The 57,671-nt window shown below is 64.5% G+C and carries 50 protein-coding genes, 2 tRNA genes, 4 pseudogenes, 1 riboswitch and 1 other annotated feature (2 of these 58 only partly in view); of the genes and pseudogenes, 24 read left to right on the plus strand and 32 right to left on the minus strand.

Translation table 11 applies throughout. The features are described 5' to 3' along the window. From HNP60_RS10340 to HNP60_RS10380, 9 genes are all read right to left on the minus strand, one after another. Positions 1-418, minus strand: partial view of a GumC family protein gene (locus HNP60_RS10340; protein WP_338056707.1) — the 5' end (the start) only. 1,766 nt of this gene lie to the left of the window's left edge; the window shows 418 of its 2,184 coding nt (coding positions 1-418); its start codon is at positions 416-418; its stop codon lies off the left edge, out of view. 63 nt (positions 419-481) lie between these two features. Next, entirely contained in the window at positions 482-1,240 is a 759-nt protein-coding gene (locus HNP60_RS10345) for a polysaccharide biosynthesis/export family protein (protein ID WP_260394838.1), read from the minus strand. A gap of 21 nt (positions 1,241-1,261) precedes the next feature. Then, on the minus strand, positions 1,262-2,680 hold the full coding sequence (locus HNP60_RS20185; RefSeq protein WP_184153349.1) for an O-antigen ligase family protein: 1,419 nt from the start codon (positions 2,678-2,680) through the stop codon (positions 1,262-1,264). A gap of 103 nt (positions 2,681-2,783) precedes the next feature. Then, entirely contained in the window at positions 2,784-4,052 is a 1,269-nt protein-coding gene (locus tag HNP60_RS10355; protein ID WP_184153351.1) for a sugar transferase, read from the minus strand. A gap of 124 nt (positions 4,053-4,176) precedes the next feature. After that, a complete protein-coding gene (nusG, locus tag HNP60_RS10360) occupies positions 4,177-4,707 on the minus strand; it encodes a transcription termination/antitermination protein NusG (RefSeq protein WP_184153353.1) in 531 nt (176 codons plus the stop codon). 153 nt (positions 4,708-4,860) lie between these two features. Further along, entirely contained in the window at positions 4,861-5,082 is a 222-nt protein-coding gene (locus HNP60_RS10365; protein WP_184153355.1) for a hypothetical protein, read from the minus strand. Then, positions 5,079-5,882 (minus strand): EAL domain-containing protein, encoded by an 804-nt coding sequence (locus HNP60_RS10370; RefSeq protein ID WP_184153357.1) that lies wholly within the window; start codon positions 5,880-5,882, stop codon positions 5,079-5,081. Before HNP60_RS10370 ends, HNP60_RS10365 begins: the two co-directional genes overlap by 4 nt. After that, entirely contained in the window at positions 5,821-6,390 is a 570-nt protein-coding gene (locus HNP60_RS10375) for a hypothetical protein (protein WP_184153359.1), read from the minus strand. The genes HNP60_RS10370 and HNP60_RS10375 overlap by 62 nt, the downstream gene beginning before the upstream one ends. Positions 6,391-6,456: 66 nt before the next feature. Beyond that, the gene (locus tag HNP60_RS10380; RefSeq protein WP_184214963.1) at positions 6,457-7,260 is read right to left on the minus strand and encodes a tyrosine-type recombinase/integrase; all 804 of its coding nucleotides are present in this window, start codon (positions 7,258-7,260) and stop codon (positions 6,457-6,459) included. 608 nt (positions 7,261-7,868) lie between these two features. Between HNP60_RS10380 and HNP60_RS10385 the strand changes: the two genes are divergently transcribed. From HNP60_RS10385 to HNP60_RS10395, 4 genes and pseudogenes are all read left to right on the plus strand, one after another. Then, entirely contained in the window at positions 7,869-8,669 is an 801-nt protein-coding gene (locus HNP60_RS10385; protein ID WP_184153364.1) for a tyrosine-type recombinase/integrase, read from the plus strand. A gap of 254 nt (positions 8,670-8,923) precedes the next feature. Then, a pseudogene (locus tag HNP60_RS10390) lies at positions 8,924-9,964 on the plus strand (class I adenylate-forming enzyme family protein); the annotation flags it as partial. A gap of 94 nt (positions 9,965-10,058) precedes the next feature. Then, on the plus strand, positions 10,059-10,460 hold the full coding sequence (locus HNP60_RS19960; protein WP_260394839.1) for an AMP-binding enzyme: 402 nt from the start codon (positions 10,059-10,061) through the stop codon (positions 10,458-10,460). A gap of 82 nt (positions 10,461-10,542) precedes the next feature. Next, positions 10,543-10,938, plus strand: a complete 396-nt coding sequence (locus HNP60_RS10395; protein WP_184048279.1) for a VOC family protein — start codon at positions 10,543-10,545, stop codon at positions 10,936-10,938. Here HNP60_RS10395 and HNP60_RS10400 read toward each other — a convergent pair. Next, the gene (locus HNP60_RS10400) at positions 10,890-11,552 is read right to left on the minus strand and encodes a helix-turn-helix domain-containing protein (RefSeq protein WP_184153366.1); all 663 of its coding nucleotides are present in this window, start codon (positions 11,550-11,552) and stop codon (positions 10,890-10,892) included. The genes HNP60_RS10395 and HNP60_RS10400 overlap by 49 nt on opposite strands. A gap of 105 nt (positions 11,553-11,657) precedes the next feature. Here HNP60_RS10400 and HNP60_RS10405 point away from each other — a divergent pair, with 105 nt between their 5' ends. The 6 genes from HNP60_RS10405 (at position 11,658) to HNP60_RS10430 (ending at position 17,860) form a co-directional block, all read left to right on the plus strand. Next, positions 11,658-13,034 carry a serine hydrolase domain-containing protein gene (locus HNP60_RS10405; RefSeq protein WP_184153368.1) on the plus strand — a complete coding sequence of 459 codons (1,377 nt, stop codon included), beginning with the start codon at positions 11,658-11,660 and terminating at the stop codon, positions 13,032-13,034. Between the two features lie 21 nt (positions 13,035-13,055). Then, the gene (locus HNP60_RS10410; protein ID WP_184153370.1) at positions 13,056-13,925 is read left to right on the plus strand and encodes a hypothetical protein; all 870 of its coding nucleotides are present in this window, start codon (positions 13,056-13,058) and stop codon (positions 13,923-13,925) included. A 185-nt stretch (positions 13,926-14,110) separates the two neighbouring features. Further along, positions 14,111-14,185 (plus strand) — tRNA-Thr (locus HNP60_RS10415). 267 nt (positions 14,186-14,452) lie between these two features. Then, on the plus strand, positions 14,453-16,072 hold the full coding sequence (locus tag HNP60_RS10420; RefSeq protein ID WP_184153372.1) for a glycosyltransferase family 2 protein: 1,620 nt from the start codon (positions 14,453-14,455) through the stop codon (positions 16,070-16,072). Continuing rightward, positions 16,047-16,922 (plus strand): DUF5672 family protein, encoded by an 876-nt coding sequence (locus HNP60_RS10425; protein WP_338056709.1) that lies wholly within the window; start codon positions 16,047-16,049, stop codon positions 16,920-16,922. Before HNP60_RS10420 ends, HNP60_RS10425 begins: the two co-directional genes overlap by 26 nt. Further along, positions 16,922-17,860, plus strand: coding sequence for a phytanoyl-CoA dioxygenase family protein (locus HNP60_RS10430; RefSeq protein WP_184153375.1), 939 nt, complete (start codon positions 16,922-16,924; stop codon positions 17,858-17,860). Before HNP60_RS10425 ends, HNP60_RS10430 begins: the two co-directional genes overlap by 1 nt. 236 nt (positions 17,861-18,096) lie before the next feature. Here HNP60_RS10430 and HNP60_RS10435 read toward each other — a convergent pair. From HNP60_RS10435 to plsY, 7 genes are all read right to left on the minus strand, one after another. Further along, a protein-coding gene (locus HNP60_RS10435; RefSeq protein ID WP_184153378.1) for an IS3 family transposase occupies positions 18,097-19,325 on the minus strand; the annotation gives its coding sequence in 2 pieces (ribosomal slippage) (positions 18,097-19,037 and positions 19,037-19,325; 1,230 coding nt in all). Beyond that, positions 18,928-19,044, minus strand: a sequence feature (AL1L pseudoknot). (Overlaps the previous gene by 117 nt.) A gap of 170 nt (positions 19,326-19,495) precedes the next feature. Beyond that, positions 19,496-20,236: a 3'(2'),5'-bisphosphate nucleotidase CysQ gene (locus tag HNP60_RS10440; RefSeq protein ID WP_184153381.1), complete on the minus strand. Its 741-nt coding sequence runs from the start codon at positions 20,234-20,236 to the stop codon at positions 19,496-19,498. Then, complete coding sequence (cysN, locus tag HNP60_RS10445; protein WP_184153384.1) at positions 20,227-22,134, minus strand: sulfate adenylyltransferase subunit CysN; 1,908 nt, start codon at positions 22,132-22,134, stop codon at positions 20,227-20,229. Before cysN ends, HNP60_RS10440 begins: the two co-directional genes overlap by 10 nt. Next, on the minus strand, positions 22,134-23,039 hold the full coding sequence (cysD, locus tag HNP60_RS10450) for a sulfate adenylyltransferase subunit CysD (protein ID WP_014076564.1): 906 nt from the start codon (positions 23,037-23,039) through the stop codon (positions 22,134-22,136). The genes cysN and cysD overlap by 1 nt, the downstream gene beginning before the upstream one ends. A 160-nt stretch (positions 23,040-23,199) precedes the next feature. Next, complete coding sequence (gene topA, locus HNP60_RS10455; protein WP_184153387.1) at positions 23,200-25,806, minus strand: type I DNA topoisomerase; 2,607 nt, start codon at positions 25,804-25,806, stop codon at positions 23,200-23,202. A 109-nt stretch (positions 25,807-25,915) separates the two neighbouring features. Then, positions 25,916-27,004, minus strand: a complete 1,089-nt coding sequence (dprA, locus tag HNP60_RS10460; RefSeq protein WP_184153390.1) for a DNA-processing protein DprA — start codon at positions 27,002-27,004, stop codon at positions 25,916-25,918. Further along, the gene (plsY, locus tag HNP60_RS10465; RefSeq protein ID WP_184153393.1) at positions 27,001-27,588 is read right to left on the minus strand and encodes a glycerol-3-phosphate 1-O-acyltransferase PlsY; all 588 of its coding nucleotides are present in this window, start codon (positions 27,586-27,588) and stop codon (positions 27,001-27,003) included. Before plsY ends, dprA begins: the two co-directional genes overlap by 4 nt. Positions 27,589-27,754: 166 nt before the next feature. Between plsY and HNP60_RS10470 the strand changes: the two are divergent. Continuing rightward, positions 27,755-31,034: pseudogene (locus tag HNP60_RS10470) on the plus strand (amidohydrolase family protein). A gap of 174 nt (positions 31,035-31,208) precedes the next feature. Next, on the plus strand, positions 31,209-31,940 hold the full coding sequence (locus HNP60_RS10475) for a ParA family protein (RefSeq protein ID WP_184153396.1): 732 nt from the start codon (positions 31,209-31,211) through the stop codon (positions 31,938-31,940). Positions 31,941-31,959: 19 nt separating this feature from the next. Here HNP60_RS10475 and HNP60_RS10480 read toward each other — a convergent pair whose 3' ends face one another. Beyond that, entirely contained in the window at positions 31,960-34,251 is a 2,292-nt protein-coding gene (locus HNP60_RS10480; RefSeq protein WP_260394840.1) for a putative bifunctional diguanylate cyclase/phosphodiesterase, read from the minus strand. Positions 34,252-34,457: 206 nt separating this feature from the next. Then, entirely contained in the window at positions 34,458-36,176 is a 1,719-nt protein-coding gene (locus HNP60_RS10485) for a fatty acyl-AMP ligase (protein ID WP_184153401.1), read from the minus strand. Between the two features lie 155 nt (positions 36,177-36,331). Here HNP60_RS10485 and HNP60_RS10490 point away from each other — a divergent pair, with 155 nt between their 5' ends. From HNP60_RS10490 to HNP60_RS19965, 4 genes and pseudogenes are all read left to right on the plus strand, one after another. Then, positions 36,332-36,889, plus strand: coding sequence for a regulatory protein RecX (locus tag HNP60_RS10490; protein ID WP_184153404.1), 558 nt, complete (start codon positions 36,332-36,334; stop codon positions 36,887-36,889). Positions 36,890-36,895: 6 nt separating this feature from the next. Then, the gene (locus tag HNP60_RS10495; protein ID WP_184153407.1) at positions 36,896-37,453 is read left to right on the plus strand and encodes a DUF192 domain-containing protein; all 558 of its coding nucleotides are present in this window, start codon (positions 36,896-36,898) and stop codon (positions 37,451-37,453) included. Between the two features lie 60 nt (positions 37,454-37,513). After that, entirely contained in the window at positions 37,514-37,909 is a 396-nt protein-coding gene (locus HNP60_RS10500) for an NADH:ubiquinone oxidoreductase subunit NDUFA12 (protein WP_184153410.1), read from the plus strand. Between the two features lie 239 nt (positions 37,910-38,148). Next, a pseudogene (locus tag HNP60_RS19965) lies at positions 38,149-38,319 on the plus strand (DUF2155 domain-containing protein); the annotation flags it as partial. A 35-nt stretch (positions 38,320-38,354) separates the two neighbouring features. Here the strand turns inward: HNP60_RS19965 and aat are convergent. After that, positions 38,355-39,113 carry a leucyl/phenylalanyl-tRNA--protein transferase gene (aat, locus tag HNP60_RS10510; protein WP_184153413.1) on the minus strand — a complete coding sequence of 253 codons (759 nt, stop codon included), beginning with the start codon at positions 39,111-39,113 and terminating at the stop codon, positions 38,355-38,357. Positions 39,114-39,212: 99 nt separating this feature from the next. Here aat and HNP60_RS10515 point away from each other — a divergent pair, with 99 nt between their 5' ends. From HNP60_RS10515 to HNP60_RS19970, 5 genes are all read left to right on the plus strand, one after another. After that, complete coding sequence (locus tag HNP60_RS10515; RefSeq protein ID WP_184153416.1) at positions 39,213-39,905, plus strand: alpha/beta hydrolase; 693 nt, start codon at positions 39,213-39,215, stop codon at positions 39,903-39,905. A 61-nt stretch (positions 39,906-39,966) separates the two neighbouring features. Beyond that, positions 39,967-40,042, plus strand: a tRNA-Trp gene (locus tag HNP60_RS10520). 141 nt (positions 40,043-40,183) lie between these two features. Further along, on the plus strand, positions 40,184-40,390 hold the full coding sequence (gene secE, locus HNP60_RS10525; protein ID WP_014076578.1) for a preprotein translocase subunit SecE: 207 nt from the start codon (positions 40,184-40,186) through the stop codon (positions 40,388-40,390). A 35-nt stretch (positions 40,391-40,425) separates the two neighbouring features. Then, positions 40,426-40,962, plus strand: a complete 537-nt coding sequence (gene nusG / locus HNP60_RS10530) for a transcription termination/antitermination protein NusG (protein WP_014076579.1) — start codon at positions 40,426-40,428, stop codon at positions 40,960-40,962. Between the two features lie 19 nt (positions 40,963-40,981). Further along, positions 40,982-41,104 carry a hypothetical protein gene (locus HNP60_RS19970; RefSeq protein WP_260394841.1) on the plus strand — a complete coding sequence of 41 codons (123 nt, stop codon included), beginning with the start codon at positions 40,982-40,984 and terminating at the stop codon, positions 41,102-41,104. Between the two features lie 415 nt (positions 41,105-41,519). On the opposite strand, the gene HNP60_RS10535 is transcribed toward HNP60_RS19970, so the two are convergent. The 7 genes from HNP60_RS10535 to HNP60_RS10565 all read right to left on the minus strand — a co-directional run bounded on the left by HNP60_RS10535 (position 41,520) and on the right by HNP60_RS10565 (position 49,039). Further along, on the minus strand, positions 41,520-42,659 hold the full coding sequence (locus tag HNP60_RS10535) for a site-specific DNA-methyltransferase (RefSeq protein WP_274703322.1): 1,140 nt from the start codon (positions 42,657-42,659) through the stop codon (positions 41,520-41,522). A 236-nt stretch (positions 42,660-42,895) separates the two neighbouring features. After that, on the minus strand, positions 42,896-43,465 hold the full coding sequence (locus HNP60_RS10540) for a TMEM165/GDT1 family protein (protein WP_184048229.1): 570 nt from the start codon (positions 43,463-43,465) through the stop codon (positions 42,896-42,898). Between the two features lie 10 nt (positions 43,466-43,475). Continuing rightward, positions 43,476-43,651: riboswitch (yybP-ykoY riboswitch) on the minus strand. Between the two features lie 98 nt (positions 43,652-43,749). Further along, the gene (locus HNP60_RS10545) at positions 43,750-44,331 is read right to left on the minus strand and encodes a ribonuclease HII (RefSeq protein ID WP_014076582.1); all 582 of its coding nucleotides are present in this window, start codon (positions 44,329-44,331) and stop codon (positions 43,750-43,752) included. Next, a complete protein-coding gene (thiD, locus tag HNP60_RS10550) occupies positions 44,328-45,446 on the minus strand; it encodes a bifunctional hydroxymethylpyrimidine kinase/phosphomethylpyrimidine kinase (RefSeq protein ID WP_184153419.1) in 1,119 nt (372 codons plus the stop codon). Before thiD ends, HNP60_RS10545 begins: the two co-directional genes overlap by 4 nt. 194 nt (positions 45,447-45,640) lie before the next feature. Next, on the minus strand, positions 45,641-45,865 hold the full coding sequence (locus tag HNP60_RS10555) for a DUF1272 domain-containing protein (protein ID WP_184048224.1): 225 nt from the start codon (positions 45,863-45,865) through the stop codon (positions 45,641-45,643). A 14-nt stretch (positions 45,866-45,879) separates the two neighbouring features. Further along, positions 45,880-47,232 carry a phosphoglucosamine mutase gene (gene glmM, locus HNP60_RS10560; RefSeq protein ID WP_184153422.1) on the minus strand — a complete coding sequence of 451 codons (1,353 nt, stop codon included), beginning with the start codon at positions 47,230-47,232 and terminating at the stop codon, positions 45,880-45,882. A gap of 226 nt (positions 47,233-47,458) precedes the next feature. Then, positions 47,459-49,039, minus strand: a complete 1,581-nt coding sequence (locus HNP60_RS10565) for a peptide MFS transporter (RefSeq protein WP_184153425.1) — start codon at positions 49,037-49,039, stop codon at positions 47,459-47,461. A gap of 184 nt (positions 49,040-49,223) precedes the next feature. Between HNP60_RS10565 and HNP60_RS10570 the strand changes: the two genes are divergently transcribed. Together HNP60_RS10570 and HNP60_RS10575 are read left to right on the plus strand one after the other, a co-directional pair. Next, complete coding sequence (locus HNP60_RS10570; protein ID WP_184153428.1) at positions 49,224-49,802, plus strand: nitroreductase family protein; 579 nt, start codon at positions 49,224-49,226, stop codon at positions 49,800-49,802. Positions 49,803-49,885: 83 nt separating this feature from the next. After that, positions 49,886-50,233: a GntR family transcriptional regulator gene (locus HNP60_RS10575; protein WP_014076588.1), complete on the plus strand. Its 348-nt coding sequence runs from the start codon at positions 49,886-49,888 to the stop codon at positions 50,231-50,233. A gap of 13 nt (positions 50,234-50,246) precedes the next feature. On the opposite strand, the pseudogene prsR reads toward HNP60_RS10575, so the two are convergent. The 3 genes and pseudogenes from prsR to HNP60_RS10590 form a co-directional block, all read right to left on the minus strand. Beyond that, positions 50,247-51,609: pseudogene (prsR, locus tag HNP60_RS10580) on the minus strand (PEP-CTERM-box response regulator transcription factor). Further along, on the minus strand, positions 51,609-53,717 hold the full coding sequence (gene prsK / locus HNP60_RS10585; RefSeq protein WP_184153431.1) for an XrtA/PEP-CTERM system histidine kinase PrsK: 2,109 nt from the start codon (positions 53,715-53,717) through the stop codon (positions 51,609-51,611). Before prsK ends, prsR begins: the two are co-directional and overlap by 1 nt. 13 nt (positions 53,718-53,730) lie before the next feature. Further along, positions 53,731-55,119, minus strand: a complete 1,389-nt coding sequence (locus HNP60_RS10590; protein ID WP_184153434.1) for a TIGR03013 family XrtA/PEP-CTERM system glycosyltransferase — start codon at positions 55,117-55,119, stop codon at positions 53,731-53,733. Between the two features lie 224 nt (positions 55,120-55,343). Here HNP60_RS10590 and HNP60_RS10595 point away from each other — a divergent pair, with 224 nt between their 5' ends. Next, positions 55,344-55,760 (plus strand): hypothetical protein, encoded by a 417-nt coding sequence (locus tag HNP60_RS10595; protein ID WP_184153437.1) that lies wholly within the window; start codon positions 55,344-55,346, stop codon positions 55,758-55,760. Positions 55,761-55,772: 12 nt separating this feature from the next. On the opposite strand, the gene HNP60_RS10600 is transcribed toward HNP60_RS10595, so the two are convergent. Together HNP60_RS10600 and HNP60_RS10605 are read right to left on the minus strand one after the other, a co-directional pair. Next, a complete protein-coding gene (locus HNP60_RS10600; RefSeq protein ID WP_184153439.1) occupies positions 55,773-57,113 on the minus strand; it encodes an amidohydrolase in 1,341 nt (446 codons plus the stop codon). A gap of 173 nt (positions 57,114-57,286) precedes the next feature. Next, positions 57,287-57,671, minus strand: partial view of a hypothetical protein gene (locus HNP60_RS10605; RefSeq protein ID WP_184153442.1) — the 3' portion only. It continues 272 nt past the right edge of the window; the window shows 385 of its 657 coding nt (coding positions 273-657); the start codon falls outside the window, past its right edge; the stop codon is at positions 57,287-57,289.

Raw genomic sequence — 57,671 nt, forward strand, 5'->3', positions numbered from 1 at the left:
GCCGGCCCGTGCGATCGACTTTCTGCAGCTGCTCGGCGCTGACGCCATGCGCGCGGAAGAAATCGTCCGACTTGGCAAGGTTCAGCCGGCGGGCCACTCTCTTCGCGAGGGATTCCGCCTTCAGAAGCGAATATTGCGTCGCGTAGAATTCAAGATCGCGCCCGGCCTGCTCGGATTCCACGCCCTCGACATTGGTGACATTCTTCTGCTCGCGGCTGATCTCGATGCCGGTCCGCGCGGTGTAGAGTGGCGCCATGAGCAGCGTGACGGCAAGGCCGGCCAGCAGGCAGGCGCCGAAGATCGCGGCGATCACCAGGCGCCACCGCACGGCGGTATGCCAGTAATTGAGAAGGACGGGAACGAAGGAGGAGCGATCCTCGTCCGCTTCTGGTCCGGGGCCGGCTGCCAGCGAAAGCACCGGTTGAGAAGGACCTCGGATTGGCTTCTGGAAGGAAGTCATGGCGGTTCTGCTATCCTGCGCTTATCGGGTCAAACGATCGATGGCGATGACCGTCGGGGTGATCAAAGCCGGCGAGATCGCCAACAGGTCCTTGAAAAGTCTGCGAGCCCTGGATTCCCCCACCATGACGATGTCGCTCGCATAGACCTGGGGGTCCGGATAGGCGCCGTGCCGGATCGCATCGAGATTGTAGAGCGCCGCATAGCGCTGGCCGCGGACCGTCCGGAAAACGACCACGTCGTCCAGCCGGGAGAACTCCCCGGTCCCTTCCGCCTTCGCGATCGCACCCATGAGAGTGAGACGGCCGACCACCGGATAGAGCCCCGGCTTGTTGACTTCCCCTTCCACGGTGATGACCTGGCTCAGGGTTTCCTTGAGATTGACGGTCACCTGGGGTTCGCGGACATGAGCGCGCCTCAGCCGGGTGGCCAGTTCGCCTTCCACCTCCGCGGGAGTCAGTCCGCTGACGTCCACGATTCCCGCCAGCGGGAAGGATATCCGTCCGCTGGCATCCACCTGCACCGCTCTGTTGGAGAGTTCCTGGATGCCGAAGACATCGATGGTGAGGCTGTCGAACGGTCCCACATAATAAGGCACCTGGTTCGAGCTGACGTCCTGCCGGTCCGGCCTGGGCAGCTCGGTGCCGGAGAGCACGGAGAGCTGCGGATCGCCGCCCAGTTGCCGCGGCCCGCTGGAGCAGGCGGCAAGCGCCGCCGCGCAGAGCGCTGCAAGTCCGACCCGGCCGGCAAGGCCGCCATATCTGTCGATTGCCAATGTCATTCCGGGCATCTCCCACATGATTTAATGATCCCACCTTTGAATGCGTGCCTCCCCGCCCGGCCATGGCCGTGAAGCTCTTCCGGGGAGGGAGTTCGTGCCAGAAAAGAGCCAGACAAATGCCACGCTCAACAGGCAACTCATCGCCGGCGTTCTCAACGGATAGTCCGTGATCGACGCGACGAAGAGAATGAGGATGATGACGAGCGCCAGCCCTTCCAACGCGGATCGCCGGCTCATCGCCTTGCTCGAAACGCTGTTCTTCAGGCGCAGGACCAGCGCTACGGCGGCAATGGCCAGGAGCAGCATGGCCGGCACCCCGCCGGTGAGGGCCAGTTCGAGCCAGTCATTATGGGCGTGGTTCATGTAGGACGCGGTGAGCAGCCGATAGGGCTCGTGGACCTGATAGACGGCCTCGAAGCTCCCGAGCCCCGTTCCCCACGGCAGATAGAGCCCCAGCATGTCCATCATGACCGGCAGGATGCGCACGCGCATCTCGTCAGCGCTTTCCCAGCGCATCAGCCGGTCGAAGGCGAGCGCCCTGTCGAGCAGGATCGCGATGCCGACGAGCCCGGCAAGGCAGACCGGCATGAGCCACGACCTGAGAGCAGGGCCATTCGCCCACCCTTGCCGGGGCTGCGATACCGGCTCCCGGGAGCGGTCGCGCACGAGGAAGGGCACGGCAAGCAGCGCGATCAGGGCCGTGAACAGGCCCGACCGGGAACCGGACGCGAGGATCAGCAGAAGAAGGAACGTCACACCCGCCGCGAGCGCCGCCATGACGACAGGCCGGGGCATGCGGGCACGCCCGACCGGCGCGCGAGGCGCTTGCGCCGCGGTCCAGACGAACAGGGCGGGAATGAGGCTGGCCAGGAACACGGCCTGATGATTGCGATTGGCGAACAGCCCCACAGGCGCGCCGTTGTTGGTGATGTCATAGAAATAGAGCGCGCTGCGCGGGTCTCCCAGCATCTGCAGCATGCCGATCACGGCACTTGTCAGGCCCAGCACCAGGATAAGCGGCAGCAATGCGGCCCGCTGCCTTTCATCCAGTTGTATGCCGAGCACGAGGACCCCGAGCGGCGCAACCAGCGCCCACAGCGCATTCCAGGTCGCCGCCGGTGCCATGGTCAGCGGTAGCCAGTGATTCCCAAGGCCCGCCTCCCTGCCGATCTCGACAAACAGTTCCCGGCCGGTCAGCAATTGCCACAATTGCGGCGGCAGCGGGACCAGCTGGAGCAATGGCAGGAGAAGCACCGCAAGCCCCATGCCGAGGAGGAACCGGTGTTCCCGCAGCACGGCCGGGCTCAGCCCCGCGATTGCATAAGCGAGCACCAGCACCGAGACCGGCCTCAGGAAGGACAGGCTGGCGATGTCGGCTCTGGCTCCGCCGCCGAACAGGAAGATGAGAGTCAGCCAGAGCGAAAGGATGATGAACGTCACTTGCTGTCTGCCGGGCGTCCGGGCCCGGCCGCCGTCCGCCCGAAGGGAGGAGCGAAGACCTTCGGGAAGGTCGCTCGCCCCCGCCGGGCGCTGGGCCAGGATCCTATCTCGAGCCGAAACCACTGAAGATCGTCCCGATGGTCTTGATGGAAATCAGAAAGTCGAGCCAGAAGGAGAAATACTTGATGTAGTAGAAGTCATATTCCAGCTTCTCGCGCGCGGCCTCGACGTCGCCGACATTGCCCTGATGGACGGCCGCCCAGCCCGAGATTCCCGGCCGCACGGCGTGCCGATAGTCGTAATAAGGAAGATGCTGGCCATAGCGCTCGGCAAGGGACACGGCCTCCGGGCGGGGCCCGATCCAGCTCATCTCGCCCTTGAGCACATTGATGATCTGCGGCAACTCGTCGATGCGCCATTTGCGCAGCAGCTGGCCGGTCCGGGTCAGTCGCGGGTCTTCCTGCAGCGTGAAGGCCGGCCCATCCTGTCCGCAGCGCATCGTGCGCAGCTTGAAGCAGATGAATTGCCGGCCGCGATAGCCGACGCGGGGCTGGCAGAAGAGCATCGGCCCCGGGCTGTCCAGCTTCACGATCAATCCCGCGACGAGAATGACCGGGATGACGAGGGGAAGCGCGGCGACGGCGACGACGAAATCCAGCAGCCGCTTGACGCGCAGATAAGTGAGCGAAGGCAGCAAGGCGCCGAAATTATTGTCGGCATGGCTGGTGAAGCGGACGCGTCCCGTCAGGCACTCCTCGAAATGGCTGCGGTGATAGACCGGGATGCCCGCAAGGACGAGCTGCGCGATCAGCTGCGCGCTCTCGACGTCCCGCGCCTCATGCGGATCCACCACCATGGCCGTCACCGGGCGGGAAATGACCGGCTGTTCGACCGGCTGCCATTCGAAATTCGCTCTGTGACTGTCGAAGGGGTGAACGGCCGATCCGAGCAGCGCGATCGTGGGACGCACCAGCCGGTGCCGCAGCGCAAACACGCCGCCATACCAGGTGAGGCTGATGGCGCAGGACATCCAGAAGAAATAGTCGTCCATCGGAATCCGCGCGGCCATCAGTGCAAGGAAGATCAGGCCGAAGGTCGCAAGGAACACCGGCACCAGCAGATGCCGTGTCGCCACGAGGGGCAGCACGCCGAGCTGCCGCACCGAGAGATGAGCTCCGACAATAGCCGTCGAAGAGGCGATCACCGATACGTCCGCATAGCCGGATGCCGTCGGCCCGACCGCCCCCATCGGTGCCAGCTGCGCCCGCAGGAACGCCGGCAGCGCGACCCCCGCGAGGATCGCCACGCCCAGCACGAACCTGTTCGAGCAAAGCACCCGCCCGGCCATGCCCGTCCAGCGATCGTAGTCCAATGGCCTGGCCGTTGTCGGCATCGGAACTATTGGCTTGAATTGCATATATACCCCACTTCAATATAATTTCGAATGAAACTATAAACCCCGGAAGTCCCCCGACATTCTCTCCTGATTTGTATTTTTACTTTGCCGAACAGGACATGATTGAGCCCTCATTCACTTTTAGAACTCGCTTATGACCCAGAATTTCTAGAAGTATCAGGACGCGACCTTTGTCATCGAGCGACTCGACGGAGGCGATCTTCTGCGCAAAGGGGCCATTGATGAGGCGGACCTGCTGGCCCGGCTCGAAGCTGTCGGCCATCCTCGTGACGACCCCGTCCTCGCATCGGGAGAGGATCTGCTGCATGGCGGCTTCCGGCACCGGCCAGGGGCGGGCGCTGTCGATGCCGGCCAGCCGCTTGACCCCGCGCGTGCCGTAGATCGATCGCCACGGATGCCGGTCCCGATCGAAGCTGACGAAAACATAGCCCGGAAACAGGGGAGCCAGGACGGTCTCGACCCGTCGGCCATGCCGCTTCACTTTTCTGAAGCGGGGGCAGAAGCTCTTGAACTGCTGGCGCTTCAGATTCTGGATCGCGACATGTTCCTGTCGCGGCAGCGTCTCGGCGACATACCATTGCAGGGCATTTTGCCCGCGCGATGCCGCCATTTCGCTTTCGCCAGAGTCGGGCCTTACATCAGGTTGCACGCCTCATGCTCCTTAAGCTTCTTGTTGCTCGCGACGGGGCCGGTCTGTGCACGCCGGCTAGATGCTGTCTTCGATGGAGAGGTGGGCGCGGGACACGCTCTCACCTCTCCGCGCTCACTCCAGCAGAGCCGCGCAGAGCAGTCCCAGGGCGACCCAAAGGGACAGGCTCGTAGGGATCCCGATCATCAGGCCCATCAACACGGCCGGATCTCGGGCAATGATCCTGGGCGCGGGCATGACCGCGCTCAGGTCCAGCGTCGTGGACAGATAGGGGGCCGCCTCCATGTCGCGCGGCAAGGCCGCCGCGCGGGCCCGGGCGAAGAACCGCGGCATCATGCGCGCCCTCCGGGCTGGTAGTTCGGCGACCAGGGCCGGAACCGGCCGGTTCCCCGACCAAGCTGGTGCAGCGGCACCACGACCGGCTCATCCTCGTACCGCCAGCGGCGCCACAGGGATGGAAGCCCCACATGATAGCCTTGCTGCCAGCATGCGTTCAGGGGCGTCGCATAGCGGGACTGCAGGCGCTCGGCGATTTCGCTCTGCTCCTCCGTCTCCACGCCTTCGACGATGACGATGGGCGCCATATGCGCGGCAAGGCCGAGGATATGTTCCAGCATCGCTTCTCCGTGGGCGCTGAGGGTGACCCGCCGGAGGAAGAAGGCATCGATCTTGATGATGTCCGGGCTGAGCGCCATCGCATTGCGGATCGACGAATGGCCGACGCCGAAATCATCGAGCGCGACCCGGCAACCCAGGCGGCGCAGGCGGGCAACGAATGCGTGCGCTTCACCCGCAAGAGCCGCCGTCTCGGTGATCTCGACCACCAGCCGGCCGGCGACATCGGGCGCAGCCCGCAGCCGCTCGAACATCGAGGACCACCAGCCGTCGATCCGCGCGCTCTGCGCCGAGATATTGATGCCGAGCCTGGCGCCGGGGAAATTCTCCATCTCGTCAAGGGCAAGGCCCATGACATGGCGATCGAACGCCCGGACGAGGCCCAGCCGCTCGAGCGTGGGAATGAAATCGCCCGGTGAACGCGCTTCGCCCGTCGCGGCAGTGAGCCGCGCCAGCGCTTCATGATAAAGCACTTCGCCCTGCGATTGCATCGAGAGGACCGGCTGCCAGCTCAGGTCCACCCGGGCCGTCCGCCATCGCGGCCAGCACCTCCACGGCGACAGCCATGTCGCGGCGGTAGGCGTCCGCCCAGGCCTCATCGTCGCATGCGGGCTCTCCCGCCGGCAGAACGGGCGAGGAAGCGAGGCTGTTGGCCTCCGGGAACACCGGACATGAAACCGCGAGATGGAAGCAGCGCCCGCCAACCTCGACAGGACTGGAAGAGAGATCAGCGATGAGCGCTTCCAGGCGCCTCGCGGCTTCATGTACGGATTTTTGCCCGAACGAGATCGCAATCAGGTCAGGGCGATGCGCACGTGGGAAGCGCATGCCCTGCCCCGACTGGCCGACGATCATGTCGATCATGGCCGCAGCAGCCCTGATCCCTGCACACCCAAACGCCGACTCAATGTGGGAGAAATTGTCGATGCGTATGGTTACCTCAACCGCGCCATTCTCGTGGGACAGAGTGGCGAGCTGCCTTGTGCTGGAATCTGCGCCGACCAGGTCGGCATTGAGCACTGCGGTCATTGGTCACCTCCGTTGCCGGACGAACCCCTCGTTCGGGCTGAGACGGAATAGACAATTGTGTAACAACTAGCAAGCCGGTATCGTGGTTAACTGTGTCATTAGTCTTTTAACCCACCGCAAAGCCGAGATTTTTCTGAAGGGAAATCCGGGCGTCCCGTTTTCGGCGTCTTGCTGCAGTGCGGCATCGGGCGCGTTCCATTCCATCGATTCGTCCTCCGTTTCTTCCTCGGGCGGCATGTCTGAACCCTGCTCCTCGTGCAGCCAGATTCGGGACGCGATCTCCCGCTCTTCCGGTCCCATCGCCGCCGCATAGATCGCGGTCGTCTTCATGTCGGCATGGCCGAGCCAGCGCTGCACCAGATGAAGCGGGACGCTCGACTGGACCGCGCGCACGCCGAAACCGTGGCGCAGCCCCTTCGGCGTGGCCCAGAGCCCGATGATATTCGCCGCCTCCATCACTTCCTTGATCCGGCGGTACGCGGTCATCCGCGACCATGGCCACAAGCGATCGTCCGAAGAAAATTCATCTTTTTCAATCCATTGAGATAGGGCCTCCAGCAGATTGGCCGGGAGGGGGATCGCGCGATAGATGCCCGTGCGGCGCTTCTTGAGGCTCTCCACGATCGCGAGCTTGGCTTCGAAGTCCAGGCTCTTGGGCGTGATGCTGAGCGCCTCCGAAATCCGGCAACCGGTCGCGGCGATGAACCAGCAGAACAAGTGAACGGGTAACGGCCTTCGCTGCGCGGAGGCCAGGAAGCGATGCGTCTCCGCCCGCGTGAGGTACTTGCGATGTCCGTCCCGCCCGAATGCCGAGAGGGGCGGGTGCGTGGACCGCCTCTGCTTTTGGGCCCGCGGGGAACGGTCGTTCACCGACCTTTGGGCGGAAAAGCGCCGCCGGGGGGCTGTTACACAATTGTCTATTTTGTCACTATTTTTTACATTATTTTTCATAGCGTTACCCGTTTTTTTGAGTTGGAGCCTTCGAGGCACCCCTGCTGTTCTTGCGATGCTCTTGTCTTCAAGTCGCGCCGATATTGCCTAGGGACTTATTGCCTAGGCATTTCTTATATGACCCCCCCTCGCCCCCCGAACGCCTCAAGTCAATTGTTGGTTAACCCGGCACGCCAGGAAGAGCGTTTTGCTCGATCACTCCCCGCGCCAAGCAACCCGGCTGACGCTACGGCTTCCTTGATCCTTGACGAAAGTTGATCGACGCCCTGGCGATTACGCTTTCCGGGAAGCGCAACTCGAAGTCGCTGTATGAACTATAACTAATATTTTGTTAAAATAGGAAGCTATGGCGCTGCCGATTAAAAATCTCATTCGACAGACTCAGCAATTCGAAGCGATACCGTTAATATTATTTAACGCATTTATAAGCTTACTGGTATATTTTTTAATAAATTAACCAATGTTGATCATAAGTTAATTAATGAGAATTCGATTATGTTTGACTCGGATGGGGACGTGAGGAAAGAATGCCGATACCACTTTCCAACTATGACGTGGAAGGAAAGAGGAAATATCTCACGCGTGCGGAGACGAGCAAATTTATAGCCGCAGCAAAAGATGAAGATGTTTCCGTATATTTCTTCTGCTGGTTCATCGCCACGACAGGTTGTCGTGTGTCGGAAGCGTTGATGGTCACCAGGAGAAGCGTTGATTTCGAAGCGGGGCTGGTCATCATCGAAAGTTTGAAAAAGCGTCGCACCGGGGTCTTCCGGGCTGTACCCTTACCTTCGGCATTCCTGCAGAAACTTTCGAAATGGTTCGACACCAAGGCGATCCAGCCGCAAAGCCGCTTGTGGCCATGGTCCCGCATGACGGCCTATCGGCGAGTGAAAACGGTCATGGACCGGGCCGGGGTCGAGGGCCCCTGGGCTACGCCGAAAGGCCTGAGGCATGCCTTCGGCGTCCGGGCTGTCCAGTCCGGCGTTCCGCTGCACATCGTTCAGCGCTGGCTGGGCCATGCGGACATGAAGACCACGGCAATCTATGCCGGCGCCGTCGGCCCGGAGGAACGGGACCTCGCTTCCCGGGTCTGGCTGGATCAGGAAAAGCCGCGCCGTCCCTCCAGGTCACCGTCCCTGCCCGCAGCAAGCCCTCCTCATGAGGGGATGGATCCCTCCGTCATGGGCCGTTCTCTTCGGCTGCATGAAACCCCTGCGCCCCTTGAGGATCATGGGAACGCCGGACATGCATCGTCAAAATCGGGTTTCGAAGTCTGCGTCGACAAGGTCATCCATCTCGCTAGCCGGGTCTACGCCTATATGTCCTAATATGTCCGGTTTCTCGCGGCCCAAGGGTGCCGACCAGGCCGGATTCATCGAATGATTCGGGCATCCCGAGGCGCGGCTGCAAATGTCCTGCCGCCGCCCGCACCACGAAGGCCCGGCATCCCGGCCGGACGACCGCCCAACATTTCACTGCGCAGCCTGCGCCGAAAAGCCGCCTTGCCGCCGCGGGCCGGGATCGGCGAGAAGAGCCGGAACCGGCGGAGAGGCATGTGCGCAGCATCGATTATTTCGACAAGATGGTCCGGCTCGATCCGGAAAGAACGATCCTGATCGATGGCGACAGCCGCATCACTTACGGCGAGATGCACCGCCTCACTCACCGCCTCGCCCGGGCCATGCATGAGGCTGGTCTTGGCCATCAGGAGCCGGTCGCGATCATGTCGCCCAATCATGGATCGATCCTGACGACGCAGCTCGGCCTGTGGCGCGCCGGCGCGGTCTGGATCCCGGTCAACACACGCAATGCGCTCGATGCGAACATCGCTTATCTGGCCTATGTCCGGGCCGGCTGGCTCTTCTATCATTCGAGCCTTGCGGCGGATGCCCGTCGGGCGCAGGCGCAGGTGCCGACCATCCGCAAGCTGATCTGCCTCGACCGGCCGGACGGCGACGTGCCATCCCTCGCCGATTTCCTCGCCCCGGACGACGGCACCGACGCGCCCGATCTCGGCGATCCGACGGGCAATGGCGATGAACTCACTGCCATCATCGCCACCGGGGGCACCACGGGCCCCGCAAAGGGCGTCCGCGTCATGAACCGCAGCTGGGGCACGCTCATGGAGACCATCGGCAATCTGATGCCGGCGGACGATCCCGTCTGCCTCGCCACGGCGCCCCTCACCCATGCCGCCGGCCCGGTGGCCATGGCCGCCGTCGCCATGGGCGCGACCATTTCCGTCCTGCCCACCTTCGATGCCGAAGCGGTCATGCAGGCGATCGAGCGGGATCGCGTCACGCACATGTTCCTGCCGCCGACCGCGCTCTATACGATGATGGCTCATTCCCGGGTTCGGGATTATGATTATTCGAGCCTGCGCTATTTCCTGCTCGCCGGCTCGCCTGTCTCACCGGACAAGCTGCGGCAGGCGGTGGAGATTTTCGGCCCCTGCATGTGCCAGAGCTACGGCCAGACCGAGTGCCACATGATCGCCACCTGGCTCCCGCCCGAGATCGTGGCCGCCGCCGCGCGAGGCGAGCATCCCGAGCGCCTGGCGAGCTGCGGCCGCGCCTCCTACTCCGTCCGCGTGGAACTGATGGACGATGACGGCAACATCCTTCCGCCCGGCGCGGTGGGCGAAATCGTGGCGCGCGGCGGCATTGTCGGCGGCGGCTATTTCGAGATGCCGGAGGCGACTGCCGAAGCGTCTGCGCATGGCTGGCATCACACCGGCGATGTCGGGCCGGCGCGACGAGCACGGCTTCTATTATATCGTCGACCGGAAGAAGGACATGGTCGTGACCGGCGGCTTCAACGTCTATCCGGCCGAGGTCGAGGCAGCGATCATGGAACTGGATTCGGTTGCGGAAGCCGCCGTCATCGGGGTGCCGGACGAGAAATGGGGCGAGGCCGTCACGGCGCTTGTCGTCCTGCTGCCGGGCACTGCGCTGGCCGAGGACGCGGTCAGGGCGCATTGCAAGGCCCGGCTCGGCAGCGTGAAGGCGCCCAAGACGGTGCTGTTCCGCGAGAGCCTCGCGCGCACGCCCGCCGGCAAGATGGACAAGAAGGCCATGCGCGCGGAATTCTGGGGAAGCGCCGCACGCAACGTCAACTGATCCCCCGCCTTCTCCTGTCGCGATCCTTCAAGGCACCGGCGGCGCGCCGGGCTATGCTGTGCCGACCAGAACAGGAGCTCACATGCTTTTCAGATATACGATTCTCTATGTCGAGAATGTCGCGGCCTCGATCGATTTCTACGAGCGGGCTTTCGGTCTCGAGCGGCTGTTCCTGCACGAGAGCGGCGACTATGGCGAGATGTCCACGGGCGGCACCAAGCTCGCCTTCTCGTCGGTTTCGCTGATGACGTCCCTGGGCAAGGCGCCCGGGAAAGCGGATCCCTCGGCGCCCGTGTTCGAGATCGCCTTCGAAACGCAGGATGTCCCTGCCGCTCTCGAACGCGCTCTCGCGGCCGGCGCCGCGCTCCGGCAAGCGGCAAGAGTCGAGCCATGGGGGCAGACCACATCCTATGTGAGTGATCCCGACGGCTATCTCGTGGAGATCTGCTCGCCCGTCCAGTTGCCGAGCCCCGGCTGACGGAGAAGATGCAGGTGATCGCCTTCGCTGCGCAGCCGCGCGGGCGTCGATCCGAACCATCGCACGAATTCTCGCGTCATGTGCGCCTGATCGGCGAACGCGCATTCATGGGCGATGGCGGCCAGCGAGGCTTCGCTCGACATCATGTCCACGGCGCGTCGCGCCCGGCCAAGGAGCCGCCAGTAGTCCGGCTGCGGCAGGCCTGATTGCCGGAAATGCCGCTGCATCGAGCGGATGCTCACGCCAAGTCCGCGCGATACGGCCTGCAGGGTTGCTCCCGGCTGGGCGAGAGCCTGCACCGCCTCGGCCATTTCGTCGGCGCCGGCGAAGTCATGGGCGAGGATCTGCGTCGCTTGGCGCGGATCGGCAGCGATCGCTGCCATCGCTTCCCGCCCCGGCACCACGCCCGGCCGTAGCCGATAACCGGTTATCCCGATGCCGCCCGACAAGCGCACCCGGCGCGGCCCGACATCGAAGTCCGTCAAGGCGACGTGGATGCTCTCGTCCGGCCTGTGCACGACGAGAACATCCCGGCATCCGTCCGGAAACACGGGGGCCTCTTCCGCCGCGAGGGCATGATGAACCCATATAGTGTAGTTGGCCCCGCTCGACATGCCGCCTTCCTATCAGCGCGACTGGATCAGGGCCAGCAGGGCCCCGCCCTTCAGCCCATGACCATCGCCTTTCCGACCGCCCCCATTCCGGCTACATGCCGACGCATGACACGATCCGCTCTGCGCCTTCCGCTCCTTGCCGCTGCTCTGGCCTCGCCTGCCCTCGCACAGTCGCAGCCCGCTCCGACGCCCCATGACCGCGCCATCGCGGCCGGTTACAAGGCAGCCATGCTCTGCAGCGCCATCTTCAATGGCGGGCGCAGCGAGGCACAGATCGAGGCCGTCGAACTGCGCGGCATCTATCCGCAATATGCCGCCATCGTCCCCACGCTCACGGCCGAAGTCGATCGAGCGAGCGCCACGGTGAGCGTCGCATTCGACGATGCCCTGCCTGCCCGCCGCGCCGTCTGGCGCGCCGGCACGGGCTGCACCAACATGCCGATCGGCGCGCCAGCTTCCCCCGGTGCACAGCGTCATGCGGTGCCTCCGGGGCCCGCCCCCGCTGATCCTCGCCCATGGCCGCTTGGCGACGCATTGCCCCGGGTCGCAATGCCGCCGCTCGCGCCGGTGACAGCCGCGTTCAAGAGCGATACGTACGGGGCAGGCATCGTCACCACCGGCGTCATCGTCCTCAAGGGCAATCAGATGATCGCGGAGCGCTATGCCGAAGGCTTCGGGCCATTGACGGCGCAGCGCACATGGTCGGTCGCCAAAAGCATTACCGGGACGTTGGTGGGCATCGCCGCGGCGCAGGGCCTGGTGGACGTAGCCAAGCCGGCGGATATTCCCGAGTGGCAGGATGGGCTGGCGCCGGACCCACGCCGCCCAATCACGCTCGACCAGCTCCTGCGCATGGCATCGGGCCTCTACAGCGGCACCGCCGGCAATCGGACCGACGCCGTCTATTTCGGCGGAACGGCCGTGACCGAAGAGACGGTCGGCCTGCCGCTCGAAGCGGCGCCGGGCACGCGCTTCCGTTATGCGAACAACGACATCATGCTCGCCATGCGCGCCCTGCGCGCCACGCTGGGCGAGGAGCGCTACCGGGATTTTCCGGCGACAGCCTTGTTCGAGCCGCTCGGCATGCGCCACAGCGTCGCCGAGACCGACTGGCGAGGCAATTTCATCTCCACCAGCCAGATGTGGACAAGCGCGCGCGATCTGGCGCGCTTCGGCCTCCTGTATCTCGATGATGGCGTCTGGAACGGCCGGCGCCTGCTGCCGGAGGGCTGGGTGTCTTATGTCACGATGCCGGCCGGCCCGCAGCCCGAGGGGGCGTTCGGTTATGGCGCGACCTTCTGGCTGCTCAACAGCTCGCCCGGCGTCCCGGCCGATACTTATGCGGCCTTCGGAAATCGCGGGCAGTATGTCGTGATCGTGCCGAGCCGCCGCATCGTGATCGTTCGCCGGGGCGAGGACCCTGCCGGCGCGCCTTTCGATGTTGCCCGTTTCACCGCCGATGTGCTCGCCGCCGTCCGGTAAGCGACGACACCGGAAGGCCCGGTGAGCCGCTTCACGCATTTCGCCGCGATCGACTGGTCGGGCGCGGTGGGTCCACGCCAGCGCGGCATCGCCGTGGCAATGTGCGCGGCCGGCACGGACGCACCCGTGCTGGTCCGCCCGGGCCATGTCTGGTCGCGGCAGGAAGTGCTCGACTGGATGATCGGGGAGATGCCGCCCGGCACGCTGGTCGGGCTGGACCTGGGGCCATCGCTGCCGTTCATGGATCGGGGTGCCTTCTTCCCGCAATGGGCGGACAGTCCGGCCGATGCCCGTGCGCTCTGGGCGCTGGTCGACCGCATCTGCGCGGATGATCTCCATCTTTCGGCAGCCAGTTTCGTCGATCATCCCGATGCCTGCCGCCATTTCCGCCGTCATGGCGGGCGTGAAGGCGATCTGTTCGGCGGGGGGCGCGGAAGGATGCGTGTCACCGAGATTGCCCAGCAGGCTCAGGGCCTCAATCCATACAGCAATCTCAATCTGGTGGGCGCCGCCCAGGTGGGGAAATCCAGCCTCACCGGCATGCGCCTGCTCCATCGCGCGCAGGGGCACCTGCCGGTCTGGCCGTTCGATCCCGATCCGGGCGCGGGCAGCCTCATCGTTGAGATCTATACCAGCCTCGCCGCGCTGGCCGCGGGCAAGCGCAAGGGCCAGACCAAGATCCTGGATCCCGACGAACTGGACATCCGCCTCGCCCGCTTCGCCAGCGCGCCTCATTTGCCGCTTCCCGGCCGCTATACCGATCATGCAACCGACGCGCTGCTCACCGCTGCCTGGCTGCGCCATGTCCATGCGCAGCCGGCACTATGGGCGCCGACGGGCATGACGCAGGAGGTCGCGCGAACCGAGGGCTGGACGTTCGGGGTTCTCTGAGCCGTTCCCGCCTTCGGCGCCCCGTCGGAACGCGCCCCATCGGCCGGCCCGGGCTGTCTTTCACATTGACCCCAACCCGGCTGCCCCTTAGAGCCCCTTCGGTTTCGATAATCGGAACCAGCGCTTCATGGCCCTGTTCGGCTGTCTTTTCTCCTCCGGGAGAAGAGCCCGGGGCAAGGCCAATTGCCGGATTAGCACAGTGGTAGTGCAGCGGTTTTGTAAACCGAAGGTCGGGGGTTCGAATCCCTCATCCGGCACCAGAAATCCACTACAACCACCACCATTTAGATGTTTGATCTCCCAGTGTGATGGTACGATTGACGAAGTCACGCAAGCTTCCGTCGTTGCATTGATGCTCTCCGTTCGAGGAAAACGCCTTGTCTCGGTGTCTTCCAAACCGTCGCAGGCCAAATTTTTAAATCGAGCTCGGCTGATTCCCAGATGCGCGCAATCAAAAGGCAATCGCGGCGGCCCAACTCTCGTTTCCCCGTTTGTTTCCTTCGTGCCATTCGCTATTGCAGGCTTAAATGCGATCGAGCCCAGAATATCCCTACCCGTTAAGGATCGCGAGGCGCTGGCTGAAACTCTCCATCCATGCGGACGCTTTTCGTTCCAATCCTCCTGCTTACCTGACGGCCCTATGGTGGCGTCTTTGTCGCAAGAAAGTACGTTCGCGCAGCCAGTTGGCTCCGTTGCTCGGCACTTCAAGAAGAGCCTACGATGCGTGGGTGCTCCGGAAAGAAAAACCCAACCCTCCCGATCATCTTCGTGGAACGGCACCCTCCATACTGGCGCTGGTCGAAGGCGGAGCAGATCAGGCACTTGTGGAGGAAACTTTACGGAATCTGGCTTCCGAAGGTTTGCCGGCTCTAGTGATCGGCTCGGAGAATACGCCTACCCTTTCCGAGGCGATCCAGAAGATCGACTGGAGTGTCGCGCCCTGGCTGATGCCGATTGCGGCTGGTGATAAACTCGCCGCAAGCGCCGCAAGCGCCTACCGAGCCGCGATCGCCGGGACGGAATCACGGCTGGTATATGCCGATGACGATCTTCTGACCCGAAAGGGCCGGCGTTCTGCGCCGCATTTCAAGCCCGACTGGAACAGCGAGCTGTTCTGCCATTTCGACTATCTTTCGGGCACGTGTGTGCTGCGTGCATCTCGTGACGAGTTGGAAGCGATTGCAGGGGCGAACGACTGGATGCGCCAACTGGTGCTTCAGGCGATGGGAAAGGAGGCGCCGCTGCATGTTCGCAAGATACTGCATCACAGGAACAAGCGTCCGCGTCCGCATGTGCCCCCGGCTCCTGCAGTTCTGTCACGGGACCTGCCGCCCGTCACCGTCATTGTTCCCACGCGCAACCGAGCGGATCTGCTGAAAACCTGCATCGCAGGCATCGCGCGCACGGACTATCCGGACGTGGACGTGATCATCGTGGACAATGACAGCGACGATCCGGAAACCCTGTCTTTTCTCGCCAGTCTCGATCCGGCGCGCCACCGGGTGATACGCCACCCCGGCGCGTTCAATTATTCGGCGATCAATAATCGTGCCGTGGAGCAGGCGCGCACCCAGCTTCTATGCCTGCTGAACAATGACATCGAAGTGATCGAGCCGGGCTGGCTGGCGACACTGGCGGTTCAGGCCATGCGCGAGGATGTCGGGGCGGTGGGAGCCCGTCTGCTGTATCCGGATGGTCGGATACAGCATGCAGGCGTCGTGATCGGCATGGGCAATGCAGCCGGACATGCCCATCGCTTCCTGCGTCCCGAGGAAGAGGGTTACTTCCATCGCCACGCGCTGCCCCAGTTCGCCTCGGCAGTGACTGCGGCGTGCCTTGTCCTGAAGCGAGAGCGATTTCTGGCTGTGGGCGGGCTCGACGAGCGGCTTTTCCCGGTCGCCTTCAATGATGTGGACCTCTGCATGCGCCTCAATCAGCGGGGCTGGCACTCTTTTTATGAGCCTCGTGCGACGCTGATCCACCATGAATCGGTTTCACGCGGGTTTGACCGCGACCCTGTCGGCGCGGCGCGATTCGCCGGGGAACTGGCCGCGCTCAAACAGCGATGGGGTACTGACACGGCAGTCGATCCCTTTCATCATCCGCAGCTCAGCCGCGCGAGTGAGCTTTTTGTCGTGGACCTTTAAAAACATTATGTTGGTCGAACCAGAAACCAGGTCCGTTGGCCGAATTGCGTTGCCGGAAGTAACCCTGTGCGCGGTCACGTCAGTTAATATTGCGGCGACTATTCAATCGTTGGAGAGGAGCCTGGGCGAAATTGACTTCGGGGCCTGCAAGCTGTTCACCAATAGACCGGTTTCGATCGATCCTCGGAAAATTACGGTTGTTCCGATATCACGACTGGAATCGTCAGCCGCTTATTCCGATTTCCTCCTTTCGGGCCTGGCGGACCATGTGGAAACCTCCCACTGCCTGGTAACTCAGTGGGACGGGCATGTGATCGCCCCGCATTTATGGCGTCCTGAATTTCTCGCTTATGATTACATAGGAGCCAGCTGGCCCCAGTTCGACGATGGCCATGACGTCGGGAATGGAGGCTTTTCCCTGCGCAGCAAGCGTCTGATGGAAGCCTGCAGGGAGCCGCAGTTCAGGAAGTCCCACCCGGAAGACATCGCCATCGGGCGAGTGAATCGCACCTGGCTTGAAGGCAAGGGGATGCGCTTCGCGCCGCGGGCGCTCGCCGATCTGTTCGCGGTTGAACGGGCAGGAGAACTCGGGAGCAGCTTCGGTTATCATGGCGTGTGGCACATGCCCCGCGCGATTGGTGTCGAGGCTTTCTGGTCCCTGTATCGGGGCCTCGATGATCGCGGCACGATCAAGCACGATTTTGCGCGTATCCTGGGGGAAGTGGGGCGCGGCGCCGGGGGCCTCCCGCGCGCGATCAGAATGATTTTGGACCATGTCGCAGATCGGCTAAGGGGAAGTGGCCGTGATGACGCCCATGCCGGCCCGGCAGAAAGGCCTGATGAATTGTGATGAATCCTCTTCCCGGTGTGCCGCTGGTCGAATCGCCCTTGTTTCCCAAGCTTAAGGATTCGCTGGGATTAACGACAGAAGAGGAAAGGATCGCGACCGGCCTCCATGAAAATGGCTATGCCGTGCTGGACTTCCCGGATGCCGACCTTCACGCGCGAATTGAACGGATCAAGCATAACCTGGGGCCGCGATACGGGATCGATTTCAACGATCCGCAAAGCGACAAGACTGTAGGCGAACGCCGCATCCAGGATGCCTGGACATTTGACGAAGATGTGCGCGCAATCGCGGCGAATGCCGCAGTGATGGACCTGCTGAGCAAACTTTATGGCCGTCGCGTTTTTCCTTTTCAAACGCTGAACTTCCCAGTGGGAACGCAGCAGGACGCCCATTCCGATTCAGTCCATTTTTCGAGCCTCCCGGAACGTTTCATGTGTGGAGTGTGGCTGGCGATGGAGGATATTGGCGCCGACGCTGGGCCGCTATTCTATTATCCCGGATCGCATCGCTGGCCGATCATGACGAACGCGATGATCGGGCGGCGAGGCTTCGGTAGCGACCTTCAGTCTGCGCAAGATCCCTATGGGCCGGCCTGGGACGCAATGCGGGACGCGTGCGATGCTCGGCAGGACATTTTTCTCGCGCGAAAAGGGCAAGCCCTGATCTGGTGCGCGAACCTGCTGCACGGGGGGACTCTCCAGACCAACCCCCATCTGACGAGATGGTCACAGGTGACTCATTATTATTTCGATGACTGCATCTATTATACCCCCGCCTTCTCCGATGAAGCATTGGGACAACTGCGGTTGCGTAACCTCGTGGGAATTGATGACGGGCAACCCCGGCTCAACCGCTACCTGGGGGAAGCACTGCCAAGGACTCCTGTGACGCCTCGTGCATCCTTTCGGCGGCGCTTAATAAAGAGGATCCGAATTTGATGAACGTGGCGGTCAGTATTTTCATCGAAGGGGGAGCATCAACGCAATGACGGAGCTCTGTGGTGAGCCCGTAAATTTGGACAGAGTGCTAGGCGTTAGTCCTGGCATTTGACGAGTTAGATCGAGTGTGAATCTTGGGCTCGATTGTCCCGATTTCGCAGATGTAGGAGCGAGACTCTACCTCTGGCCTGTAACAATGAACCGCCCCGGGATTGTGGGAGGCCATTCGGCTTAAATTATGCGGCCGTGGGAGTGTCGTCCACCATGGCGTAGTAGCGTTTCTCCGCTTCGGCCGGTGGTATATTGCCGATGGGCGCGAGAAGCCGGCGGTTGTTGAACCAGTCCACCCATTCCAGCGTGGCGTATTCGACTGCCTCAAAGGATCGCCACGGACCTCGCCGGTGGATCACCTCGGCCTTGTAAAGGCCGTTGATCGTCTCGGCCAAAGCGTTGTCATAGCTGTCCCCTACGCTGCCCACCGATGGCTCGATCCCGGCTTCGACAAGGCGCTCGGTATACTTGATCGAGACGTACTGGCTGCCGCGGTCGCTGTGGTGGATCAGGCCACCGCGATGGACAGGACGCCGATCATGGATCGCCTGCTCGAGGGCATCCAGCACGAAGCTGGCGTGCGCCGTCCTGCTCACCCGCCAGCCCACGACATAGCGGGCATAGACGTCGATCACGAAGGCCACGTAGACGAACCCCGACCACGTCGCGACGTAAGTGAAGTCCGAGACCCACAGCATGTTCGGCGCCGGCGCATGGAACTGCCGGTTCACCTGATCGAGCGGGCAAGGCGCGGCCTTGTCGCTCATCGTCGTGCGCACCGGCTTACCGCGGATCACGCCCTGCAAGCCAAGATCGCGCATCAGCCGTTCCACCGTGCATCGGGCGATATCGAAGCCTTCGCGCCGCATCTGTCGCCACACCTTCCGCACGTCGTAGACGCCGAAGTTCTCGGTGAAGACGCGCACCACCTCCGGCTTCAACATCTGATCACGCTGAGCACGTGGAGATAGCCGCGAGGGATCGCGCCGCTGCGCCAGGTGCTCATGGTAGGTGGATGGGGCGATCGGCAGAACCCGGCAGATCGGCTCGACCCCATAATCACCGCGATGCTCGTCGATAAACGCGATCATCGCTTGAACGGGCGGTCGAGCTCCGCCTGGGCAAAATATGCGGAGGCCTTGCGCAGGATCTCGTTGGCCTGGCGCAGCTCGCGGTTCTCGCGCTCCAGCGCCTTGAGCTTGTCAGCCACCTCGGTGGGCACGCCGGCTCGCTTGCCGCTGTTCACCTCGGCCTTTTTCACCCACTCCAGCAGCGTGTGCCCCGAACAGCCAATCTTCTCGGCAATGGATGTGATCGCCGCCCAGCGGGACGGATGGTCGCCTTCGTGATCCAGCACCATGCGGACCGCCCGTTCACGAACCTCCGGTGCAAACTTGTTCGTCGTCTTGCTCATCGTAGACCCTTCCTCTCAGGAGTTCGGGCCTCCGGCAATCCCGGGGCGGTTCACTCGGCGCATCTGGGGTGCAGACGCAAAGTCTGCGAGATAATCTGTATCGCCGCCCTCAACGCTATGATCCGCAAACGACACCTATCGCACGCGCATAAGCATCAATAGCTGCCCAATCACCCCTTCTGCGCGCGGACGAGGTCCAGCACGGACTGGGCATGCTCATGGCGGCAGATCAGCAGGTCGGGCAGATAGACGTCGCGCTGATTGTAGATGAGCGGTGATCCATCGATCCGGGAACAATGGAGCCCATGGGCCAGCGCAACCGCAGCCGGAGCGCAGCTGTCCCACTCATATTGCCCGCCCGAATGCAGGTAGATGTCCGCCTCGCCGCGCACCACGGCCATGGCCTTGGCGCCGGCCGATCCCATGGGCACCAGCTGCGCGCCGAGCGCGCTGGCGACTGCGACCGCTTCCGCAGCGGGCCGGGTTCGGCTGACCAGCATGCGCAAGGTCTTGGGCGGCGGCGGCACTGGCGCGGGCCGGTCCGTGCGCAGGATTTCGCCCAGGCCCGGAAGCGCGACAGCGCCGATGGCGGGCTGCCCGTCAATGGCCAGCGCGACATGAACCGCCCAGTCGGTCCGCTCTTCGCCATATTCGCGCGTGCCGTCGACCGGATCGATGATCCACACACGGGATTTCTCCAGGCGCTCCAGCGTATCCTTCGCTTCTTCGGACAGCAGGCCGTCATCGGGCCGCTGCGCGCGGATGGCATGGCAGAGGAACGCGTTGGCGGTCTGGTCACCGGCCTTGCCGAGCGCCTTGCCTTCGAACAGGCCGGAAGCGCGCACCTCCAGCAGCAACCGGCCCGCGACTTCGGCGAGCTGTGCCGCCAGTTCCGCGTCGCTCAATGCCATCCGAGCAGCCTCTCGATGATCTCGTCGGCCGCCTGCTCAGGCGTGATCGCGGTCGTGTCTATGCGTATCTCGGCCGCCTCGGGCGCTTCATAGGGGCTGTCGATCCCCGTGAAGTTCTTGAGCTCGCCGGCGCGCGCCTTGCGATAGAGGCCCTTCACGTCCCGTCGCTCGGCCTCGGCCAGTGGCGTGTCGATGAAGATCTCGAGGAACTCGCCGTCCGGGATCATCGCCCGCACCATTTCCCGCTCTGCGCGGAACGGGGAGATGAAGGCGGTGATCACGATCAACCCGGCATCGGTCATGAGCTTCGCAACCTCACCGACCCGGCGGATATTCTCGATCCGGTCCGCTTCGGTAAAGCCCAGGTCCTTGTTGAGCCCATGGCGCACATTGTCGCCGTCGAGCAGGAAGGTATGCCGGTTCATCCGGTGCAGCTTCTTCTCGACAATGTTCGCGATGGTCGATTTGCCCGAGCCGGAGAGGCCGGTGAACCACAGCACGGCCGGCTTCTGGTTCTTGAGGCCGGCATGCATCTCCCGCGTGATGTCCACGGCCTGCCAGTGGACATTCTGGGCCCGGCGCAGCGAGAAATGCAGCATGCCTGCGGCGACCGTCGCGTTGCTGATCTTGTCGACGAGGATGAAACCGCCCAACGTCCGGTTCTCGGCATAAGGCTCGAATACGACCGGCCTGTCGGTCGCCAGTTCCGCGACGCCGATGGCATTGAGATCGAGCGTCTTGGCCGCCAGATGCTCCATCGTGTTGACGTTGATCTCATATTTGGGCGCCTGCACCGTCGCGGAGACCATCTGCGTGCCGAGCTTGAGCCAGTAGGCCCGGCCCGGCTTGAGCGCCTCGTCGGCCATCCAGACGATCGTCGCTTCGAACTGGTCCGCGACCTGCGACGGATTGTCGGCGGCCGCAATGACATCGCCCCGCGAGCAGTCGATCTCGTCGGCCAGGCACAGCGTGACGGACTGGCCGGCAACGGCCTCGTCCAGATCGCCATCCAGCGTGACGATGCGGCTCACGCTGCTCGTCTTGCCGGATGGCAGCACGCGGATCGCATCGCCCGGCTTCACAGTCCCGCTCGCGATCAGCCCGGAGAAACCCCGGAAATCGAGATTGGGGCGATTGACCCACTGCACCGGCAAACGCAGCGGCTTTGCCTGATCGGCGCTGTTGTCTACCTCCACGCTTTCGAGATGGTCCATGAGGGGCGGCCCCTCATACCACGGCGTATTCGACGAGAGCGTCGTGATGTTGTCGCCCCGGAAACCCGAGATCGGGATGGCGACGAAATCGGTGATGCCGATCGATCCGGCGAAATCGCGATATTCGCTGACGATCGTCTCGAAGATGTCCCGGCTGTAGTCCACCAGGTCCATCTTGTTCACCGCCAGCACGATGTGGCGGATGCCGACCAGATTGGCGAGATAACTGTGCCGCCGTGTCTGGGTCAGCACGCCCTTGCGCGCATCGATGAGAATGACGGCGAGATCGGCGGTCGACGCGCCAGTCACCATGTTGCGGGTATATTGTTCGTGGCCGGGCGTGTCCGCGACGATGAACTTGCGCTTCTCCGTCGTGAAGAAGCGATAGGCGACATCGATGGTGATGCCCTGCTCGCGCTCGGCCGCCAGCCCGTCCACCAGCAGCGCGAAGTCGATTTCCTCGCCTTGCGTGCCGACCCGCTTGCTGTCCGCTTCCAGCGCGGTAAGCTGGTCCTCGAAGATCATCTTGCTGTCGTAGAGGAGGCGCCCGATCAGCGTCGATTTGCCGTCGTCGACGCTGCCGCAAGTGATGAAGCGCAGCAGGCTCTTGTGCTGATGCTGGCTGAGATAGGCATCGATGTCCTGCGCAATGAGCGCATCGGTCTTATAGATGGGGTCCGTCATCAGAAGTACCCCTCCTGCTTCTTCTTTTCCATGCTGGCGTCGCCACCGTCTTTGTCGATCACGCGGCCCTGCCGTTCGCTTGTCGTGGTGAGCAGCATTTCCTGAATGACTTCGCTCAGCGTTGCCGCCTCGCTCTCCACCGCGCCGGTCAACGGATAGCAGCCCAGGGTCCGGAAACGGATGGAGCGCATGACCGGCGTTTCGCCGTCCCGCAGCGGAAAGCGCTCGTCATCGACCATCAGCAGCAGGCCATCGCGCTCCACGGTCGGGCGCGGCGCGGCGAAATAGAGCGGGACGATCGGAATGCGGTTGAGCTGGATATACTGCCAGATGTCCAGTTCGGTCCAGTTGCTGATCGGGAAGACCCGGATGCTCTCGCCCTTTGCCTTGCGGGCATTGTAGAGGTTCCACAGTTCGGGCCGCTGGTTCTTGGGGTCCCAGCCATGGCTGGCCGTGCGGAAGGAGAAGATGCGCTCCTTGGCGCGGCTCTTCTCCTCGTCACGCCGCGCGCCGCCGAAGGCCACGTCGAACCCGTGAAGATTGAGCGCCTGCTTCAGACCCTCCGTCTTCCACATGTCCGTGTGCAGCGGACCATGGTCGAAGGGATTGATGCCCCGCTCCTTCGCCTCCGGATTCTGGTAGACCAGCAGTTCCATGCCGCTCTCCTTCGCCATCCGGTCGCGCAATTCGTACATGGCCTGGAACTTCCAGGTCGTATCGACATGCAGCAGCGGAAAAGGCGGCGGCGAGGGATAGAAGGCCTTGCGGGCGAGATGAAGCATCACGGCCGAATCCTTGCCCACCGAGTAGAGCATGACGGGCCGCTCCGCCTCGGCGACCACTTCGCGCATGATGTGAATGCTCTCCGCTTCGAGCCGTTCAAGGTGCGTGAGTTTCCGGGTCATTCAGCGTCCTGCATCAGGGATTGGAGGATTCGGGGCGCCTCATGGGCGAGGCAGTGCTATCCCAGACCCTACCGCAAGGCAGCATGCTTTTCCTGTATCAGGAAACAATTTGTCTATCCCACCTGGCTCCAGAGCGATCGCAGACGGTAAAGTCCGGCGATCATTCCGCCGCAGCCGGGGCCTTGCTCTTGGCTTTGGACGGTGCCTTCCCCTTGGCTGTCGTTTTCTTCGCGGCGCCTGACTTGCCGGCGCTGGACTTCGCCTTGCCCTTGCGCTTCCCGGCAGGCGCCTTGGCAGCGCGCTCGTCGATCAGCTGTGCGGCCTCCTCCAGCGTCAGCGCATCGGGCGCGACTGTTTTCGGCAGCGTCGCATTGGTGGTGCCGTCGGTCACATAGGGGCCATAGCGCCCCTCCATGAGCCGGATCTCCGCCTCCGTGCGCGGATGCGCACCGAGTATCTTGAGCGGCTCGGCCGCCTTGCGCCCGCCGCTCCCCCGGTTAGCCGCGTCGGCCAGCTTGGCGACGGCGGCGTTCATACCGGTCTCGAAGATTTCGGCCGTAGAGGCGAGCCGCGCATATTTGCCGTCATGCGCAAGATAAGGGCCATAGCGCCCGAGGCTCGCCGTGATCGGCTTGCCGGTCTCGGGATGATCGCCAATGGTGCGCGGCAACGAGAGCAGTCTGGTCGCCCAGTCCAGCGTCAGTTCGCCATTGGGCAGATCCTTGGGAATGGACGCGCGCTTTGCCTCCTTGCCGCTTCCCATCTCGACATAGGGGCCGAAGCGGCCTGACTTGCGCAAGATCGGCTCGCCGGTTTCCGGATGCGTGCCGAGCTCCTCATTGCCCCCGGCTGCATCGCCATCGGCGCCACCGGGCTGCCCGAATTTGCGGGTGTAGCGGCATTCGGGATAGTTGGAGCAGGCGATGAAGGCACCATAGCGCCCGCCCCTCAGCGACAGCCGGCCGTCGTGGCAGAGCGGGCAGAGACGCGGATCGCTGCCATCGCCTTTGTCCGGGAACAGCATGGGTGCCAGATATTCGTCCAGCGCGGCTGTGATCTCGCTCGGCTTCTGCTCCATGATCTCGGCGGTCTTGGGCTTGAAGTCCCGCCAGAAGGCTTCGAGCACCTGTTGCCACTGCGCGCGGCCACCGGAAATCTCGTCCAGCTCCTCTTCGAGGCCCGCCGTGAAATCATAGGACACATAGCGCTCGAAGAAACGCTCGAGAAATGCCGTCACCAGCCGACCGCTCTCCTCCGCGAAGAACCGGTTCTTCTCGATGCGCACATAGTCGCGGTCCTTGAGCGTCTGGATGGTCGAGGCATAAGTGGAGGGGCGACCGATCCCGAGTTCCTCCAGCCGCTTGACGAGGCTTGCCTCGCTGTAGCGCGGCGGGGGCTGCGTGAAATGCTGGTCGGCGCGCACGTCCTTCTTGGCCGGCTGATCCCCCGCCTTGAGTGCGGGCAGCAGCCTGCTTTCCTCATCCTCTCCATCGCCAGCACCTTGCCGGCCGACAGGATCGTCGCGGCCTTCTTCGTAGAGTGCCAGAAAACCCGGAAAGAGCACCACCTGCCCGGTGGCGCGCAGGACATGCTGGCCAGTGCCGTCCGTCAGTTCGACGGCGGTGCGCTCCAGTCGCGCGGACGCCATCTGGCTTGCCAGCGCACGCTTGAAGATGAGGTCGTAGAGCTTGGCATGGACGCCCGAGCCGGCGCTGTCCCGGTTGAAGTCGGTGGGCCGGATTGCTTCGTGCGCTTCCTGAGCGTTCTTCGCCTTGGTCTGGTAGTGGCGGGGCTTGTCCGGCAGATAGCCGCCATCATAGCGCTTCGCGATGGCATTGCGCGCGGCGGAAATGGCGCTTTCGTCCATCTGCACGCCATCGGTCCGCATGTAGGTGATCGCGCCATCCTCGTAGAGCTGCTGCGCGACGCGCATGGTCTCGCTGGCCGAGAGGCCAAGCTTGCGCGCTGCTTCCTGCTGCAATGTCGAGGTGGTGAAAGGCGGCGGCGGATTGCGCGTTGCGGGCTTGGTCTCGACAGACGACACCGTGAAGCGCCCGGCCTCCACATCGGCCTTGGCGGCAAGCGCGTCACCTTCCTTGCCAATGCTCAGCCGGTCGAGCTTTTCGCCCCGCCACCGCACGAGCCGCGCATCGAATCGCTGCCCACCCTGCTCCAGGAGCGCCGTGACGGACCAGTATTCCTGCGAGACGAACGCCTCGATCTCCCGCTCGCGCTCCACGATCAGCCGCAGCGCTACCGATTGCACGCGCCCGGCGGACTTGGCGCCAGGTAGCTTGCGCCAGAGCACCGGCGAAAGCGTGAAACCGACGAGATAGTCCAGCGCACGCCGCGCGCGGTAAGCATCGATCAGATCGTCGTCGAGGGCGCGCGGATGCTTCATCGCCTCGGTGATCGTCGCCTTGGTGATCGCATTGAAGGTAACGCGCTCCACGCGCGCGGGCAGGGCCTTCTTGGCGCGCAGCACTTCCTGCACGTGCCAGCTTATCGCCTCCCCCTCGCGGTCAGGGTCAGTCGCCAGGATGAGTTCGTCGGCCTTCTTCGCCTCGTCCGTGATGGCCTTGAGCTGTCGCGCCTTGTCGCCATAATTCTCCCAGGCCATCGCAAAGCCATGCTCCGGGTCGACTGACCCGTCCTTGGGCGGCAGGTCGCGCACATGGCCGTATGAAGCCAGGACGCGATAATCCCCGCCGAGATACTTCTCGATGGTCTTGGCCTTGGCCGGCGATTCGACGATGACGAGCTTCATGATGCTCCGCTAGCTTTTCTTACGTGTACGCGCGAGAGTGGGAAGCAGGCCGCCTCCTCGTCAAGCCCCGCGCATGAAGATTGGAGAATAGGTAGGATCAGGCGGGCCATCATGCGAGACTGACGCGCCCGCCCGCATGGCGCTGGAGGCGTCCGGCAATCTCCAGTTCCAGAAGCGCCGTCTGGACGAGCGCGGGCGCAAGCCCTGTCTGGCGGATCAGTTCGTCGACCGCCACGGGGCTCATGCTGAGAAGTTCCACGACGCGGGAGCGCTCCGGTTCGGACAGATCGGTCGATGGAGGGCTATGGAAGCTCCGGCGCCCCGAGCGCAGCGCCAGCGGATCGATGGCGCCGATCGCCTCGATGATGTCCTGTGCGTTCTGGACCAGCGTCGCCCCCTCCCGGATGAGGCTGTTGCAGCCCTGCGCCCGGGGATCGGCCGGAAAGCCGGGGATCGCCATGACTTCCCGCCCCTCCTCGCCGGCGAGCCGCGCCGTCAGCAGCGAGCCGGAGCGCGGCGCGGCCTCCACGACCACGGTGCCGGCGCTCATCCAGGCAATGATGCGGTTGCGCGCCGGGAAATGCCGCGCAAGCGGTTCGGCGCCGGGAGGCAGTTCCGTAATCAACAGCCCCTCGCGCGCGATGCGTTCCTGCAGATCGGCATTCTCGGGCGGGAAAGCGACATCGATACCCGCGCCGATGACGGCAACGGTGCTCGCTGGCCCGGCCCCGACATGCGCCGCCGTATCGATGCCCCGGGCAAGGCCGGAGACGACCGTGATGCCCGCCCCCGCCAGTGCGTGTGCCAGTTCGCGCGCAAACCGAATCGCCGCCGCCGATGCATTGCGTGCGCCGACGAGCGCGACGGTGCGCTGTCGGGCCAGCGCCGTATCCCCGCGCAGGATGAGCGCCGGAGGACTAGCGCCCGCTTCGGCAAGCAGGGGCGGATAATCCCGGTCCCCCAGGAAGCAATAACGTGCCTCGTTCCGGACCACCCGCGCGATCTCCGCTTCTAGCGCCCGCGCGTCCGCCGGCCGGAACGAGCGCCCGCCGCCGCGTGCTGCGAGTTCAGGCAGCGCCTCGAGGGCCCGTCCCGCGCTGCCGAAGCGTGCCATGAGCTGCCGGTAGGCGACCGGCCCGACATAGGGCGTGCGAACGAGGCGAAGCTTGTCGAACTGGTCGTCGGTCAGCGTGCTCATATCTTGGGGGATGCGCCCACGCGCGGTTCAACGCCACGCATCAGCCGCGCGATATTGGAGCGATGGCGCCACAGCACCAGCGCCGCCATGGCGCCGAAAGCCGGCATCAGCCCGACAAGGCCCAAAGCGAACGCCGCCACTGGCGTGCAGAGCGCCGCGCTGATCCCGCCAACCGAACTGATCCGGGAGAGCGCCAGCGCGACGAGCCAGACCAGGGCGAAGACGAGGCCGACGAGCCAGGAGAGGGCAAGGCTGACGCCCAGCATCGTGGCAACGCCCTTCCCGCCCCGAAAACCGAGCCAAAAGGGATAGCAATGGCCGATCAGGGCGAGCACGCCCGCGATAGGGCCTCCGCCCTCAGCGCCCAATTGCGTTCCGGCCCAGACTGCCAGCGCGCCCTTGGCGCCATCGAGCAGCAGCGTCGTTGCCGCCAGGCCCTTCCGGCCGGTGCGCAGGACATTGGTCGCGCCGATATTGCCGGAGCCGATCGCGCGAAGATCCCCGGCTCCAGCGAGGCGGGTGAGGATGATCCCGAACGGGATGGACCCGATAAGATATCCCAGGGCAGCAATCAGTGCCGCCATCTGCCACTCCGTCAAACCAGCCCCTCCCTCGTGGATGCGGGCTCTTGTTGCGCGGCACGGCAGACAGTTGCAAGCGGCGAGTGAATTCTCCCCGTTGGCGAAGCATTTGACGGGTGCCCGGCTTCCCTGCACAAGACGCGCAACAATCAGGTTCAGGGGTTCCGGCATGAATTATTCCGTGACGGCGGTCATCGCGGCCGCACTTGCGTTGAGCATCGGGCAGGCACAGGCGGCGGACGAGAAGAAAGGCAAGGAGCCCGCCTGGGATGTGAACGCCCCGCCGGGTCTCAAGACCCGCGAGGTCCGCATCACGGTGGACGAGGGCAGCTGGATGAATGTGGACGTCTCACCCGATGGCAAGACGATCGCGTTCGATCTGCTGGGCGACATCTACACCATGCCTATCGCGGGCGGCACGCCGAAGCGGATCGCCGAGGGACTGGCCTATGAGCACCAGCCCCGCTTCTCGCCGGACGGCAAGCGCATCGCCTTCACCTCCGATCGCGGCGGCGGCGACAATATCTGGATCATGAATGCCGACGGCAGCGACAAGAAGGCCCTCACCAGCGAGAGCTTCCGCCTGCTCAACCAGCCCAGCTGGAGTCCGGACGGCCGCTTCATCGTGGCGAAGAAGCATTTCACGACGCAGCGTTCGCTCGGGACCGGAGAAGTCTGGCTCTATCATGTCGCGGGCGGCGGCGGCGTGCCGCTGGTCAAACGCGCCAACGAGGTGCTGCAGAAGGAACTGGGCGAGCCCATTCCCGCCCCGGACGGCAAGAGCGTCTATTATGTGCGCAACATCACGCCCGGCAACATCTTCGAATATGCGCAGGATTCCGGGCGGAACATCTTCGATATCGAACGCTACGATCTCTCGACAGGTGAGGTCAGCACCGCTGTGACGGGCCTGGGCGGCGCCGTCCGTCCCACCCCATCGCCCGATGGAAAATCCATCGCTTTCGTCCGCCGGGTCGATGGCGTCTCGACGCTCTGGCTGAAGCAGCTCGATACCGGCGCGGAGCGCAAGCTGTTCGGTCCGCTCGACCGCGACGTGCAGGAGACCTGGGCCGTGACCGGGCTCTATCCGAACATGGCCTGGACCCCGGACAGCCGCGCGATCGTCTTCTGGACCGGCGGGAAGCTCTGGCGGCTCGATACAGGCAGCGACAAGCCGGTCCCGATCCCCTTCCGGATCGACGATACGCGCGTGGTGATCGACGGCCCGCATCCCCAGATCGAGGTTTCGCCCGATCAGGTTCGCACGAAGATGCCGCGCTGGGCCAGCGTGTCGCCCGATGGACGGCAGCTGGTGTTCGAGACGCTGGGCAAGCTCTGGACCAAGCCCGTTTCGGGCGGGGCAGCAAGGCGGCTCGTGCCGGGCGACGAGGCGGACATGCAGCTCTGGCCGAGCTGGTCGCGTGATGGCCGTTCCGTCGTCTTTGTGAGCTGGACGGATGAAGGCCTGGGCCACGTCCGCACGGTGCCTGCGACCGGCGGAAGCGCACGCACGATCACCAGCATCGCCGGCCATTACGCCAAGCCCCGCTTTTCTCCCGATGGCAAGACGATCGTCTTCGAAAAGCGCGGCAGCGAAGGCCTCACGTCCACGCGCGGGACGGACGAGCCCGGCGTCTGGCGCGTCGCGGCGAGCGGCGGCGCGCCGGATCTGGTCGCATCCGGTGTCGGCGATCCTCAGTTCGGTGCCGAGAATGACAGGCTGTTCATGGTGGGTTCCGAGAGCGGCAAGCGGCAGCTCATCAGTGCCGGCCTGGATGGCACCGCGCGCCGGACCCATGCCACGGGCGCCATGGTCACCGAATTCGAGGTTTCGTCGGACGGACGACATGTCGCTTTCCGTCAGAATTACCAGGCGTTCGTCATGCCGCTCATGCCCGGCACGCAGAATGTGGACGTGGACAAGGAAGGCGGCCCCCTGCCCGTCACGCGGGTGAGCGCGGAAGGCGCGTCCTTCATCAACTGGTCGAACGACGGCGCCGCGCTGCACTGGTCGCTTGGTCCGACATTGTACTCGGCGCAGACCGCCGCTCTCTTCGCCGCCGGCCCGACGGGCAAGGATGCCCCGAAATTCGAGCCGCCACGTTCCGGCGTTGACCTCTCCATGACCGTGCCGGCCCGACAAGCCCCGCGGAACCGTCGCGCTGACCGGCGCCCGCATCCTCACCATGGCAGATGATGCGGGCGGGATCATCGAGGATGGCACCATCGTGATCCGGGGGGACCGGATCGTGGCGGTCGGGCCGCGCGCGGACATCGCCATTCCCGCCGGCGCGACGCAGCTGGACATGGCCGGAAAGACGATCATGCCCGGCTTCGTGGATGCCCATGCCCATGGCCCGCAAGGCGAGGACATGCTCATCCCGCAGCAGAACTGGTCATCCCTTGCCAATCTGGCGATGGGCACCACGACGATCCACGATCCTTCGTCCAGTGCAGCCGACATCTTCGCCGCCGCCGAGATGCAGCGGGCAGGCATCATCCTGTCCCCTCGTATCTTCTCGACGGGCGAAGTCATCTATGGCGCGAAGGCACCGGGCGTCTATGCGGAGATCAACACCTATGAGGATGCGTTGGCCGATGTCCGCCGGCTGAAGGCACAGGGCGCGCACAGCGTGAAGAACTACAACCAGCCGCGCCGCGATCAGCGACAGATGGTCGTCGCCGCTGCACTGGCTGAAAATATGGAAGTGGTGCCCGAGGGCGGTTCGCTGTTCACGATGGACATCTCGCTGGTGCAGGACGGCAACTCGACCGTCGAGCACAATGTCCCGCTCGAGACCTTCTACCAGGATGTCGTCAGCCTCTGGTCACAGAGCACGACGAACTACACGCCGACACTGGTCGTGACCTATGGCGGTCTTGCCGGTGATCCCTACTGGCGGGCCCATACGGACGTATGGCGGCATCCCATCCTCTCCAGGCATGCGCCGGCTGCATTGCTCGCCGCGCAGAACAAGCGGCGGGAGCTGGCCCCGGAAGAGGCTTATGTGGATGACGAGTCCGCGCGGGAATCGAAGAAGCTCGCCGATCGCGGCATCCAGGTCTCCATTGGCGCGCATGGCCAGCAGACCGGCCTTGGGTCCCACTGGGAAATCTGGAGCTTCGTGCGGGGCGGATGGAGCCCGATCGATGCGCTGCGCGCCGCGACGATCATGCCCGCCCGCTCGCTGGGCTATGTCGCGGACGTGGGCTCGCTGGAGACCGGAAAGCTCGCCGATCTCATCGTGCTCGATGCCGATCCGACGAGCGACATCCGGAATACCGAGAAGATCCATCGCGTGATGCTCGGCGGACGCCTCTACGATCCTATGACCATGAACGAGGTCGACACCGGCAATCGCAAGCGCCTGCCCTATTGGTGGGAAGCCGACGGGACCAGCAACGGCGCAGGCATGAAGCTGAGCATCAGCGATGGCCATGGCCACTGACGATCGCCTGAACTGACGGCCTGAGCGCTCTCCGGCTTCCCGCTGATCCGTCGGCAGGGAAAGCCGGATATGCCGCCGTCACGCTCGCCCCGGACCGGCAGCGCTGGCTCTGCGGCAGGCATTGCAGTCCGACTGTCGCAATAGCATAACATTCGCATGCCAGACAGGCAGCGAATGAAGACGATAGCGGTCTACAGCCTCAAGGGCGGTGTCGGGAAATCCACCTTCGCCGTCAATCTCGCATGGGCATCCGCCGTGCTCTCTTCCCGACGCACCTTGCTGTGGGATCTCGACCCCCAGGCTGCGGCGACATATCTGCTCGCACCGGCCGCTGCCGCCCGGGATGCCGCACGCGACGTCTTTTCGAAACAGGTCGACCCTGCCGATCTCTGCCAGCCGACCGCCATTGCGGGGTTGGACCTGCTCGCCGCGGATCCATCGCTCCATGGGCTGGAGCGCCTTCTCTTCGACCTTGGCAAGAAAAAGCGCCTCGCCCGGCTGATCGAGAACCTCAAGAAACATTATGAGCGCGTCCTGCTCGACTGCCCGCCGGGTCTCACCGAGACTGCGGAACAGGTGCTGAAGGCAGCAGACATACTGGTCGTGCCAGTCGTTCCCTCGCCATTGGCCCGCAAGTCGCTGGACGATCTGGTCGAGACGCTGGTGCGTCGTGGCGGCTCCCACCCGCCCATCCTGCCGGTCTTCTCGATGGTGGATCGCCGCCGCAAGCTCCATGTCGCGGCGCTGGAGAGCCACCCGGACTGGCCCTTCGTCACTTATGCCAGTCAGGTCGAGCAAATGGGAACGAGACGTCTGCCGCTCGGCGCCTATGCGCCGCAGAGCCAGCAAGCCGCGCAGTTCGCCGGCATCTGGGCAGCGATCGAACGACGACTCGCCCAGAGCTGAGCCCGCGCGACCCGCTCGCTTACGCCACCTGGCTGTCGGAGCTGCCGAACAGCGCCCGCGCATCGGCCGCCGGCATCGGACGGCCGAAATAATAGCCCTGAACGTTGGTGCAGCCCAGCGCGCGCAGCAGATCGAATTCCCCTTCCGTCTCCACGCCTTCCGCCGTCGTCTCCATGTCCAGGCCTTGTGCCATCGCCACGACAGCGCGCACGATCGCCAGGCTCTCGCGCTGATTGCGCGCGGCTCCCTCGACGAAGCTGCGATCGATCTTGATCGTGCTGAAGCGGGTGCGCGAAAGATAGCCGAGCGACGAATATCCCGTGCCGAAGTCGTCAAGCGCCAGGCACACGCCCAGCTTCATGAGCTTCTCCAGCAGTTGCCCGGCGCCCATCCCTTCGCGCAGGAAGACGCTTTCCGTCACTTCCAGTTCAAGACGATTGGCAGGCAGTCCGCTATGGGCAAGCGCCCCGACCACGGTTTCCAGAAAGGCGGGGTCATAAAGCTGCTCCGGCGAGACGTTGACGGAGACGCGCACATCCTCGGGCCAGGTCGCCGCTTCCCGGCAGGCCGAACGAAGTACCCAGTTGCCGATCGGCCCCATCAGCCGCGCATCCTCCGCCACCGGAATGAAGCGGCTCGGCGACACCTGTCCGAGCTCCGGGTGAAGCCAGCGCGCCAGCGCCTCGAAGCCGCTCACGCGGCCATCGCTGGCACTCACGATCGGCTGGAAGAGCAGATACAGCTCATCCCGCGCCAGGGCATCGCGCAGCGCGATCTCGAGCGTCCGCCGCTCTTCCGCGTCCGCATGCATCGATGGCGTATAATGCTGATGCTTGCCTCGCCCGGCTTCCTTGGCGCGATACATCGCAAGATCGGCATTGCGCATGAGGGTCTCGGCGTCCCGGCCATCATTGGGGGCCAGCGCTGAGCCGACACTGGCGCCAACGAACAATGTGTGCCCATTGACGAGATAAGGCTGGGAGACGGCCTTGATGATCTCGGCAGCCAGTCGATCGATGTAGAGCTGCTCGCCTACATCCCGAACAAGGACCGCGAATTCGTCTCCCCCGAGGCGTCCGCACAGCTCGTTCGGAGAACAGACCTTGCGGAGCCGCTCGGCGACCTGGGCCAGAAGCTGGTCGCCGATGAGATGGCCCAGCGTGTCGTTCACGGACTTGAAGCGATCGAGATCGACCATGATGAAGCCGCAACGCGTATGCCACTGCGATACCTGCGCGATGGCGAGCGAGAGTTCTTCGGTCAGGTGGAGGCGATTTGGCAGGCCAGTCAGCATGTCGAAACGGGCCATCTGGGCAATGCGCTCGGCCGCTTCCTTCTGAACCGTGATGTCCGAGCCGACGCCTCGAAACCCGTGAAAGACGCCTTTATCGTCGGTGCGCGGCGACGCAGATATCTGCCACCAGCGCTGCTCCTCGTTCACCAACACCGGCAGCACGAGATCGGAGAAAGGCGCACGCTGCTTCAGCCGCTCGGCAAGTTCGTGCAAGGCGGGATCGAACGCGCCGGTTTCCCAGGCCGGTCCCGCCAGCACCTGCAGGATCGAGCGCCCCTCCAGGGCTTCGCACGTGGTGCCGAGCATGCGCGCGAAGGATGGCGAAACGCCCGTGAGGCGCCGCGCCGCATCGATCTGCCATAGCGCATCGGCAGCCTCGACATCATGCTCCTTGAGGAGAAGACTGACGACCTCGCGTTTCTCCGCGAGCATCTTGCTGGTGGTGAGTTGCACACCGAACAGATGGGCCTGCCGAAGACTGGCTGCGAGAAGCAGGATCGCATAGGTTGCTCCCACCGCAGCGAGCATCGGGTCCGCATTTTCCCGCATCATCCATATGGCGCCGGCACTGATCGGCAGGATAAGGCCGGCCGCGGAGAGCGGCGTGGACTGGCAGGTCATCGCCGTCGCCGCCATCAGGCAGCATGCGATGGTCCAGAGCGTGACCATGCCGGCCGGCCCCGTCTCGCGACCCATTGCGAGGATCGCCGCTGCCCATGCACAACCCTGAAGAAACGACCACAGGCCATGGCGAAGCAACGCGGCGCGCGTGACGCTCGAATAATCTGAAGTCACATGCTTCTGGCGCATGCGGAAGGAGGGGATGTGCACGCCGACCAGAAACAAGGTCCAGAGGGCGAGCGCCCAGATCGGCACATATCCCTGAAAGCGGACATTGATGAGGAAGACCGAAATCGCCGCCAGGGCGGTATACAGCCCCAACATCCGGTCGGCCGCGCGAAGCTGCTGACCATGCACGAACTCGACATGGCCGCCCGGCAACCGCGTGAATCCCATCAGGACGCCAAGCGAGAGCGTCTCGGGAAGGCCGTCCGGCCGGCTTGTCCTGGGCGAGACTCGGTTCGTCACACCCTGCTGATACGGCTCGCTGGTTATCAAGCCGTAAGCAGCGGGCCAGGGAACGGCGCCTCATCGTAAAGCTGCCGCGCCTGGTCGCCTCTCGCTGCGGGACCGCCGGAAGGCGCCGTCAGCCCCGCAACGCGCTAGGCAGCCACATCGTAAGGGACAATCTCACCTTCAAGATAGAGTTTGCGCGCCTTCGAGCGGCTGAGCTTGCCCGAGCTGGTGCGCGGCAACGAGCGTGGCGGCACCAGTTCGATCACGCAGTTCATGCCGGTGATGGAGCGCACCCGTTCGCGAATCTCCTCGCGCAGCCTCGCCCGCTCTTCCTTGTCGGAAACGCGGCAATGGACCAGCACCGCGGGCGCTTCTTCGCCGCCCGGCGTCGTGATCGCGAAAGCGGCGATGTCGCCCTGCTTGAAGCCGGGAAGCTGTTCCACGGCCCATTCAATGTCCTGCGGCCAGTGATTCTTGCCGTTGACGATGATCATGTCCTTGGCGCGGCCGACGATGTAGAGATAGCCATCCGAGAGATAGCCCATGTCGCCGGTATCCAGCCAGCCGTCCGCCATGCAGGCATCGGTCGCTTCCTGATCCCGGAAATAGCCGACCATCAGGCTGGACCCGGTGGTCCAGACCTTACCGATCATCCGGTCGGGCAGGATATTGCCGAAATCGTCGCGAATTTCGACGGTCATGCCCATCACCGGCTTGCCGCAGTTGACGATGGCGCGGTAGCGTTGCGGCCTGTCCTGCGGCGCATTGCCGCCGGAAAGCTCCGTTTCCTCGACCAGCTCGACGATGATCCCTTCGCCCGGCGGCATGATGGTGACGGCAAGCGTCGCTTCCGCCAGCCCGTAGCTCGGCAGGAAAGCCGAGGGACTGAAACCCGCCTCCGCAAAGGCATCCACGAAGCCCTGCATCACGTCGGGCCGAATCATGTCGGCGCCATTGCCGGCAAGCCGCCAGCGCGAAAGGTCGAAGCGTTCGGACGCCCGCGTCTGGCTCGACATGCGACGCGCGCAGATGTCGTAGCCGAAAGTCGGCGAATAGCTGATCGCGGTGCCCGGATGACGCGAGATCATGTCCAGCCAGGCGAGCGGTCGCCGCGCGAAATCCTCGGTCTTGAGATAATCGGTCGAGACCTGGTTGGCGACAACCGAGAGGAAGCAGCCGACAAGGCCCATGTCATGATACCAGGGCAGCCAGCTGATGCACCGGTCGGTGGGAATGAGTTGCATGCCGTGGCTGTGCGCCGCGAGATTGGCAAGCAGCGCCTTGTGCGTCACCGCGACGCCATGCGGGAAGCGCGTCGAGCCGCTCGAATATTGCAGATAGCAGATATCGTCGGGCGATGCGGCAGGCAGGTCGCACGGCGCGACGTCCGCGGCGAGGAAATCCTCGAAGCTCAGCGGCTCGACATCGCGACGGCGCGCTGCCTCGCTTGCCATTTCGGCGAGCTCGGCGGGAAACAGCAGCATCAGCGGATCGCAACTCGAAAGCTGGACGACGAGCTGGTCGATATAGCTTTCCTTGCCGCCGAAGCTGGTCGGCAACGGCAGCGGCACCGGCCAGGCGCCCGCATAGACGATGCCGAAAAAGAGCTGTGCGAACTCGGCCCCCGTTTCTGCCACCAGCGCGATACGGTCCTGCGGCTTCACGCCGCGCGCTATCAGCCGATAAGCGCAATCAAGCGCATCGGCCCGCATCTCGATAAAGGGATAAGCTCGTGCGAGATTGCCGCGCGCATCATGGAAATTGAGGCCGCGCACGCCCTCGGCGGCATAATCCAGCGCCTCCCCCAAAGTCCCGAAATCCGCAAAACGTCGCGCAAGCCGATCTTCCGTCGGTGTTGGCTGCATCAAGTGTGACCCTTCTCTTCCGCCTATACTCGCTCGAAATCCGAACCATGGCGGCTTGTCCGGCGTGCTCCTGCGCTTATGCCCGAAAGCCGCAATTCACGTCGCGCCTGGCGATTTCTTGCCTCCGCCAAGCAGATTCACTTATGAACGGGACTATGGCACAAAAAAGGCGCAGTCGCCCGGAAAGGCAAAAAACGGGGCCGCGCCCGCTTGATCCGGAGACGCTCGAGAATCTGGCGCTGACCTATGTGAGCCGGTTTGCGACGAGCCGGGGGCGCTTGACCAGCTATCTGGCCCGCAAGCTGCGCGAACGCGGCTGGCAAGGCGAGGAACTGCCGCCGGTCGAAGCGATCGCCGATCGGCTGGTGGCGCTGCGTTATGTCGATGATGAAGCCTATGCCACGATGAAGGCGGGCGCCATGCAGCGGCGAGGCCTCGGCGGTCGGCGGATCGCCCAGGCACTGCGGCAGGACGGCATCGATGAAACAGTAGCAGCCGGCGCAGCGCCGGACCTGCGCGCCCGGTGGGAGGCCGCCGACCGGCTGGCCCGCCGAAAGCGCGTCGGCCCCTACGCGGCTGTCCGGGCCGACCGTCCGGCGCGGGAGAAGCAACTCGCGAGCTTTCTGCGGGCCGGCCATGACCTGACCCTCGCCCGGCTCTGGATCGATGCAGCGCCGGATGAGCCGCCATCCATCCCCGATGACCAGGACTGACCAGGAATGAAGCGAAATTCATGGCTGTGGACGGCGAGCCTTGCCTTGCTGATCGCCGCGACCGGCTGCCGCGGCGATGCGCCGGCCACACCGGATGACGGCCCGGAGGTCGCCCCGACGACGCGGGAAGGCGAGGTCCAGCTGCGCATCACCACTGTCTCCGGCGACATCAGGCGCTTCCAGGTCGAGCTGGCGGTGGATGACGCCAGCCAGCAGCGCGGACTGATGGAGCGAACGCATCTCGGCCCCGATGCAGGCATGCTCTTTCCCTATCCCTATCCGGTCGCCGCGTCCTTCTGGATGAAGAACACGCCGCTTCCGCTCGACCTCATCTTCATCCGGCCAGACGGCACGATCGCCGCCATCCTGCCCGGCGAGCCCAATGATCTCACGCCCCTCTCCGCGGGTGAAGCCGTGTCGGGCGTGCTGGAAGTGAATCGGGGGCGTGCCGAAGCCCTTGGCGTGGCGCCCGGCGACAAGGTGTCATGGGGGAATTGCGACGAGGCTCCACCGGCCGCCAATGCGTGGCGAGCCGACCGCTTCTGCCCGGGCGAGACCGAATGAAGGCTCAGCGGCATTTCGGCGGTTGCCAATAGCGGGGGAGAGCGGCTAAGCGCTGGCGCCATGGGACTTCTCGGCAAGATCTTCACCTGGTGGGACGGCGCCACCATCGGCACCGCGCTTTTCAGCATGCGCAAGGGCACCAGGGTCGGCGAGGATCATCAAGGCAACGTCTATTACGAGGGCGGGGTCGATCCGAACGGCCTGACGCGGCGCTGGGTCATTTACAAGGGTGCCAACGACGCGAGTCGCGTGCCTTCCGAATGGCATGGCTGGCTGCATCACTCGATCGACGGCCCGCCCGAGAGCCATTTGCCCCCGCCGCGCATCTGGGAAGCGGAATTCACGCCCAATCAGACCGGCACGCCCAATGCCTATCGGCCCTCCGGGGCAATCGAGGCTGGCGGCAAGCGCCAGATGGCGACCGGCGACTACGAAGCCTGGGCCCCGGACGCGTGACGCGAGCCCGGTCCGCCGTGCCGGGCCGGTGGTTGCTCCCGCTCGGCCTTGTTGCCCTGCTTGGCGCGTGCGGCCAGCCGGAAGGCGCCCAGAATGCCAGCAATGGCATGCAGGAAGAACGCCGCCGGGACGAACGCCCCGTTCAGGTCGACAACGGCCTGCCCGGCACACCGATGGCCGAGCGCGCCGCCGAGATCGGCCTGCTGAACAAGCGCAATGGAATCACGCGCAAGCTTGCCATGAAGCCCGGCGAGGCCGTGCGTGTCGGCAATGCCATCGTCCGCCTGCGCGCCTGCGAGTCGACTGCGCCCTGGGAAATGAACAGGGAGACCGGCGCCTTCGTTCAGCTCGATGTGCTGGAAAGCCGTGACAACAAGTGGCACCGCGTCTTTTCCGGCTGGCTCTTCAAGGAGCGGCCGGATCGCAATGTGGTCATCCACCCGATCTACGACGTCTGGGTCAACAGCTGCGCAATGACCTGGCCGGAAACGGGCCCCGATACGGTCAAGGTTTCGGAAAGAGGCACGCGCGCCGAAGGATCGGCAGCGAGCCAATCCAGCGCGGAGAATGCCGCCGAGGCAGCGCCCGCCGCGCCCTCGCCCGCACCCTCCCCTTCGCCTTCCGCCAGCGCTTCGCCCAGCAACAACGAATAGCGTTCGGCCGGGATCTCGATCGCGCCGAGCGATGCGAGATGGGGAGTCATGAACTGGCAGTCGAGCAGAGTGAAGCCGCCCACCCGGAGCCGTGCAACAAGCCAGGCCATGGCGACCTTGGATGCATCGGTCATGCGGCTGAACATGCTTTCGCCGAAGAAGGCCCGGCCGAGCGCAAGGCCATAGAGCCCACCGACCAGCCGCCGCTCGCCATCCTCGCGGAACCACACTTCCACGCTGTGCGCCAGGCGGCGATGATGGAGGCGCAGGAACGCCTCCTCGATATCGCGATTGATCCATGTGGTCGGACGATCCTCGGCGCTCTCGGCGCACAGCGCGATCACCTCGGCGAAGGCCGTGTCCGCCGTCACCTCGAACCTGTCGGAGCGCAGCGTCTTGCGCAGCGAGCGCGAGAGATGGAAGCCATCGAGCGGCAGGATGGCCCGCTGCTCCGGCTCCACCCAGAACACCGACCCGGCCGAGCGATCATCCGCCATCGGGAAAAGACCCACGGCATAAGCGCGCAACAGGATCGGCAGGTCGATAGCCATCGAATCTCCGTCTAGCAGGCCGAGCCGCCCTTGTCGTCGCCCACGCTTCCTTCTAGCCCCATGCGGACACAGGCAAACGACCCGGCAGGAGAGAATATCATGGCGACATATGTGCTGGTGCATGGCGCATGGGGTGGTAGCTGGGGCTATGCCAGCCTCGCGCGGGCTTTGCGTGCCGCCGGGCATGATGTGCACGTCCCGTCCCTCACCGGCCTTGGGGAGCGCGCCCATCTGGCGCATGGCGGCATCACGCTTTCCGATCACATCGCGGACGTGGTGAGCCTGATCGATTGCGAAGACCTGTCGGACATCATTCTGGTCGGTCACAGCTATGGCGGCATGGTCGTCACCGGCGTGTCGGCCCTGCGCGGCAAACGTATCCGTAGCCTGGTCTATCTCGACGCTTTCCTTCCGCAGGACGGGCAAGCGCTCTGGGACGTGGCGGACGAGGCGACGCGCCGTCTCTACATCGAGAACCAGAAGGGCACGCCCGGCCTTGTCCAGCCGATCTTCCCGATGCCGGAAGGGCGCACGAGGCGCGTTTCCGGCCATCCGCTCCTCACCCTCCTGGAGCCGGTAAAACTGGGCGGCGAGGAGAGCGCCATTTCCCGCCGGGTCTATGTTTACGCCAATGCCAGCCCGCTCACCATCTTCACCCAGTTCCGGGATCGCTGCCTCGCCGAGGAGGGCTGGAGCGTCCACGAAATCGCGACCGGACACATGGTGTGGGACGAGGATCTGCCCGGCGTCACGAAGATCCTGCTGGATGAAGCGGCGGCTGATCTGCGGTAAATCGAAGCTCGTGCTTGCGCCCTCGCGCGACGCGGGTTAAGAGCGCCGCCTTCGCCGGCACAGGAGTGTAGCTCAGCTGGTAGAGCGTCGGTCTCCAAAACCGAATGCCGGGGGTTCGAGTCCCTCCACTCCTGCCAAAGACTTGCCGACGGGCGCGACTGCGCCTAGATGCAAGGCCGGTTTTGGAACCAGGCGGCGGACTGGCCGGGGGAAAAGCTCCGGGTGCGGTCCGCTTTCTTGTGTTCCAAAGAGTTCATTTTTGAAAGAGCAGAGAGAGCGTGGCGAAAACCTCCCCCACAGAGTTCTTCCGTCAGGTCCGCGCCGAAGCCGGCAAGATCGTCTGGCCGACATCGCGCGAGACCGTGATGACCACCATCATGGTCGTCATCATGACGTCGACGCTGGGCCTTTTCTTCTTCGGCATCGACTCGCTGTTCGGATGGATCGTGCGGATGCTGCTGGGCCTGGCCACCGGCCAGGGCTGATCTCCGCCAACGCGAAACTGAGGAACACAAGGCACATGGCGCGCTGGTACATCATCCACGCTTATTCGGGCTTCGAGAACAAGGTCCGCGATTCCATCATGGCGGAGGCGGAGCGCATCGGCCTTGCCCAGCTCATCGAGCAGATCGAGGTCCCCACCGAGACCGTCACGGAAGTGAAGCGCGGCAAGAAGGTGCAGGTCGAGCGCAAGAACATGCCCGGCTATGTCCTCGCCAAGCTGACGATGAACGATGACATCTATCACCTCATCAAGAACACGCCCAAGGTGACGGGTTTCCTGGGGTCCATGGGCAAGCCGCAACCGATCAGCGAGAGCGAGGCCCAGCGCTTCTTCAGCTCGCGCGAGGAAGCCGCGACCCAGCCGCGCCACAAGGTCAATGTGGATTACGAGATCGGCGACAGCGTGAAGGTGATGAGCGGCCCGTTCGCGAGCTTCATCGGCACGGTGGAAGAGCTGGACTTCGAGAAGAGCCGCGTGAAGGTCTCCGTCTCGATTTTCGGACGCGCGACACCGGTCGAGCTCGATTTCGAGGAAGTCGAGCTTTCCAAGTAACGGCAAGCGCCATCAGGTAATGAGGGCCGTCGATCGCGAGATCGGCGGCCTTTTCGTTTGCGGGTCTCCGGGCGGCGCGGCCATGTTCGAGTTCGAGACGACCATCGGCCTCCAGAAGGTTGAGATGGGCGAAACGGGATGAGACGACCGCCCCACGACGCCTCACCATGCAGGCTCCGCCACGCCCGTCCAACATGGCGCTGCAGTCTTGGAAGTTTACAAAGATGACGATACGTCCGTGTCATCTTCCGCTTCCGTCAACTTTGCGGCGCCGCAAATCAGGCGGACGCCAGAGCCCGTCCCGGCAAGCCTTTGCGGCCTGACCGGACAATGAAGCTCCTCCAATGAGAAACAGCCGTGCCTGCACCTGTCGCTCTCGACGGAAGCAGGCGTCCGGCAGGACTGCCATGGCAGAGGGGGTGTAGGACAGGGCAAAAGCGGATCTGCGGGCAGGATGGAGCGCAAGAAACCCCGGCCATCCCCGCACTCGAGCGCGTCTGCCCCCGTTCAGCAAGGCATCCGCGCAGGCGACAGGCCATGCCTGTCACCCCCAGGGATCATGGCTCGGTTGCGAGCAGATAGAGCTGGCGCAGGGCATCGATCGGCTTGAGCACGCCTTCATGCTCGATGTGCCAGAAGGTCCAGCCATTGCAGCTGGGCGCGCCTTGCAGTGTCGCGCCCAACTTGTGGATCGACCCCACCTGCGTTCCGCTTTCCAGGCTGCCATCGGCCCGCACATGGACATTCCAGCGGCCCTTGACGTCGCGGAGCGCGGTCCCCGGTGCGATCATCCCCGTCTCGACCAGCGTGCCGAACGCGACGCGGGGCTGACTGCGCGGCGACTGCATGATGGCGAGCGCGCTTTCATCGAGCGGGAGGGCCGCCGCGATGCGCTCGCGCGCCACCTCGCAATAGCTGTCCTCGCGCTCGATCCCGATCCAGCGGCGACCGAGGCGACGTGCAACCGCGCCTGTCGTGCCGGTGCCGAAAAAGGGATCGAGCACCACATCGCCCGGCTTGGTGCAGGACAGCAGCACGCGATAGAGCAATGCCTCGGGCTTCTGGGTGGGATGCGCCTTGTGCCCGTCCCTCTTGAGCCGCTCCTGTCCGGCGCAGATCGGAAGCACCCAGTCCGAACGCATCTGCAACTCGTCATTGAGCGTCTTCATCGCGCGATAATTGAAGGTGTATTTCGCTTTCTCGCCCTGGCTCGCCCAGATCAGCGTCTCATGCGCATTGGTGAACCGCGTACCCTTGAAGTTGGGCATGGGATTGGCCTTGCGCCACACGATGTCGTTGAGGATCCAGAAGCCGGCGTCCTGCATCAGCGCGCCGACGCGGAAGATGTTGTGATAGCTGCCGATGACCCAGATGGTGCCGTCCGGCTTCAGGATGCGGCGCGCCTCGGACAGCCATTCGCGGCAGAAGGCATCATAAGCGCCATAGCTGTCGAAATGATCCCAGGCATCGTCCACGGCATCCACGCGCCCGCCTTCGGGACGGAAGAGATCGCCCCCCAGCTGGAGATTATAAGGCGGATCGGCGAAGATCATGTCCACGCTGCCGGTCGGCAGCGTCCGCATGATGGCAATGCAATCCCCCTGCAGCAGCATGTCGAGCGGCAGGCTGACGCTCTCCTTGCGCGACACTGTCTTCAGACGTGTCGGCCGATCCGCGACCTTCGCGATAACCCCCATGACGGCAATTCCCCTGTTCGTTCGGCACGGGTTTGAGTCCCCGCGACTCAGCCGTCAAGCTTGGTAATCTTGGTTTACGGATGGCTTGCCGGGAGCCGGGAAGCGGAACGAAACGAGTTCCCCACGAGGGATGGAGTCTCGCGATTCGATCCAGACTCAACATCTTGTGGTGTTGCACGCAGGACTCAATCCTTCCGCGCCCCGGCATTTTTTTTTAAGACGCCCGGTTCCATGCGTCACAACAGCCCAGGCCCGGACAGGAGCAGCCAGATGCCGATCCCCGCGAACAGCATCGCCGCGACGAGCCGCACCGCTTTCAGCGGCACGCGCCGGACCAGCTCATGGCCCAGGAACACGGCGGGGACATTGGCCAGCAGCATTCCCAGCGTCGTGCCAAGCGTCACCATCCCGACCTGCTGGAACTGCGCGCCAAGAGCGACGGTCGCGACCTGCGTCTTGTCGCCCATCTCCACCAGAAAGAACGCGACCGTGGTGGTGAGGAAAGGCCCGAAGCGACCGGGCTCTTCCGGCAGATCGTCCATCTTGTCGGGAATGAGAGTCCATAGGGCCATCGCCAGGAACGAGGCTGCGACCAGATAATGGAACCAGGCGGCACGAACCAGCGAAGCGACGCTGACCCCGAGCAGCGCGGCGAGGAAATGATTGGCGAGCGTGGCCGCGAGAATGCCCAGGATGATCGGCAGCGGCCTGCGGAAGCGCGTGGCGAGCAGGATCGCCAACAATTGGGTCTTGTCGCCGATCTCGGCCAGCGCGACCACGGCGGTCGAAGTAAACAAGGCTTCCATGATGATGCACTCAGGGCCAGGGCGAACATACCGATGACATCACGCCTTCCGCCCGGCCCGGACGAAAGCGCAACGTCATTGGTCTCGCCTGGACCTCCGTCCCCCGCCGCCATGACCTCTCGGCCAAGTATGTTGACGCGCGGGCCCGCCGAACCGGCGGCTGGCTACTCCCCAAGTGACGCAAGCCCGCTAGGGGAAACCGGCACGCCCGTCAATCTCCGGGGCGCACGCCGCGCTGGCTGATTTGTGGCAAGGCCCCACGCCGCCCGCCTCGTTTGCCCGTTTCAGGCCAGCGCCATCTGCGCGACGGGCGTGAAGCTGCGTCGATGCAGCGGGCTGGGCCCGTGCGCGCGCAGGGCGGCGAGATGATCGGGCGTGCCATAGCCCTTGTTGCGCTCCCAGCCATATTGCGGATGGGCCAGCGCCGCCTCGCGCATCAGCGCATCGCGATGCTCCTTCGCGATGATGGACGCGGCGGAGATGCAGGGTTCGAGCGCATCTCCCCCGACGATCGGGCGTGCGCTCCAGCGCCATTCCGGACGGCGACCATGGGGCGTCAGATTACCATCAATGAGCACTTCAAGCGGATCGCAGCCGATGCGGGCACACAGCGCCTCCACCGCGAGAGTCATCGCCAGCATGGTCGCGCCGAAGATGTTGAGCTGGTCGATCTCCGCCACGTCGACCACGCCGATGGCCCAGTGGCATCGCCGCTTGATGGTCGCTTCCAGTTCCGCACGACGCGCTGCGCTCAGCTTCTTGCTGTCATCGAGACCCGCCGGGCGGGGCTTGCAGAGAATCACGGCCGCGGCCACCACCGGCCCGGCGAGCGGGCCCCGGCCGGCTTCGTCCACACCTGCGATCATGGCAGGCGCCAGGGCGGATAGCGGCGGTTCTCGCCAGCCGCGTACAGGCAGACGCGATTGCCGGCCGGATCGACCAGCCATGCCTCGCGCCAGCCCCAGCCCTGCGTCTGCGGCTCGCTGTCGAAGACAAGGCCGGCCGACTGAAGCTGTGCCACGCGCGCGTCCAGATCGTCGCACTCGAAATAGACCGCCGGGCTATCGCCATGGATGGAAAGCGTCGCGCCGCCGGGTGCCTCGAACCGCGCATAGCCATTGCCGGGACTGTCGACGATGAGCCGCAGGCCCAGATCCTCGTAGAAGTCGCGCGAGGCGGCATAATCCAGCATCGGTACGCTCAGCTGGTTGAGCCGCGGGGGCGGCCCGAGGTCGAGCCGTACGGTGCCATGCCCCATCGGACCATGACCCTGGCCCAGCCCCGGCGCGTCCCGCAGTGCCAGCCGCACGAAGAGACGCGCCCGCTCGATGGCCTGGGGCAGATCAAGCCCCTGCCCCAGGCCGCAGGCAATCGCGCTGGCCAGCGTGCATCCGGTGCCATGGGTATGGGGCGTATCGATGCGCGAGCCTTCCCACCGGGCGATTTCGCCTTCCGGCCCGACCAGCCGGTCGATGATCGTCTCGCCCGGCGCGTGCCCGCCTTTCACCAGCAGCATCTCGCCGCGCACCGTCAGTTCATGCTCGCCGCCCAGTGCCTCCAGCTCCGGGAGGTTGGGCGTCGTGAGAAAGGCCCAGCCCATCAGCTCGTGCAAGCTGTCGATCGTTTCCGCATCGGCCAGCGTGCCGCCGCTGCTGGCGACCATCACCGGATCGAGGACGACCGGCGCGCCGATCGTTTCCAGTCGCTCCGCGAGCGCCAGCGCCGTCTGCGCGGAGCCGATCATGCCGATCTTCACGGCATCCACGCCGATGTCGCTCACCACGCTGTCGATCTGCGCCAGAACCATCTCGGTCGGCACGGGATGGATGCTCTGCACGCCCAGCGTGTTCTGTGCCGTGATGGCCGTGATCGCCGTCATCGGATGGCCGCCCAGCATGGTGACGGTGCGGATATCCGCCTGAATGCCGGCGCCGCCGCCGGAATCGGAGCCGGCGATGATGAGGATGCGGGGAATCGTCATCAGGCGCTTTTGCCGAGTGCATCGGCCGGTGTCGAGCCATCGACAATCGAAACGCGCTCGGATCGGCTTTCAGGCTGGCCGATCGAGGTCGGTCCCAGCACACGCAAGCCATGCTGGCGAAACGAGGTCAGGGGGCGCTCGACTGATGTGCCTTCAGACCGGTCTGTCTTGTGCCCGGCCGAGGCAGGCCACGCTCAGGCGCGGAAGCGCCGCTGGGTGGCGGCGGGATGATCCACGAGCGCCTTGCCCCTGCGGGTTGGCCGGTCGAGCAGTTCGCCGCCGCAATTGGGGCAGCGGTCGTCCATCTCCTCCGCGCAGGTCGCGCAGAATGTGCATTCGAACGAGCAGATGAAGGCGCCACCTGCATCGGCCGGCAGATCGGTGCCGCAGCGCTCGCAGTCGGGGCGCATTTCAAGCATGGGTGTGACCTTGCTCAGGCATTCACGGCCGCTGCGCCAGCCACCGCGTCGCAGATGCGATCGACCACGCGCTTCACCTGTTCGCCATCATCTCCCTCCGCCATCACGCGGATCACGGGCTCGGTGCCGGAGGGACGGATGACGAGGCGGCCGATGCCTTCCAGCTCCTTCTCCGCCTGCGCGATCACCGCCTTGACGCTTTCCGCCTCCAGCGGCTTGCCCCCTGCGAAGCGGACATTCTTCAGCAGTTGCGGCACCGGCTCGAACTGGCGCAGCAGCTCGCTGGCCGGCCTGCCGCTTTCCACCAGCGCGGCAAGCACCTGCAGCGCGGCAATGGTGCCGTCACCGGTCGTCGCATAATCGCTCAGGATCATGTGGCCGGACTGCTCGCCGCCCACATTGTAGCCGCCCTGCCGCATCGCCTCGAGCACATAGCGGTCGCCCACCTTGGTGCGCACGAGCGGAATGCCCTTGTCGCCGAGCAGTCGTTCCAGCCCGAGATTGGACATGACCGTCGCCACCACGCCGCCGCCGCGCAGCGTGCCGCGCGCGGCCCAGCTCGTGCCGATGAGCGCCATGATCTGGTCGCCGTCGACGATCGCCCCGCTCTCGTCCACCACGATCAGCCGGTCGGCATCGCCGTCGAGCGCGATACCGATGTCCGCCCCGGAAGCGACCACGGTTTCCTGCAGAAGCTGCGGCGCGGTCGATCCGCAATCCTGATTGATGTTGATGCCGTTGGGCGTCACCCCGATCGGGACCAGCTCGGCACCCAGTTCCCAGAAGGTCGTGGGCGCGGTGTTGTAGGCCGCGCCATTGGCGCAATCGAGCGCGACCTTCAGCCCGTCCAGCCGCAGATGCGCCGGGAACGTGGATTTCACGAAATGGATATAGCGCCCGCGCCCGTCCTCGATCCGCCGCGCCCGGCCGATATTGGCCGGCTCAGCAAGCGGGATGTCGCCATTCTCGATCAGCGCCTCGATCTTCATTTCGTCGGCATCGGAGAGCTTGTAGCCATCGGGGCCGAACAGCTTGATGCCATTGTCGAAATAGGGATTGTGGCTGGCGGAGATCATCACACCGAGATCCGCGCGCATGGATTCTGCGAGCATCGCGACGGCCGGCGTGGGAATGGGGCCGAACTGGACCACATCCATGCCCACGCTGGTGAAGCCGGCCACCAGCGCATTTTCGATCATGTAGCCGGACAATCGCGTGTCCTTGCCGATGACGACGCGATGCCGGTGGTTGCCGCGCATGAAATGGCGGCCGGCCGCCATGCCCACTCGCATGGCCATTTCCGCGGTCATCGGCGCCGTGTTGGTGCGGCCGCGGATGCCATCCGTGCCGAAGAAGCGTCTGCTCATGGCGCTCCAGGTTTCTGTTTTGCCATATTTTTCGAGTCGCCGGATGTTCCCATCCAGCATCGATACTCTAGCGAAGGCATAGCGCAGGGCGCCAGTATTTTTCGGCCAGGTTTCTCCGCCATGTGCGCAGCGGGAGCAAAGCGCCCGTTGCGGATCCCGGGACCGGGAGCAGATCTACCGATCACGGCCGGAGGGAAAGCGCCTCGGCGCCTCCCCTCCCGGCTGCTCAGTTTGCCGTGGGCGTCACGCGAAGCCCTTCTTCCGGACGGTCATCCGTTGGCGGCGGGTCGTCGCGAAGCGTGTCGAGGTGCATCAGCTTCCTGATGACCGGTGAGACCGCCAGAACCGCGACGGCAATGCCCACCGTCCACCAGCCGATAGTCGAATAGACCGCCAGCGTGCCTTCCTTGGTCATCTCGCCGCCATGGCCCCCGGTTGCCTCGCCGATCTTGCCCGCCACGAAATTGCCGACGGCGGTCATGTAGAACCAGGCCCCCATGATGAGGCTTGCCAGATGCTTCGGCGCCAGCCGGTTCATCGCGGAAAGGCCGACAGGCGAAAGACACAGCTCACCGGTCGTCTGGAACAGGTAGACCAGGAAGACGAAGATAACCGGCGTCAGCGCCGCCATGCCGACCGACTGGGCACCCCAGACGAAGATCAGGAAAGAGAAGCCGACCTGCGCCAGCGCCAGGCCGAATTTGGCGGGCGCCGAAGGCTCCCAGCCACGCTTGCCCAGAAAGACCCAGAGCCACGCGAAGACCGGCCCCAGCAGCACGATATAGATCGGGTTGATCGACTGGAACAGCGAGGCTGGCACCCCGCCCCGGTCAACATACCGGTCCGTATAGAGATTGAGGCTGCCGCCGGCCTGCTCGAACAGGCCCCAGAAGACCGGGTTGAGCGCGATAAGGAAGAGGATTGCGAACATCCTGTCACGCGCATGGGGTTCCAGCTTCAGCGCCGAGAACATCACATAGCCGAGCAGGCCGATGCCCGAGACGATGAGCAGGTTCTGGATGATGCTCTGATATTGCACGAGGAACCAGATCACCGCGATCGAAGCGATCCCGATGCCGTAAAGCCCCCATTCGAGCTGCTTGGTGAGGAGCCGGGGCGGCTCGCCTTGCCCCATGAGCCAGGGCTTGCCGAGAATGAAGACCAGCGCGCCCAGCAACATGCCGAGACCCGCCGCGCCGAAACCATATTTCCAGCCATAGGTTTCGCCCAGCCAGCCCGCCATGATCGTGCCGATGGCCGCGCCCACGTTGATGCCGACATAGAAGATCGTATAGGCGCCGTCCCGGCGTGGATCGGTCAGGCCGTAGAGCTGGCCGACGATCACGGAGATGTTGGCCTTAAGGAAGCCCGAGCCGACAACGATGCAGGAAAGCGCGAGCCAGAAGATGTTGATCGTGGGGTCTGCCTGTCCGCCCGTTCCTTCGAACGCCATCAGCAGATGGCCAGCGGTCAGGATCAGCGCGCCGAACAGCACCGCCTTGCGCTGGCCGAGATATTTGTCCGCCAGATAGCCGCCCAGCACGGGCGTGATGTAGACGAGGCTGGTATAAGCGCCATAGACTAGATTGGCCTGCCCGTCCGCGAACAGCCAGTGCTTGGTGAGGTAGAAAATGAGCAGGGCCCGCATGCCATAATAGGAGAAGCGTTCCCACATTTCGGCAAAGAAGAGAATGTAGAGACCCTTGGGATGTCCAAGGAATTCAGGTTTCTTGCTGGATAGTCCGGCAGCGCCGCCGATCAGCAGGATCAGCAGCACACCGAGCGCGATCGCAGGTATGGTGGCCATAAAGTCTCCCATTTCGCGCGCCGGCTCCTGACCCCCAATGGCCGTCACGTGTCTGGCTGCGCGAAGATTGATCGAGCGAGACTAGAGATAAACCGGGCGCTGTGAAGCGCATTTTTTCCGCGTCTTTCTGCGAGCCGTTCGCAAAGGTCTTGGCGGCGGCGGCGCATTTCGCTAGCGCTTGGCCATGCTCAATGATCGCTCATCCCTGCTCGCTTATCTCTCCACCCGACGCTCCGGAAAGCCGCGCGACCTGGCAGAGCCCGGCCCCGACCTCGATCAGATGCGGGAAATGGTGCGGATCGCCGCGCGCACGCCCGATCATGGAAAGCTCGCACCCTGGCGGTTCGTGATCGTGCCGGGCGATCGGCGCGAGGCGCTGGCCGCCCTCCTGGCCGATGCCTATCTCGCGGAGAAGCCAGAGGCGGGCAGGATGGAGATCGAGGCCATGCACCAGTTCGCACGGCAGGCGCCTGCGCTGATCGTGGTGCTTTACTCGCCGAAGCAGAGCGCCATTCCGCTCTGGGAGCAGGAGCTTTCCGCCGGCGCCGCGACGATGAACCTGCTTCATGCGGCGCATGCCATGGGATTTGCCGGCGGCTGGCTCACCGGCTGGCCGAGCTTCAACGATCGCGTGCGCGATGCATTCGGCAGCCCGGACGAACGGATCGCCGGCTTCGTTTTCATCGGAACGCCGGCGCGCGCGCTCGAGGAACGGCCGCGCCCTGATCTGGACGATGTCCTGTCGGTCTGGGGCCAGGACTGAAAGAAGGGCGGATCGGCCCGCCGCTCGGGCCTGTCTGGTCTTAAGTTCTTGACCGATTGGCTGTATTATGTCACTGACGCAGCATGATCGACGACAACCGTCCCGTCTATCTGCGTTTGCGTGATGTCATCGCCGCAGCCATCCTGGAAGGCCGCTATGGAGATGGCGATATCCTCCCCTCCGTGCGCGCCTTCGCCGCCCAGCAAGGCGCTAATCCACTCACCGTCGCCAAGGCTTATCAGAGCTTCCAGGATGACGGGCTGGTGCAGGTGAAGCGCGGCGTCGGCATGTTCGTATCCCCCGGTGCCTCGCGCAAGTTGCGGGCCATGGAGCGCGAACGGTTCTTTTCCTCGGTCTGGCCCCCGGTCGTGGAGCAGATGAATCGCATCGGCATCACGCTGGACGAGCTGACGGACCGGACCGAAGCCTGAGGCACGGCCTCCTTCAGCCCTGCAGATTATAGCTTTTCATAAGGTCGTAGAGCGTAGGCCGGCTCACGCCGAGCATGCGGGCAGCTCCCGAGATATTGCCATCGGCACGCGTGAGGGCACGGCGGATCGCCTGCTGGTCGGCGGCTTCACGCGCGGCCCGTAGATTGATGACGCCCTCGGCACCTTCCCCGTCGACGAGATCGAGATCGGCGGCGCTCACCAGCTTCCCGTCCGCCAGAATGACCGCGCGCTTTACGCGATTTTCCAGCTCGCGCACATTGCCCGGCCAGGCCCATTCGTCGATGGCGGCGATGGCATCGGCCGCCAGCCCCTTCACTTGCGGATTGAGTTCGCGGGCATAGCGCACCACGAAATGCCGGGCCAGCAGCACAGCATCCCCGGCGCGCTCCGCCAGCGCCGGAATGCGGATCACGATTTCGGCGAGACGGTAATAGAGATCCTCGCGAAACCGCCCGTCAGCGATCATCGCTTCGAGATTCTGATGCGTCGCGCACACGATGCGGCAGTCCACAGCGATGGGCTGGCGCCCGCCGAGCCGCTCGATCACCCGCTCCTGCAGGAAGCGCAGCAGCTTCACCTGGAGGGCGAGCGGAATGTCGCCCACTTCGTCCAGGAACAGCGTGCCGCCCTCGGCCCTGCTCGATCTTGCCCGCCACCGTCCGCACGGCCCCGGTGAAAGCGCCCTTCTCATGACCGAAGAGCTCGCTTTCCAGCAGCGTCTCGGGAATGGCGGCGCAATTGATCGCAATGAATGGCCCGGATGCCCGATCGCTCGCTTCGTGCAGGCCGCGCGCCAGCAATTCCTTGCCGGTACCGCTCGCGCCGAGCAGCATCACCGTGACATTGGCATTCGCGACCCTCTCGATCATCCGGGCCACCTTGAGCATCTCCGGGGCCGCCGTGATGAGCCGCCCCAGCACCTGCCTGTCCTCGGGGGCCGCTTCGGCGAGGCGCCGGTTTTCGCTTTCGAGGGCATGGACATGGAAAGCGCGCGAGACGATGTGGCCGAGCGCTTCGATATCGATCGGCTTCTGGTAGAAGTCCCACGCCCCTTCCGCGATGGCGCGCCGCGCGCTGGCGCGCTCGCCATGCCCGGATGCGACGATCACTTTCGTCTCGGGGCGTTCGGCGAGCATCTGTGCGAGCAGCGCCATGCCTTCGCTGATGCCATCGGGGTCCGGCGGGAGCCCGAGGTCGAGCGTCACCACCGGCGGCGCCTCGCTGCGCAGGATCTCCAGGGCATCCTCACGGTTTCCGGCGATGAAGAGCTGATAATCATCATAGGCCCAGCGCAATTGCCGCTGGAGTCCGGCATCGTCCTCGACGATCAGCAGCTTGGGGCGAGTATCGGGCATCAACCGGTCTTCCGTGCCGGCACATGGCCGGTTGTGGGGGTGTCAGCCGCCTGCTTAGCGGCAAAAGGCAACCGGATCGTAAAGCATGTGCCTTCGCCCGGCCTGCTCTCGACATCCAGGCTGCCACCCATGGCGGATATGAGCAGCCGGGCTTCATGGGCCCCGAGGCCGAAGCCGTCCGCCTTGGTGGAGCTGAAAGGACGGAACAGCTCGTCCCGGATGAACGCGGGCGCCATTCCCTCGCCGCGGTCGATCACGCGAAGGCAGGCAGCCCCCTCCTCCTCGGAGAGCATGATCTGCACGATCCGGCCGGCCGGGCTTGCCTCGATCGCGTTGCGGACCAGATGCGCCATCGCGCGGGATAAACTATCGGCGTCGCCCCGAACGGGTCGCATCGCGTCACCGGTCACTTCGACCAGCCCGAGGCCGGCGGCCCAGTTCGGCGCCAGCGTGCGGACCAGCGGCCCCAGCACCATGCTCGCCGTCTCGCGCGGCGGTGCGCCCGGACGACCCAGCCGCTGGAGCAGTTCGGTCATGCGGGACGCGGTCTCCCGGAGCGTGAGCACCATGTCTTCCCGAAAGGCAGGATTGTCCGCATGACGCTGGGCATTGCTGGCCAACAAGGTCATGTGACTCACCAGATTCTTGAGATCGTGCAGGATGAAGGCGAAGCGGCGATTGAACTCGTCGAAGCGTTGCGCCTCGGCGAGCGCCGCGCGGCTGCGCGCCTCGCTGATGCGCGTCGCCGCCTCATTGCACACCACGCGCAGCACATCGAGATCCTCCCAGTCGAGCCGTCGCCCGCCCGGCGGCTGCGCGAGCAGGATCGCCCCGACGAGCTGTTCGTGGTGGACAAGCGGCGCAATGGCCCAGGCGTCGGCGCTCCGGCGCATCCAGTCCGGCAGCATGGCGCCATAACGAGGCCAGTCCGCCGCGACATCGACGATCCAGCTGCGCCGGGCCATCTCGTTCGCGAGCTCCGGCGCAAGCTGCTCTGGGGGAGTGCTGCGCTCCGGCCATCGCCACTGGCGCGCGCAGGCCAGGCATCCTTCGGCATCGCCGAGATAAAGCGCCGCCGCCGGCGCATCCACGGCCTCGGCGATCGCGCGCGTGATCCGTGCATCAAGCGGTACGGTCTCCTCGGCATTGTCCGCGACGTTCGCCGCGAAACGGAGCCAGAGTGCGCGATAATCATATCGATGCGCGAAGAGATGCTTCGATATCGCCACCCGCAGCCATGAACGCAGCGAGGCCGAGGGCATCAGCGCGAGCACGGATACCGCCAGCGCGAACAACATCGCCGACTGCGTCAACCGGCCGAGCGGCGCCGCGATCTCGCCGGAGAACATCGCCGCCATCACCACGACCAGCACATAGAGTGCGATGATGCCGAGCGAGACGAGCCGCATCATGACCGTCCGGGAGAGCGCGATGCGACGCGTGCCGTCCGTTCGCAAGCCGACGGCCAGTAGCACGGTCGCCAGAGCCATGACGAAGCCGCGCATCGGCGCCACTGCCTCGACGGGCCCGCCAAGGAGCCATGCCAGGATATAGTGGTTGAAATCATAGGCCCACATGAGCGCCATGGCGCCCCCGACCCAGATTTCGCGGCGGGCGCCGGCAGTCTCCTCCCTGTGGACCGACAGGCCATGAAGCATGACCAGCGCGCCGAGCGCGAAGATATCGCGCAGCAGCCAGCTCGCTTCAAAGACCGGCAACAGCGCGGTGCGGACCGACGCCCCTTCGCCGATCACCAGATCGAGGCAAAGCTGCATGCTCAGCAGGAAGGCCAGCGCGACGAGCACCAACTGCCGGCCGCGATGCGCTCCGGCTCCGTCGGGCCTGCGCCTCAGATAGTAGGCCAGAACCGCGAGCCATGCGCCGTTGCGAACGGTCTCGGCGACTCCGTCCGCGATCAGATCCACGCGCAATACCCCGGCAAGGGCATGGCGCAGCGACCACAGGGCCGTCACCGCAAGCGCGACCACCAGCAGCCGACCCTCGTGCAACCGGCCGAAACGGCGCGACGTCAGGATGGCGAGACTGGCGAGCAGGGCCGCGGCAAGGGCATGCCCCGCATGGCCGGCGATCATCCAGAGCGAAGGCATGGACGCGCGCGCCCTACCGGGCGCCCTCGGGCCACAGGATCACCCGCAAGGTCTGGAGAATGATGAGCAGATCGAGAAACGGCGAATAATTCTTCGCATAATAGAGATCATATTCGAGCTTGTGCCGCGCATCCTCGATCGACGCGCCATAGGGATAATTGATCTGGGCCCAGCCGGTAATTCCCGGCTTCACCATGTGGCGCTCCGCATAATAACGAAGCTGCTGCTCGAGATCGGACACGAATTGCTGCCGCTCGGGCCGTGGGCCCACGAAGCTCATGTCGCCTTTGAGTACATTCCAGGCCTGGGGCAGTTCGTCGATGCGCAACTTGCGCAGCAGCCGGCCGATGCGCGTGATGCGCGGATCATCCTTCTCCGCCCAGACCGCCTGCCCGGCAGACTCGGCATTCTGCCGCATGGTCCGCAGCTTGACGATGTAGAATTCCTGGCCATAGAGGCCGACCCGCAGCTGCTTGTAGAAAGCAGGCCCGCGACTGTCGATCATCACCGCCAGAGCGCCAAGCGCGATCAGCGGCGCGGTGAGCGCGAGCAGCACCGCGCTTGCCACCACGTCGAACAGACGCTTGGCGATGGCGGAAATGCGCTGGCCGGAAGAGAAGCCGTCCGAGAAGATCAGCCAGCTCGGATTCACCGTGTCGAGATCGATCCGGCCCGTTTCCCGCTCGAGGAAGGTCGAGAGATCGTTGACGTGCACGCCTGTCGTCTTGATGCGCAGCAGATCACTCATCGGGACAGAGTTGCGGCGCTCCTCCAGCGCGAGGATCACTTCGCTCGCCGCGAGCCGCACGACGAAGTCCGACATGTTGTAGATGGCGTTGCGATTGATCGCTTCCGGAATGACCTGCTCGCCGTCATTCATCGCGATATAGCCCACGACGATGAAGCCGGAGCCGGGGCGCTTTTCCAGTTGGCGGATACGGTCGGCACGCTTGCCCGCGCCAAGCACGACCAGCCGCCGCTTGAAGGCCTCGCTGCCGAGCAGCGACCCCAGGAGGATGCGCAGGACGAGCAGGAACAGGAAGGCCAGGATCATCGCGTAAAGCGAATTGGAGCGCCACAACGTATAATCCGGCATCATGAAGTGCATGACGGACAGGAAGATCACGCCGAGCGAAATGGCGACCAGCAGCCGCGCCGTTGCAAAGCGCAGCGAGGTCAGGGCTTCCGGTCCGTAGACCCCGACGGCGATCATCGCCGTCTGCAGCGCGATGGCGAAACTCAGCAGCGGCCCGAAGCGGGTCATGAGCGGCTCGATGTCCATGGCGATCTGGTGCGCGCGCAGCACCCAGCCGGTCTCGGCAGCCGCGACCAGCAGCACAAAGTCCAGCATGCCGAGCATCAGCACCGCATGCGGTATGTAGTGCTTGAACAACCTTATCATGCCGACACGTCATTCCCCGGGCGGTCGGGCCCCTTGCCCGTCGCGATACATGAGGGCGTCGAAACCCACGACACCGATTGAAGGCCTTAGACCGCAAATCGCAAAGATATGTTGAATGCAGGCGAGACCATGCCTTGCCCCTGCCCACGCGGCGCCGATTTACCGAATGCTAAGGACGCGCCTGTAGCGTCCGCGCGGAGCGAGCGGAGATCAGGCGCCAAGACATGTCCATGCGACTCTTCCAGATCGTCGCCGTCGCGATCCTCGTCGGCTCGCCGATGGTCGTCCATCTGGCGAGCGAAGCCATTCCGAGCGACCGGGGTAATGGCGCCGGCCAGGCGGAAAGTCCCCAGGAACCGGAGCGCCCCGCGTCCGCTCCGCGCCAGCCCTCCCCAGTCTCGATGCCGCCTGCCCCTCCGCCACGGGAAAGCGCGGCTCCGACCCCGCTGCTGGATGCAACACCCTCGCTCGACACGCAGGGTATCGCGCCCGTCGCGGCCGGGGATCCTGCGCGCAACCCCACCTCATCTCCGACAACAGCCGCCACAAGTGTCGCTGGACCATCGGCCATGCAGGCAGCGCCGGCCGACGACGCTCCGCCTTTTACGCCGCCAGCCGTCCCCAGAACCGCGCGATACTGAGCCCTCGGCGCCTCAGGCCTTCCCCAGCAGGTCCAGCGCGGCCACGGTCAGCGCCTTGCTGGCGGTGCCGATCACGGCTTCCGGATCGGGCGCCCAGAGCGGGCTGTGCAGACCGGGCAGGCTGATCTCGCCCTTCTCCGCCTGCGCGACCTTCGCGGGGTCCACTCCGCCCACCCAGAAGATGAAGCTCTCGATCGACTTGTCGGCGCGATGATACTGGCTGAAGTCCTCGCCGGCCATCACCGGCGGCACGGGCACCACCCGCTCGGCACCGAAATGCCCGCTCAGCAATTGGGAAAGGCGCGCGGTGATGTCAGGCGTATTGAAGGTCGAAGGCGTGTAGTTCTGCTCCACATGGACGATCGGCATGCGATCGTCAGGCACGCCGGCAGCCATCGCTTCGGCACGGGCAATCCGCTCGATCCCCTTGAGAAGCGCGGCCCGCGTCTCGTCCGCGTAGCTGCGCACGGTGATGAGCAGCTTCGCCTCGTCCGGAATGATATTGTGCTTCGCGCCGGCAATGAAGCTGCCCACGGTCACCACCGCCGGCTCCTGCGGATCGCGCTCGCGGCTCACCAGCGTCTGCAGGCTGGTGACGATACGGCTCGCGATGACGATCGGGTCCTTGGTCAGGTGAGGATAGGCCCCATGGCCGCCCGCGCCGCGGACGGTGATGTCGACGCTGTCCACATTCGCCAGCACCCAGTCCTTCGCATAGCCGATCGTGCCCGCGGGCAGTTCCGCCGAATCGTGGAAAGCGATCACATAATCCGGCTTGGGAAAGCGGGCGAACAGTCCGTCCTCCAGCATCGCCCTGGCGCCAAGGCCGATTTCCTCGGCGGGCTGCAGGATCATGACCAGCGTCCCGGACCAGCGGTCCTTCATGCCGGCAAGCGCCTGCGCGGCCCCCATCCAGGCGGACATGTGCGTATCGTGCCCGCAGGCATGCATCACAGGGCTCTCGATGCCGTCGCGCGTGGTCGCCACCACTTTCGAGGCATATGGCAGGCCGGTCTTCTCAGCGAGCGGCAGCGCATCCATGTCCGCGCGGATCAGGAGCGTCGGGCCTTCGCCATTCTTCATCACCGCGACAACGCCGGTCTGGCCCACTTTCTCGGTCACGGTGAAGCCAAGCGCCTTCACCCGCGCCGCCAACTTGGCTGCCGTCCGCACTTCCTGGAAGCTGAGTTCGGGATTGGCATGCAGGTCGCGATACAGCGCCAGAAGGTCCGGCATGGCCGCCTCGATCCTGGCATCGACCGGCGTCTCTGCGGCGAAAGCGGTCTGCGGTGTCTGCAAGGCGATGGCTCCCCCGATGAGGCAGGCAAACAAGGCTGCCCTGAACTGTTTCATATGCGGATTCTCCCTGATGAGGCGAGCATAAGGCCTTTTCACGTCAGCGAAAGAGGCAGCCTGGCCGTCAGGCCAGCGCATATCCCGCGACAACGAGAATCATCACGCCGATCACCTTCGACGAACCACTTACGGCCTCGCGCGATCCACGAGACGTCCCGGAAGGTCGGCAGCTACTCCTCCGAGTCGATCAACCATGCGCGTTGCTCCTTGATCTGGTCGGCGAGTTCGGGGCGGGCGCAATAGGCTTCTTCAAAGGCGCTCAACGGCGGAGGGACGGGTTCCTCGAACCTTTCCGCAGCTTCCTTGCTCAAGCAGCGGGAGACGGCTTCGCGCTCGCCGAGCATGTCGATCGGGGTCCGGGTGTCGGTCCGGCGGACAATGGGGTCGGCGAGCCGGGCGACCAAGTCGCTCCAAGCGTCACGATTTGCGGCGGCCTCTTCGTCAGTCCCACCAGCGGTTGGGGCGATCACGATGGCCGCGCGCATGGCTTCGGCGTCTTCAAAGCGGCCCAGTTCCCGCAAGGCATTGGCCGCCCGAAATCTCAAAGCGACAGAC

Source organism: Sphingobium lignivorans (assembly GCF_014203955.1).
Lineage (GTDB): Bacteria > Pseudomonadota > Alphaproteobacteria > Sphingomonadales > Sphingomonadaceae > Sphingobium > Sphingobium lignivorans.

Coding starts and splice junctions, on each gene's coding strand:
- HNP60_RS10540 (WP_184048229.1), bottom strand. CDS start 43,465: ATGGAAGCCTTGTTTACTTCGACCGCCGTGGTCGCGCTGGCCGAGATC.
- HNP60_RS19970 (WP_260394841.1), top strand. CDS start 40,982: ATGAGGGCCGTCGATCGCGAGATCGGCGGCCTTTTCGTTTGCGGGTCT.
- cysD (WP_014076564.1), bottom strand. CDS start 23,039: ATGACCCGGAAACTCACGCACCTTGAACGGCTCGAAGCGGAGAGCATT.
- dprA (WP_184153390.1), bottom strand. CDS start 27,004: ATGAGCACGCTGACCGACGACCAGTTCGACAAGCTTCGCCTCGTTCGC.
- thiD (WP_184153419.1), bottom strand. CDS start 45,446: ATGACGATTCCCCGCATCCTCATCATCGCCGGCTCCGATTCCGGCGGC.
- HNP60_RS10420 (WP_184153372.1), top strand. CDS start 14,453: ATGCGATCGAGCCCAGAATATCCCTACCCGTTAAGGATCGCGAGGCGC.
- HNP60_RS10495 (WP_184153407.1), top strand. CDS start 36,896: ATGAAGCGAAATTCATGGCTGTGGACGGCGAGCCTTGCCTTGCTGATC.
- HNP60_RS10430 (WP_184153375.1), top strand. CDS start 16,922: ATGAATCCTCTTCCCGGTGTGCCGCTGGTCGAATCGCCCTTGTTTCCC.
- HNP60_RS10535 (WP_274703322.1), bottom strand. CDS start 42,659: ATGGGGGTTATCGCGAAGGTCGCGGATCGGCCGACACGTCTGAAGACA.
- prsK (WP_184153431.1), bottom strand. CDS start 53,717: ATGCCTTCGCTCTGGATGATCGCCGGCCATGCGGGGCATGCCCTTGCC.
- HNP60_RS10555 (WP_184048224.1), bottom strand. CDS start 45,865: ATGCTTGAAATGCGCCCCGACTGCGAGCGCTGCGGCACCGATCTGCCG.
- HNP60_RS10345 (WP_260394838.1), bottom strand. CDS start 1,240: ATGACATTGGCAATCGACAGATATGGCGGCCTTGCCGGCCGGGTCGGA.
- HNP60_RS10365 (WP_184153355.1), bottom strand. CDS start 5,082: ATGATGCCGCGGTTCTTCGCCCGGGCCCGCGCGGCGGCCTTGCCGCGC.
- HNP60_RS10545 (WP_014076582.1), bottom strand. CDS start 44,331: ATGATCGCAGGTGTGGACGAAGCCGGCCGGGGCCCGCTCGCCGGGCCG.
- nusG (WP_014076579.1), top strand. CDS start 40,426: ATGGCGCGCTGGTACATCATCCACGCTTATTCGGGCTTCGAGAACAAG.
- HNP60_RS19960 (WP_260394839.1), top strand. CDS start 10,059: ATGGCTGGCATCACACCGGCGATGTCGGGCCGGCGCGACGAGCACGGC.
- HNP60_RS10600 (WP_184153439.1), bottom strand. CDS start 57,113: ATGAAACAGTTCAGGGCAGCCTTGTTTGCCTGCCTCATCGGGGGAGCC.
- HNP60_RS10485 (WP_184153401.1), bottom strand. CDS start 36,176: ATGCAGCCAACACCGACGGAAGATCGGCTTGCGCGACGTTTTGCGGAT.
- HNP60_RS10590 (WP_184153434.1), bottom strand. CDS start 55,119: ATGATAAGGTTGTTCAAGCACTACATACCGCATGCGGTGCTGATGCTC.
- HNP60_RS10375 (WP_184153359.1), bottom strand. CDS start 6,390: ATGACCGCAGTGCTCAATGCCGACCTGGTCGGCGCAGATTCCAGCACA.
- aat (WP_184153413.1), bottom strand. CDS start 39,113: ATGGCTATCGACCTGCCGATCCTGTTGCGCGCTTATGCCGTGGGTCTT.
- HNP60_RS10570 (WP_184153428.1), top strand. CDS start 49,224: ATGCTCAATGATCGCTCATCCCTGCTCGCTTATCTCTCCACCCGACGC.
- HNP60_RS10395 (WP_184048279.1), top strand. CDS start 10,543: ATGCTTTTCAGATATACGATTCTCTATGTCGAGAATGTCGCGGCCTCG.
- HNP60_RS10385 (WP_184153364.1), top strand. CDS start 7,869: ATGCCGATACCACTTTCCAACTATGACGTGGAAGGAAAGAGGAAATAT.
- HNP60_RS10490 (WP_184153404.1), top strand. CDS start 36,332: ATGGCACAAAAAAGGCGCAGTCGCCCGGAAAGGCAAAAAACGGGGCCG.
- HNP60_RS10575 (WP_014076588.1), top strand. CDS start 49,886: ATGATCGACGACAACCGTCCCGTCTATCTGCGTTTGCGTGATGTCATC.
- HNP60_RS10405 (WP_184153368.1), top strand. CDS start 11,658: ATGACACGATCCGCTCTGCGCCTTCCGCTCCTTGCCGCTGCTCTGGCC.
- HNP60_RS10595 (WP_184153437.1), top strand. CDS start 55,344: ATGTCCATGCGACTCTTCCAGATCGTCGCCGTCGCGATCCTCGTCGGC.
- HNP60_RS10515 (WP_184153416.1), top strand. CDS start 39,213: ATGGCGACATATGTGCTGGTGCATGGCGCATGGGGTGGTAGCTGGGGC.
- HNP60_RS10440 (WP_184153381.1), bottom strand. CDS start 20,236: ATGGCATTGAGCGACGCGGAACTGGCGGCACAGCTCGCCGAAGTCGCG.
- HNP60_RS10565 (WP_184153425.1), bottom strand. CDS start 49,039: ATGGCCACCATACCTGCGATCGCGCTCGGTGTGCTGCTGATCCTGCTG.
- plsY (WP_184153393.1), bottom strand. CDS start 27,588: ATGGCGGCACTGATTGCTGCCCTGGGATATCTTATCGGGTCCATCCCG.
- HNP60_RS10400 (WP_184153366.1), bottom strand. CDS start 11,552: ATGTCGAGCGGGGCCAACTACACTATATGGGTTCATCATGCCCTCGCG.
- glmM (WP_184153422.1), bottom strand. CDS start 47,232: ATGAGCAGACGCTTCTTCGGCACGGATGGCATCCGCGGCCGCACCAAC.
- HNP60_RS10480 (WP_260394840.1), bottom strand. CDS start 34,251: ATGGGATTCACGCGGTTGCCGGGCGGCCATGTCGAGTTCGTGCATGGT.
- cysN (WP_184153384.1), bottom strand. CDS start 22,134: ATGACGGACCCCATCTATAAGACCGATGCGCTCATTGCGCAGGACATC.
- HNP60_RS10475 (WP_184153396.1), top strand. CDS start 31,209: ATGAAGACGATAGCGGTCTACAGCCTCAAGGGCGGTGTCGGGAAATCC.
- topA (WP_184153387.1), bottom strand. CDS start 25,806: ATGAAGCTCGTCATCGTCGAATCGCCGGCCAAGGCCAAGACCATCGAG.
- nusG (WP_184153353.1), bottom strand. CDS start 4,707: ATGGCGGCATCGCGCGGGCAAAATGCCCTGCAATGGTATGTCGCCGAG.
- HNP60_RS10500 (WP_184153410.1), top strand. CDS start 37,514: ATGGGACTTCTCGGCAAGATCTTCACCTGGTGGGACGGCGCCACCATC.